Below are 47,921 nucleotides of genomic sequence, written 5' to 3' on the forward strand. Positions count from 1 at the left end.
AAGATAACAAAAAATCTGAGCCAGAATGAGGTTCATTCTGACCCAGATTTGATTTTGCACAACTCATCAGTCCTTATTGACAAAGAGCCAGAAAAAATAAAAACACAAGCTTTCGCTTTCTCTTGTTGGACAAGAGCAGCGAAGCTTGTGTTTTTCCTTATTCATAGGCAACGTGAACCAAATACAATCCTTCTGGATGAGCTGTGGGACCTGCTGCATTTCGGTCTTTTTGCGCAATGATCGCAGGAATACTGTCAGGTGCGAGGCGTCCATTGCCGATTTTCAGCAATGTGCCCACCATGATTCGGATCATCTTGTACAAAAATCCATCGCCGCGAAAGGTGAAAATCAACTCATCTCCAGCGTCATTGACCGCCATGGACGCTTCATGGATCGTCCGCGTTTTGTCATCGACGGAACTGCCCGTCGCGCAAAAACTGGTAAAGTCATGGGTGCCTAAAAAATCTGGCAACGCTCGTTGGATTTTTTCCAAATCTAGCGGATACGGATAATAGCTGGCATAATGGCGGCGGAAAGGACTGCGAGGTTTCCCAATGTCCACTCGAAACTGGTAGGTTTTTTCAACGACTAAGTAGCGGGCATGGAAGGTATCGTCAACGATCTCCACCGATTTTACCGCAACATCTTCTGGCGTTTGGGTATCTAAACCAAAGCGCATTTTTTCCAGTGGGCGCTTTTGAGGGAAATCGAAGTGGATCACTTGCCCTTGCGCATGGACCCCCGCATCGGTGCGGCCAGAGCCATGAATCTGAATCGGCTGCCCATTGTTCATCTTCGTTAATGTCTTCTCAATCTCTTCTTGAACCGTTCGTCCATTGGGTTGACGCTGAAATCCTTGAAAATTCGTGCCATCATAAGCGATCGTCGCTTTATAGCGGACCATTTAATCACCTGTTTCTTTCTATTTTTTCACAAAAAAGCCTATGAGAAAAGTCTGATCGATCGACAGGCCTTTTCGAACCAGCCGCTGGGATCGCCAGCAGCCTCGTTGCTTCGTTAAGAACCTTTCGTGGGTTGACTTCAATCATAGGTCTTCGATTATCCTCTTAAGAACACTAACGCTACTGTAAAGAGCGCAAAAACGATGACAACCAATGTGTCCCGTTGATGCCAGTGCAAAATCCGATACTTCGTACGCCCTTCGCCGCCTTGATAGCCTCTGGCTTCCATAGCGGTGGCTAGATCTTCCGCACGGTTAAAGCTGCTGACAAATAAAGGAATCAACAAAGGAACGATCGCCTTCATCTTCTGCAACAGTCCCCCTTCGCCGAAATCGACCCCGCGGGCACGCTGAGCATTCATGATTTTTTCTGTTTCATCCATCAAGGTTGGCACAAAGCGCAACGCAATCGACAGCATCAGTGAGATTTCATGGACAGGGAAACGGATCGCTTTTAAAGGACGCAAAATGTATTCGATCGCATCTGAAAGCTCTAATGGGGGTGTCGTTAACGTCAACAAGGTCGACATGAAAATGATCAAAACAAAACGACAAAAAATAAAGATCCCGTTTTGGACACCAAATTCTGTGATGTTAAAGATCCACCAAGACCAGTAGACGTCGCCGCCGGTAGTAAATAAAATCTGTAACGCCACGGTAAATAAAATCAGCCAAATCAAAGGTCGCACGCCTCGAATAAAGAAGCCAAAATCGATTTTTGAAAAGGAGATACAAAAGAGCGTAAAAGCACCCGCTAATAAATAGCTTTGCCAATTATTCGCCAAAAAGATAATCGCGATAAAATAAAAACTAGCAATCAATTTGACTCGTGGATCTAAACGGTGGATCAAGGAGTCCCCAGGAATAAAACGACCGAAAATCAGTTTATTCATCATGGGCAGTCGCCCCCTTTGCTACTAAAACATCTGCCAGTTCATCAGCCGTTAGCGGCAACTGCTCAAATGCCAATCCTCTGGCTTGTAGTTGCTCCGCAAATGCGGTTGCTGTCGGTACCCCTAGCTGCTTTTCTTGCAGCCAGGCAGTGTCTTGAAACACAACAGACGGCGTGCCTGCTTTGACGAGACGGCCTTTTTCTAACACATAGACATAATCAGCATAGTTTGCCACATCATCCATCAAGTGGGTCACTAAAATGATCGTCATGTTCTTTTCCCGATGCAGGCGATCAAACATTTCCATCATCTCTTTGCGTCCTTGTGGATCTAAGCCAGCTGTCGGCTCGTCTAAGACCAAAACTTCTGGTTCCATAGCCAAGACCCCAGCAATCGCTACACGGCGCATTTGGCCCCCTGAAAGGTCAAATGGTGAACGTTCCAGAAAACTTTCATCTAAACCTACCAATTGAATGTATTCTTGGGCTAAACCTTTGGCTGCTTCTTCGGAGACCCCAAAGTTTTTCGGTCCAAAAGCGATATCTCTCGCAACAGTTTCCTCAAATAATTGGGATTCAGGAAATTGAAAAACGATCCCGACTTTTTTACGTAACGGTTTTAGATTTTTGTTGTCTGTCTCGGGTTTGATGACTCGCTCACCGATCGTGACCGTGCCAGTCGTTGGTTTTAATAATGCATTCAAGTGCTGCAACAACGTAGATTTTCCGCTCCCTGTATGACCGACTAAGGCGGTATAAGAGCCTTCTTTGATCTCTAAATCAATATCGAACAAAACCCGTTGTTCAAACGGAGAATGCGGTTGGTAGGTGAATCCTACTTGTTCAAAACGGATGTCCATAGCCAATCCACCATCCCTTCTTCAGTTAAGTACGCTTGCGGTACCGTGACGCCCCGCTGTTTTAGTGCCGCCTTTAATTTTTCAGGAAATGGCAGATCTAAGCCTAGCTCAATCAGTTCTGGACCTGCAGAAAAAATCTCTGCGGGTGTCCCTTCGCGGACGAGCTCTCCTTGACGCATCACCAGCACCCGATTGGCGTTGGCTGCTTCATCGATATCATGGGTGATCGATAACACGGTCAAATTGTTTTTTTCTTTGATTTTTTTGATCGTTGCGATCACTTCTTCACGACCTTCTGGATCTAGCATACTAGTGGCTTCATCAAGAATGATGATATCTGGGCGCAATGCAACGACGCCAGCAATGGCTACCCGCTGTTTTTGACCACCAGAAAGACGCGCGGGTTCCCGGGTCGCAAACTCGCTCATCCGTACTTGTTCCAGAGCGTCTTTGACACGAACCAGCATTTCTTCTCGCGGGATTCCTTGATTTTCTAAACCGAAAGCCACATCATCTTCCACCGTCGAACCAACGAATTGATTGTCAGGGTTTTGAAAGACCATACCGACCATTTTTCGAATATTCCAGATATTTTCTTCATTCAAAGGCAATTCGCCGACAGAAACACTGCCTTCTTGCGGCAAGATCAAGCCATTGATGGTTTTTGCTAAAGTTGATTTACCAGAGCCGTTATGGCCGATCAACGCCACCCATTCCCCTTTGTTGATGGAAAAGGATACGTTATTTAACGCGGCACGCTCTTCTTCGCTATAACGCACAGTAATAGCATTCAATTCAATGATTGGCTTCATGATAGACTCCTTCATTTGCGATTAATTCTTTCTAACACTACCAAAAAAGCGCACGTTTTTCAATGATTCACGCACGATTTGTCTCCAGATCTTTTTTTCACTTGCCATTACCTGTCTTGACAGGTAATCGAAAGTAAAAAAAAAGCACTTTATGATGAGTGCGTACACCTCGAAATACATCGAGGTGTAGGCGCTGAGCTAGACTCGGAAAGTTTCTTCCAACATCATAACACTCTTAGTAAACATCTATAAAGTGATGATAAGTGTGATTTTAAACAAGTTCTAGGATAACCATTGGTGCAGCATCTCCGCGTCTTGGTTCTGTTTTCAAGATACGAGTATATCCACCTTGGCGATCTGTGTAACGAGGAGCGATATCATTGAATAATTTTTGTAATGCTGATTCAATAACTACTTCTTCGTTTTCTTCACGTACACTTGCAACTTCATTACGAACGAATGCTGCTGCTTGACGACGTGCATGCAAATCACCACGTTTACCTAAAGTGATCATTTTTTCTGCAGTTGAACGAACTTCTTTCGCACGAGCTTCAGTCGTAACGATACGTTCGTTAATGAATAAATCAGTTGTCAAATCACGCAACATCGCTTTACGTTGGCTAGATGTGCGTCCTAGTTTACGATAACTCACGTGGTTTCCCTCCTTCACTTTCGAATGTTGTATCGGTCAGACGAACCGAACTAACGTAATCGAAAACGGTTTAATCGTCTTTACGTAGTCCTAAACCTAAATCATGTAATTTCACTTTGACCTCTTCAAGAGATTTACGGCCTAAGTTTCTTACTTTGATCATTTCTGGTTCAGATTTGTTTGTCAATTCTTGTACAGTATTGATTCCTGCACGTTTTAGACAGTTGTATGAACGAACAGATAAGTCTAATTCTTCGATCGTCATTTCCAACATTTTTTCTTTTTGTGTTTCTTCTTTTTCAACCATGATTTCAGCGTTTTTCGCTTCATCAGTTAGGTTAACAAAGATGTCTAAATGTTCAGTCATGATCTTCGCAGACAAACTCATTGCTTCCAATGGTTCGATTGAGCCATCAGTCCATATTTCCATCGTTAATTTGTCGAAATCATCCCGACGACCGACACGTGTGTTTTCTACTTGGTAGTTGACACGACGTACTGGTGTATAGATTGAATCGACTGGAAGAACGCCGATTGGCATGTCTTCTTTTTTGTTTTCGTCCGCTTGAACGTAGCCGCGGCCAGGTTTCACTGTTAAGCGAGCATGGAACGTAGCACCTTCAGAAACGGTACAGATATACATATCTTTGTTAAGGATTTCTACATCACTATCAACGATGATATCGCCAGCAGTTACTGTAGCAGGTCCTGAAATATCAATTTCAAGGGTCTTTTCTTCATCCCCGTACATTTTCAATGCAAGACCTTTAATATTCAAGATGATTTGAGCAACGTCTTCCCGAACACCCTTAACAGTTGAGAATTCGTGTAAAACTCCATCGATTTGAATATTGGTGATTGCCGCACCAGGTAAAGAAGATAATAAAATACGACGTAGGGAATTTCCTAGTGTAGTTCCGTAGCCTCTTTCAAGAGGTTCCACGATGAACTTGCCATAATCTTTGTCTTCATCAATCTTTGCGATTCTTGGTTTTTCGAATTCAATCATTCTTATCTATTACCCCTTTCAAAACGAAAAGTGTCTTGTTCAATGACGTATTTGTTACACTCAAAATGAGCAGCACTCATTAAACACGACGGCGTTTTGGAGGGCGGCATCCATTATGAGGGACTGGAGTCACGTCACGGATCGCACTCACTTCCAAACCTGCTGCTTGTAATGAACGAATTGCTGCTTCACGTCCAGAACCAGGTCCTTTAACTGTTACTTCAACAGTTCTTAATCCGTGTTCCATTGCTGCTTTGGTAGCTGTTTCTGCTGCCATTTGAGCGGCAAAAGGAGTAGATTTTTTGCTTCCTTTGAAACCTAATGAACCAGCTGATGACCATGCTAATGCATTACCATGAGTATCAGTGATCATTACGATTGTATTATTGAATGTTGAGTGAATATGTGCAATACCCGCTTCAATATTCTTTTTCACACGGCGTTTACGACTCACTTTTTTTGCTGCCATGAAGTTTTAACCTCCTTCACTTAGGAATTATTTTTTCTTGCCTGCGACTGTTTTAGACGGGCCTTTACGAGTACGTGCATTGTTTTTCGTGTTTTGTCCACGAACTGGCAATCCACGGCGATGACGGATCCCACGGTAAGAACCGATTTCCATCAATCGTTTGATGTTTAAGTTCACTTCACGACGAAGGTCACCTTCAACTTTTAATTTATCAACTTCTGCACGGATAGCATCTGTTTGTTCATTCGTTAAATCACGAACACGAACTTCTTCAGACACGCCAGCGTCAGCTAAAATTTGTTTTGCAGTCGTGTTACCAATACCATAGATATAAGTAAGTGAAACGACCACACGTTTATCACGAGGAATATCTACTCCTGCAATACGAGCCATATTTGTTACACCTCCGATTATCCTTGACGTTGTTTATGTTTTGGATTTGCTGGGCAAATCACCATAACGCGTCCTTTACGACGAATTACTTTACAATGTTCGCACATTGGTTTTACTGATGGTCTTACTTTCATGATAATACCTCCTGTGGTTTTACGGAGTACAATTATTTAAAGCGATAAGTAATGCGGCCACGGTTCAGATCATACGGGGATAATTCCACCGTTACTTTGTCTCCAGGTAAAATACGAATGTAGTGCATCCGAATCTTACCAGAAACGGTCGCTAGAACTTGGTGTCCGTTTTCCAATTCTACTTTAAACATTGCATTCGGCAAAGTTTCGACGACTGTACCTTCGACTTCAATCATATCTTCTTTTGCCACGCACAGTACCTCCTTGTACTTGTGATTTTCACACGATAAAATGGCGGAAACTCGGTTCCCACCTGATATTCTCAAACTATGCTCCTACTTAATAAAAAGTAGAAGTCGGACTGACATATTCTATCATATCCTGTCAAAGATTTCAAGAGAAAGTTTTAAGCTGCAAGTTGGACTCGGGCAATCTATGATTAGTCAATGATCTTTTGAACATCTTCGAATACAGCGTCGATGTCGCGATCCCCATCAATCGATTGCAATAACCCTTTGTCTTTGTAATAAGTCAAAATTGGTTCACTGCTTTTGATATTGACAGCTAGACGATTTTTGACCGTCTCAGGCTTATCATCTTCACGCTGGTAGAAGTCATGACTTCCACAACGATCACATGTTCCTTCCTCTTTGGGAGGATTGAACAATTTATGATAAGTTGCCCCACAATTGCGGCACATGAAGCGGCCGGCTAAACGTTCTACAAGAACTTCTTCAGGAACATGAATATCAATAACGGCATCAAGTTTTTTGTTAAGGTCAGCAAGCATCTCATCTAACGCTTTTGCTTGATCCAATGTACGAGGAAAACCATCTAATAAGAAACCTTTCTCGGTATCAGGTTCAGCTAAACGTTCTTTAACGATCCCATTTGTAACCTCATCAGGAACTAATGCGCCTTGATCCATGTATGATTTTGCTTTAAGGCCTAGTTCTGTTTCGTTCGCCATCGCAGCCCGAAACATATCGCCTGTTGAAATATGAGGAAGACCGTATTCAGCAACGATACGTTCTGCCTGAGTACCTTTTCCAGCACCAGGTAATCCCATTAAAATGAAGTTCATTCTAATTCCTCCTGTAAGTTTTTGAATAGTGTTGAGGAAATCCTCAACACTTCAATAACTTTAATTGATGAAACCAGTATATTTCCGTTTCAGCATAAGCCCTTCTAACTGCTTGGCAGTATCAAGTGCCACACCGATAATGATCAATAGACTCGTTCCACCTAGTCCGATCGATTGCGGTAAATTCCAAGCCATCTGAGCGATGATTGGAAGTAAAGCAACCAATCCTAAAAAGATCGATCCAACCGTGCTTAATCGCATCAACAAACGCGATACATATTCTTCTGTTCCTTTACCAGGACGCACACTCGGAATGTAACTTCCTTGTTTTTGCAAGTTTTCCGCTAATTTCTCAGGGTTCACTTGAACAAATGCGTAGAAGAAGGTAAACGCAACAATCAAGACAGTGTAGATGATCGCACCCGGTACAGTGTTGTAACTAAAGATCGTTTGCACCACTTCGTACCAAGTTTCTCCTCTATATGAACTACCTAATGCTTGAATGATCGCATTTGGTGTTGTAATAAAAGAACTGGCAAAGATAACTGGGATAACCCCGGCAGCATTTACTTTCAAAGGAAGGTAACTGCTGGTAGGCGCTCCTGCTACCCGTTTTGTATATTGGATCGGAATCTTGCGTTCTGCCTGTTGAACATACGTTACTAAAGTAATGACGATCAACACAGCAATCACAAGCAGCGCCATAAAGATAGCATTTAGCCAGATATCCGATTGATCCACGTTAATGAAGTAATCTTCAATCAATTCTTTGATGCTTGCTGGTAAGCGTGAAATGATCCCAGCAAAGATGATCATTGACACACCGTTTCCGATACCACGCTCGGTGATCTGCTCTCCTAACCAAGTGACTAACATCGTTCCGGCTGTTAAAATCAGTCCGATCACGATATAGGTTGCCATATTAGGATTGTTTACAAACCCGAGTTGAGTGTAATAGTTAAATCCAGCCGTTAATGTCATGGATTGGACAAAGCCTAATACCAACGTCAAGTAACGTGTTGCCTGATTTAATTTCTTACGACCCACTTCACCTTGTTTCGACCATTCAACAAATTTAGGGACGATATCCATCTGCAACAACTGAATGACAATTGAGGCAGTGATGTAAGGCGAAACCCCCATCGAGAAAATCGAAAATTGTTGCATGGCGCCACCACTTACCAAGTTTAACATGTTTAAAAATGGTAGATCCGCGATGGTATTTAGGCGACTTGCGTCTACGCCTGGCACAGTAATATGTGTTCCCAGACGAAAGACAAACAAGATTAAGACGGTGAACAATATTCTGGATCTAATATCCTTAACCTTAAAGGCATCCTTCAATAGTCTGATCATTAGATCACCTCGATTGATCCACCAGCAGCAACGATTGCTTCTTCAGCTGCTTTTGAGAATTTAGCTGCTTTCACAGTCAATTTCTTCGTTAATTCTCCGTTAGCTAATACTTTGATTCCAGCTTTTTCGTCTTTGACGATTCCAGCTTCGTGTAAAGCAACAGGTGTTACTTCAGCACCGTCTTCAAAGCGGTTCAAGACATCGAGATTGATGACTGCATATTCTTTGCGGTTCACATTTGTAAAGCCACGTTTTGGTAAACGACGGAACAATGGTGTTTGTCCACCTTCGAATCCTAGACGTACTCCGCCGCCTGAACGAGCTTTTTGACCTTTTTGTCCACGTCCAGCTGTTTTACCGTTACCAGATGAAGTTCCTCGTCCGACACGGTTACGTACTTGGCGTGAGCCTTCTGATGGTTTTAATTCATGAAGTTTCATAGGTTTGGCACCTCCTTAATCAAACTAGATCTGCTGATCCTTAGACCTCTTCAACGTCCACTAAGTGAGAAACAGTGTTAACCATGCCTTTGATTGCATCATTAGCAGGTTTTACAACTGTTGAATTCAACTTTGTAAGACCTAACGCTTTTACAGTATCACGTTGGTTTTGGGGACGTCCGATAATACTGCGTTTTAAAGTAATTTTCAATTCAGCCATTATAGTGTCCTCCTTAACCGATTAATTCTTCTACTGATTTGCCGCGAAGTGCTGCCACTTCTTCAGCGCGTTTTAATTGTTTTAAACCTTCAACTGTTGCGCGAACAACGTTGATTGGTGTGTTAGAACCTAAAGATTTAGATGTGATATCAGCTACCCCAGCTAATTCCAATACGGCACGAACTGGTCCACCAGCAGCTACCCCAGAACCTTCTACAGCAGGTTTCATAAGGATGCGTCCGCCGCCGAATACACCGATAACTTCGTGAGGGATTGTAGAACCAACCATTGGTACTTCCACCAAGTTTTTCTTCGCGTCTTCGATTGCTTTACGGATTGCTTCTGGTACTTCTTGCGCTTTACCAGTACCGAAACCTACGTGTCCGTTTTTGTCACCGACAACAACTAATGCAGCAAAACGTAGACGACGTCCACCTTTAACAACTTTAGTTACACGGTTGATCGCAACAACGCGGTCTTCTAATTCCAAATGTTTTGGATCAATATAAACCATGAATGGTGTTCCTCCTTCTCTTAAAATTCCAGTCCATTTTCGCGAGCTGCTTCAGCTAAAGCTGCTACACGGCCATGGTAAAGGTATCCACCACGGTCAAAGACTACTACTTTAATACCTTTTGCTGCTGCACGTTCTGCGACTAATTTACCGACAGCTTGTGCTTGTTCAGTTTTTGTTGCACCTGAAACTTCTTTGTCTAAGGCAGAGGCACTTGCTAGCGTCACACCCGCTACGTCATCAATTACTTGTGCGTAGATGTTTTTGTTCGAACGGAACACGTTTAAGCGTGGGCACTCAGCAGTACCAGAGATTTTGTTACGTACACGACGATGTCTTTTCTGACGTGTCTTGTTTTTATCTGGTTTTGTAATCACAATTTGTCACCTCTTTTAATTTTGCTAGCCTAAGCTGCTAGTCGTAAAGAATTACGACTATTTACCAGTTTTACCTTCTTTACGGCGTACAAATTCGCCAACATAACGAATTCCTTTGCCTTTGTAAGGTTCTGGAGGACGAACGCCACGGATATTGGCAGCCAATTCGCCAACGACTTCTTTATCTGATCCTTTAACGATCACAGAAGTGTTTGAAGGAACTTCGATTTCGATTCCAGCTGGCGCTTCGATTTCAACTGGATGAGAGTAACCAACGTTCAATACAAGTTTTTTCCCTTGTAATTGAGCACGGTACCCAACCCCGATTAATTCTAACGCTTTTTGGAAACCTTCAGAAACACCAACAACCATGTTGTTGAAGTTTGCACGGGTAGTTCCGTGGATAGTTTTCATTTCTTTACTATCATTTGGACGAGTGAATGTTACTTCGTTTCCTTCGATATTCATTGTGATATCAGAAGAGAAAGTACGTGTTAATTCACCTTTAGGTCCTTTAACTGTAATGTCGTTTCCGTTTTGCTTGATTTCAACACCAGCAGGAAGAACGACGATCTTATTACCGATACGACTCACTTAGAGGCACCTCCTTGTGGAATATTTTAAATTACCATACATAAGCGACTACTTCGCCGCCAACATTTTTTGCTCTAGCTTCTTTGTCAGTGATTACACCGTCAGAAGTTGAGATAATCGCGATTCCTAGACCATTCAATACTTTTGGTACTTCGTCAGCTTTGACATAAGCACGCAAGCCTGGTTTAGAGATACGTTTTAAGTTTGTGATAACACGTTCACCGTTTTTACCGTATTTAAGAAATACGCGGATCACGCCTTGTTTGTCATCTTCAATGTATTCAACATCGCGGACGAAACCTTCACGTTTCAAGATTTCAGCGATATCACGTTTGATTTTTGAAGCAGGTACTTCTAGGCTTTCGTGTTTAACCATGTTTGCGTTACGCACGCGCGTTAGAAAATCTGCAATTGGATCTGTCATGACCATGGGATAATTTACCTCCTTTATGCGAGTATAGTTTACCAGCTAGCTTTCTTCACGCCGGGAATTTGTCCTTTATAGGCAAGTTCGCGGAAGCAAATACGGCAAAGATGAAATTTACGATAAACTGAATGTGGACGTCCGCAACGTTCACAACGAGTATATTCTTGCGTTGAGAATTTAGCAGGGCGTTTGTTTTTAGCAATCATTGATTTTTTAGCCACGTAGTTCGCCTCCTTTTTTTATTTTTGGAATGGCATGCCTAATTGTGTCAACAATTCACGAGATTCTTCATCTGTGTTTGCTGTTGTTACAATCACGATATCCATACCACGTACTTTGTCGATCAAATCATAATCTACTTCAGGGAAAATCAATTGTTCTTTGATACCTAAAGTGTAGTTTCCGCGTCCGTCGAACGCTTTTTTGCTCACACCGTGGAAGTCCCGGACACGTGGCAATGACACACTTACTAGTTTATCTAAGAATTCATACATTCTTTCGCCGCGTAGAGTTACTTTCGCACCGATTGGCATTCCTTCACGTAAACGGAATCCTGCGATAGATTTTTTCGCTTTTGTGATCAATGGTTTTTGACCTGAGATCAATTGTAATTCTTCAACAGCTTTGTCTAAGTTTTTAGCATTAGAAACAGCGTCACCGACACCCATGTTGATAACGATTTTATCAACTTTTGGTGCTTCCATGATTGAGCTGTAGTTAAATTTGTCCATTAATGATGGGACAACTTCTTTTGAATATTTTTCTTTAAGGCGGTTCATCTGTTAGCCCCTCCTTCCTTCATCAGATTATTTATCAAGAACTTCTCCGGTTTTCTTAGAAACGCGGACTTTTTTGCCGTCAACTTCTTTGTAACCGACACGCGTAGCTTCACCGTTCGATGGATCAACCACCATCACGTTAGAAACATGAATTGGTGCTTCCATTTCAACGATTCCGCCTTGAGGAGCAGTTTGAGAAGGTTTTTGGTGTTTTTTGACAACATTGACACCTTCAACAACGACTTTGTCATTTTTAGGAAACGCTGCTAGCACAACGCCTTCTTTGTTTTTGTCTTTACCAGTGATAACTTTAACTTTATCGCCTTTTTTAACAAACATGTTTGTTTCGCACCTCCTTTAGATAAGAATCACTATTACAATACTTCTGGTGCTAGGGAAACGATCTTCATAAAGTTGCCTTCACGCAATTCGCGGGCAACTGGGCCAAAGATACGAGTTCCACGAGGGCTCTTATCGTCACGGATAATAACCGCAGCATTTTCATCGAATTTGATGTATGAACCGTCTGTACGACGAGCTCCTGATTTAGTACGAACGATAACGGCTTTAACGACGTCACCTTTTTTGACAACCCCACCTGGCGTTGCTTGTTTAACCGTAGCAACAATCACGTCACCAATATTGGCAGTTTTACGACCAGATCCGCCAAGGACTTTGATCGTTAGAATTTCACGGGCACCTGAGTTGTCCGCCACTCTTAATCGGCTTTCTGCTTGGATCACGATGTGTATCCTCCTTTCAGATTTTGCAATTCACAATCTATATAGGAAAATCTCGTGTGATTAGATAATCACTGCCTTTTCAACAATCTCTACTAGACGGAAACGTTTCGTAGCTGATAATGGACGAGTTTCCATAATTTTCACGATATCGCCAACTTTTGCTTCGTTGTTTTCATCGTGTGCTTTGTATTTCTTAGAATAGTTCAGACGTTTGCCGTAGATAGGGTGGTTTTTCTTTGTTTCAACGACAACAGAGATAGTTTTATCCATTTTGTCTGATACCACGCGACCTTGGTAAACTTTGCGTTGATTTCTTTCTTCAGTCATACGCTAAATGGCCTCCTTCCACTATTACTTAACTTGTTCACGCAATACTGTTTTAATGCGTGCAATCGATTTACGTACTTCTTTGATACGTGCAGTGTTTTCTAATTGACCTGTTGCTAATTGGAATCTAAGATTGAACAATTCTTCTTTCAATTGTTTTTCTTGATCTAGCATTTCGGCAGTGGTTAATTCTCTGATTTCTTTAACCTTCATTCGATTCACCACCCATTTCCTCACGTTTTACGATCTTCGTTTTCACTGGTAATTTGTGAGAAGCAAGACGTAGCGCTTCGCGCGCAACTTCTTCAGGTACACCGGCAATTTCAAACATGATTTTACCACGTTTAACTGGTGATACCCATCCTTCAGGAGCCCCTTTACCAGAACCCATACGTACCCCGATAGCTTTGGCAGTATAAGATTTGTGAGGGAAAATTTTGATCCATACTTTCCCGCCACGTTTCATATAACGAGTCATTGCGATACGGGCAGCTTCGATTTGACGGTTTGTGATCCAGTGTGATTCAACAGCTTGTAAGCCGTATTCACCGAATGCTACTTCTTTTCCGCCTTTCGCTTCGCCACGCATTTTTCCGCGGAACTCACGACGGTGTTTTACACGTTTAGGTACTAACATGTTTATTTCCCTCCTTTCTCAGTGTTCTTTTTAGTTGGAAGAACTTCTCCACGATAAATCCACACTTTAACTCCTAGTTTTCCGTATGTTGTATCTGCTTCTTCCCATGCGTAATCAATGTCCGCACGTAATGTATGAAGTGGAACTGTTCCTTCTGAGTAACCTTCTGAACGAGCGATATCCGCACCATTTAGACGGCCAGAAACTTGTGTTTTGATTCCTTTAGCGCCAGAACGCATTGTGCGTTGGATCGCTTGTTTTTGAGCACGACGGAAAGCAACACGGTTTTCTAATTGACGTGCGATTCCTTCGCCTACTAATTTAGCATCTAAATCTGGTTTTTTGATTTCAACGATGTTGATGTGAACTCGTTTGCCAGTTAGGCTATTTAATTCTTTTCTTAGGTTTTCGACTTCAGATCCGCCTTTACCGATAACCATACCTGGTTTAGCTGTGTGGATTGAAATATTCACGCGGTTTGCTGCACGCTCGATCTCAACTGTAGACACAGCGGCATCAGCAAGTTTAGATGCGATAAATTTACGGATTTTCAAATCTTCATGTAGAAATTCAGCATACTCTTTTTCAGCATACCATTTAGCATCCCAGTCACGGATGATGCCTACACGCATTCCAATTGGATGTACTTTTTGACCCACTGATTGTCCCTCCTTATTTTTCTGATACGACTACAGTAATATGACTTGTACGTTTGTTGATCGGTGAAGCTGAACCTTTCGCACGTGGACGGAAACGTTTCATCGTTGGTCCTTCGTTTACGAATGCTTCAGAAACAATCAAGTTTTCAACATCTAAGTCAAAATTATTTTCTGCATTGGCAATAGCTGACATCAAGACTTTCTCGATGATTCCAGCTGCTTTATTTGGTGTGAACTTTAAGATCGCGATTGCTTCAGCAACGCTTTTCCCTCTGATTAAGTCAATAACTAGACGAGATTTACGAGGAGAAACGCGGACTGTTTTAGCAGTTGCTTTCGCTGATGTGATTTGTTCTGCCATTTTTGGATATCCTCCCCTCAAAATTAGCGTCTTGTTTTCTTATCATCGGCAGCATGTCCGCGATAAGTTCTTGTTGGTGCAAATTCACCTAATTTGTGTCCTACCATGTCTTCTTGGATGTAAACTGGTACATGTTTCCGTCCATCATACACAGCAATTGTAAATCCGATAAAATTAGGGAAAATTGTAGAACGACGTGACCAAGTTTTGATCACTTTTTTCTTTTCAGCGCCTTCTTGTGCTTCGACCTTTTTCATCAAATGGTCATCGACAAAAGGTCCTTTTTTCAAACTACGACCCATGGTGTACCTCCTCTCAAAATGTGCGACACACGGTCAAGTATATTACTTAGTTTTACGACGACGAACGATAAGTTTGTCTGATTTTGCTTTTTTGTTACGTGTTTTGTAGCCAAGTGCTGGTTGTCCCCAAGGAGAAACTGGTGCTTTACGTCCGATTGGTGCTTTACCTTCACCACCACCGTGTGGGTGATCATTAGGGTTCATTACGCTACCACGTACAGTTGGGCGTTTGCGCATCCAACGAGAACGACCGGCTTTACCGATGTTGATCAATTCGTGTTGTTCATTACCAACAGAACCGATTGTTGCACGACATGATGCTAAGATCATCCGTACTTCACCAGAGTTCAAGCGGATCAATACGTATTTGCCTTCTTTACCAAGTACTTGAGCACTTGTTCCAGCTGAACGAATCAATTGTCCACCTTTACCAGGTTTCATTTCGATGTTGTGGATAACAGTACCGACTGGAATGTTTTCTAGTGGTAATGCATTCCCTACTTTAATATCTGCATCTGGACCAGAAACGACAGTCATGCCAACTTCTAATCCTTTAGGTGCTAAGATGTATGCTTTTACTCCATCCTCGTAATGTACTAACGCAATGTTAGCAGAACGGTTTGGATCATATTCAATCGTTTTAACCGTAGCAACGACGTTGTCTTTGTTACGTTTGAAATCGATCAAACGGTATTGACGTTTGTGACCGCCACCTTGATGACGAACCGTGATACGTCCGTTGTTGTTACGACCAGCATTGTTTTTCAAAGGAGCTAACAATGTTTTTTCTGGTGTTGAAGTTGTGATTTCAGCGAAATCAGAACTTGTCATATTACGACGGCCGTTCGTGGTAGGTTTGTACTTTTTAATCGCCACGTCTTTTTCCCTCCCATGTAAAATTTATGCGTGAGTTGCTTATTCAGCAGCTTCGAAAATTTGGATTTCTTTAGAATCTTCAGTTAAAGTCACAACAGCTTTGCGACGTTTTTTTGTATATCCTGCATATTTACCCATGCGTTTGAATTTAGGACGAACGTTGATGATGTTCACGTTTGCCACTTTCACTCCGTCAAAGGCAGCTTCTACAGCTTGTTTTACTAAAGTTTTGTTAGCTTTTGTGTCCACTTCAAAAGTGTATTTCTTGTCATCCATGGCAAGCATTGATTTTTCAGTGATCACTGGGCGTTTAATAACGTCTAGTAAGTTCATTATGCAAGCACCTCCTCGATCTGAGTAAGAGCAGTTTGTGTCACTAACATTTTGTCGTTAGAAACGATGTCTAGCACACTAATGTTATCAGCAGTAACTACAGAAACTTTTGGCAAGTTGCGCGCAGATAAAGCGGCAAAGTCGTTTTCAGATTCTAAAACTACCAATACTTTAGAGTCAATTGTCAAGTTAGCTAAAACTTGTTTGAATTCTTTTGTTTTTGGAGCATCAAAGCTTAATCCTTCTACTGCTACCAAGTTATTTGAAGCAACTTTTTCTGACAATACAGATTTCATTGCTAAGCGACGAACTTTTTTAGGAAGTTTGTAGCTGTATGAACGTGGTGTTGGTCCGAAGACTACGCCACCTCCACGCCATTGTGGTGAACGGATTGAACCTTGACGGGCACGTCCAGTTCCTTTTTGGCGCCATGGTTTACGGCCACCGCCACGAACGGCACTGCGGTTTTTCACAGCGTGTGTTCCTTGTCTTAATGAAGCGCGTTGCATGATGATTGCATCATAGACAACTGATTCATTTGGTTCGATTCCGAAGATTTCTTCGTTCAATGTAATTTCGCCATTTTGGCTTCCATCTTGTTTGAATAATGCTACATTCGGCATTCCTTAGTTCCTCCTTTCTTCCTATCTACTTATTTAGCTTTCACAGCTGATTTGATTGTAATCAATGATTTTTTCGCGCCAGGTACATTACCTTTGATCAAGATAACGTTGCGTTCTGCGTCTACGCGTACGATTTCCAAGTTTTGGATCGTGATGCGATTTCCGCCCATACGTCCAGCAAGACGTTTGTTTTTAAATACACGGTTAGGTGCAACTGGACCCATTGATCCAGGACGACGGTGATAACGAGAACCGTGAGCCATTGGTCCGCGGCTTTGTCCGTGACGTTTGATAACGCCTTGGAATCCTTTACCTTTCGAAGTGCCGGTTACATCGATGATGTCTCCTGCTTCAAAAATATCAACTTTGATTTCTGATCCTACTTCTAAGCCCTCTAGCTCTACATTCTTGAATTCGCGAATGAAGCGCTTAGGAGCCGTGTTTGCTTTTGCAACATGACCTTTCGCAGGTTTGTTAGACAAAACTTCACGCATATCTTGGTAGCCGACTTGAATTGCTTCGTAGCCGTCATTTTCGATTGTTTTCACTTGTAGCACTACGTTTGGTGTAGCTTCTACTACAGTTACTGGAATCAATTCGCCAGATTCAGTGAAGATTTGAGTCATTCCCACTTTTTTCCCTAAGATTCCTTTGGTCATGATTACACCTCCATCTTAATTATTATAGTTTGATTTCGATATTAACACCGCTTGGCAAGTCTAGCTTCATTAAAGCATCAACAGTTTTTGGTGTTGGATTCACAATGTCGATTAGACGTTTGTGTGTACGCATTTCGAATTGTTCGCGTGAATCTTTGTATTTGTGCGTCGCACGGATGATCGTGTACAAGCTGCGTTCAGTTGGTAATGGAATTGGACCAGATACGCCAGCTCCAGTTCTCTTTGCAGTTTCTACGATTTTATCCGCTGATTGATCTAAAATACGATGTTCATACGCTTTTAAACGGATACGAATTTTTTGTTTTGCCATTGTTTTCCCTCCTTCGCCTATTTTGAAAAGTAGACATAGCTCCACGAAAATTTTCCGTCACGCTCGTCCATGGCAAAGCGTCCGGGCGTGTCGCAACCTCTCGTTTCGTAGCCGGCAGAAAATTTCTTTGCTGCCAGTGTGACTTACGTATTTACGTAAACAGCACCTTTATGATTATATTACGGATAAACATTGATTGCAAGCTTTTTTTATGGAAAAACCGGGATTCTTTTGCATTTCTTTCAGAAAATTTTCTTTTGTTTTCGAAACACAAAAAAAGAAGCGTTGCCCGCTTCTTTTAAGTGCTTCTTCAATTCCTATTTATATAGAAGAAAACCTGCTATTGCGGCGCTTCTTCCTTCATACGGTCTTGGGCGTGGGTATAGGCACCGTGCCACACATGACCCACATAAGGATTGATGACCACGCCTTCTTTGATTGCTGCTGTGACAAAGGCTTTTGCTAAGCGAATACTTTCCATGACGGGTTTGCCTTTTGCAAGACCCGCAGCGATCGCTGCTGAAAAGGTGCAGCCTGCTCCGTGATTAAAATCGGTAGCGATTTTGTCACTTTCCAACAGGAGGAAGGATTCTCCATCATAAACAAGGTCGATGGCTTTTGCTCCTGGCAAGCGATGACCGCCTTTGATCACGACGTATTTAGCACCTAATTGATGGATTTTTTCAGCAGCTTGCTTCATGGCTTCCACACTCGTCAAATCACCCAAACCTGAAAGAATCCCCGCTTCTACTAAATTAGGGGTGACAACATCTGCTAAAGGCAACAAATGCGTGATGATGGCATCGACACTTTTTGGCTGTAAGATTTCTGCAGTCCCTTTGCAAGCAATGACGGGATCGATCACCACATTTTTAACTTGCTGTTGTTGAATCATCTTCGCTGCTTGCACAATATTGTCTTCATTGCCTAACATCCCCGTTTTAAGGGCATCCATCGGATCACCTGCAAAGGCGGAGATCAATTGCTTTTCAACAAGCGCTGGTTCCATTGCCGTTACTTCATGGCTCCAACCCGCTTGTGGATCCATCGTGACGATCGAAGCAATCGTGGCAAAACCAAAGACACCATACTCCTGAAACGTTTTTAAATCTGCTTCGATACCGGCACCTCCGGTTGAATCAGACCCGGCAATTGATATTACTTTTTCCATCTTCCTCATCTCCTTGTGCTTTTTGCTAAGTATAGTCAATCTTCCCCTTGACGAAAAGAGCCATTTGGCTTATTTTTAAACCATCCAATTGAAAAAGGTGGTGCAGGATGGCTTCATCAAGTATCGACAAACAAAAGAAACAACCGATTTACCAGCAGATCGTGACCCATTTTATCGAAGAGATCCAAGCGGGAACCTATGGGCCTGGGGATCGTTTACCACCAGAGCGCAGCCTTGCTCAGACTTTTGACGTCAACCGTTCCACCGTCGTCAAAGCGTTAGATGAATTGAAGAGCTTAGGATGGATCGAACGAAAACAAGGCAGCGGCTCTCGCGTATTGGAAGGTCGTTGGGGGAACCGACAAACACCGCTTTCTTATTTGCGCTCGTCTTTAAGCAGCCCTTACTTGCAGCAAGACCCTTACGTTCAACAGATTCAGCACTTGCGCACCGAGAAGGATGTGCTGGATCTGTACACAGGTGATCTACCTACCGATCTGATTCCCGACTTCACGTTTCCCGCCTTTACATGGGAAGAGATCCGCAAAGAAAGCACCAAAGTATTACCGACGGGTTATGAGCCTTTGCAAGAAATCTTATTGCAGCACCTTGCTGATTCCTTCAATTTGCCCATCAGCGGTCAAAAACTAGTAATTACTGCCGGTTCGACGCAAGGAATCACCTTGCTGATGCAAGTCTTATTGCATGCGGGGGATTGTATTGCGACAGAGGACCCTTCTTTCTTGTTCTCTCTCCCCTTGTTTTCCACGATGAATGTCCAGCTGATTGGGATCAAACAAGATAGTGAAGGGATGCGGCCTGCGGCATTGGAAAAAGTGTTGAAGGAAAAGAAGATCAAATTCGTCTATCTGAACCCCACCTTCCAAAACCCAACTGGCCACACCATGAGCGAGCATCGGCGCCAAGCGATCATCCGCCTTTGCCAGACCTACCAAGTACCGATCATTGAGGATGATGTTTTTAGCGAGTTGGCTTTTGATGAAGTACCGCCCAAGCTAAAATCCATGGCTCCCGAAACCGTCATTTATTTAGGCTCGCTTTCAAAATTACTTGGGTCATCAATCAAAATCGGCTGGCTTTTGGTGCCAGAAGCGTTAGCCGACCAATTTGCCCAAGCGAAAAAACGGATGGCGATCGATACCACGATCTTCCCGCAAGTCCTTGCCAACATCGCCTTACGCTCCTCTGATTACCACCAGCAGCAGCGGACACTGCTTACAGAAATGGCCCAGCGCCAGCAAGACCTACTCCAACTCTTGCAGGCATTTCAGGAGGACTGGCAATGGCAGCCGACGAAAGGCGGTCTTTACCTGTGGTTGACTTGGCGTCACCGCACATTGACTCGCAAAGATTGGTCGCTCTTTTTGGCGAACGATTGCTTAGTAGCACCTGCGTTTCTTTTCAGTAACGATACGAATGGCTTGCGTTTGAACTATACCCGCTTAGCCAAAGATGATTTACCACGATTTCAAGAACGATTCACAAAAATCACCCAACAGTTAAAGGAGCAAACCTATGAACGAAACCATTGAGCTTTTGCACAATCATCGCACTTACCGACAATTTGACCCTGACTACCGCTTGAGCCAAGAACAAGTAACCGCGATTTTGACTGCCGCTCGTCAAGCACCAAGCTGGATGAATGGGCAAGCCTATTCGATCCTGGTGATCGACGACCCGCAGATCCGCCAACAAATGGTCGAATGGAATACTGGCAATCCTCATATCGCAGCAAGTTCACTCTTTCTGCTATTTTTAGCTGATTTAAATCGAACCAAAAAAGTTGCTGACGAAAAACAGACTCCCTATCCAATCGATGAGGGCTATCAGCCACTATTGATCGCCACCACTGATGCCAGCATCGCTTTGCAATCTGGTGCGATCGCTGCTGAATCACTGGGCTTAGGCACCGTCATTTCTGGCAGTGTCCGCAAAGACAGCGCCAAAATCGCTGAATTGTTGCACTTACCAGAATATGTCTATCCTGTGGCTGGCTTGAGCATCGGTAAACCAATCGTAGAAATGAAGGTCAAACCTCGCTTGCCAGAAGAAGCGGTCATTCATTACAACCATTATCAGGACTATTCTTATGAGGCGATCGAAGCGTACGATCAAACGATGACTGCTTTTGGAGAAGCCCGCGAGACCAAACCATGGTCAGAAAAATTCGCTGGCTTTTACAGCAATCGTCCTGACCAAGGATTTGACGCCTTCTTGAAGAAGCAAAATCTAATAAAATAAAAAGCACCGCTCTCTTTAGCTTCGATGAACCGTAACGGATTCATCAACGCTAGAGAGAGCGGCTTTTTTCTACAAAAGTCAAAAAAAGAGCAAAAGCGCGTACGCTTTTGCTCTTCGATCAATCAAATTAAGCTTGGATTGAAGTTACAACGCCTGAACCAACAGTACGTCCGCCTTCACGAATTGAGAAACGAGTTCCGTCTTCGATAGCGATTGGGTGGATCAATTCAACGTCGATTGTTACGTTATCACCAGGCATAACCATTTCAGTTCCTTCTGGTAATTCAACAACACCAGTTACGTCAGTTGTACGGAAGTAGAACTGAGGACGGTAGTTAGTGAAGAATGGAGTGTGACGTCCACCTTCTTCTTTTGTTAAAACGTAAACTTCAGCTTTAAATTTTGTATGAGGTGTGATTGTACCAGCTTTAGCCAATACTTGTCCACGTTGGATGTCTTCACGAGCAACACCACGTAGCAATGCACCAATGTTATCCCCTGCTTCAGCATAGTCTAACAATTTACGGAACATTTCAACACCAGTTACAGTTGTTTTAGCAGTTTCTTCAGCAATACCAACGATTTCAACTTCGTCACCAACGCGAACTTGTCCACGTTCAACACGGCCTGTAGCAACAGTACCACGTCCAGTGATTGAGAATACGTCTTCGACTGGCATCATGAATGGTTTGTCAGTGTCACGTTCTGGAGTTGGAACGTATTCGTCAACTGCAGCCATTAATTCCATGATTTTTTCTTCGTATGAAGCATCGCCTTCAAGAGCTTTCAAAGCAGAACCAGCGATTACAGGAACATCGTCGCCTGGGAAGTCATATTCTGACAATAAGTCACGAACTTCCATTTCAACTAATTCTAGTAATTCTTCGTCATCAACCATATCCATTTTGTTTAAGAAAACAACGATGTATGGTACACCAACGTTACGTGATAACAAGATGTGTTCACGTGTTTGAGGCATAGGACCATCAGCAGCAGATACTACTAAGATCGCGCCGTCCATTTGAGCAGCACCAGTGATCATGTTTTTAACGTAGTCCGCGTGTCCTGGGCAGTCAACGTGAGCATAGTGACGTGCTTCAGTTTCGTACTCAACGTGAGCAGTTGAGATAGTGATTCCGCGTTCGCGTTCTTCTGGAGCGCCATCGATTTGGTCGTAAGCTGAAGCTTGAGCCAAACCTTTTTTAGATAATACAGTTGTGATAGCAGCTGTAAGTGTAGTTTTACCATGGTCAACGTGTCCGATCGTACCAATGTTTACGTGGGGTTTAGAACGGTCAAATTTTTCTTTTGCCATTTTAAAATGTTCCTCCTAAAAATGCAGTTTATTTTTTATATTTGATAGGTAGGGAGCCGCAGCTCCCCATCCCTTATCATCGATAATATTGTACACGAAACTCAGAAAAAAATATAGCTTTTTACTTAATTTCCTATACTTCCATCAATTATTCAGCTTTGCCGCCGTTTTTCTTGATGATTTCTTCTTGAACAGATTTTGGTACATCTTCATAGTGATCAAATGTCATCATGAACGTACCGCGACCTTGTGTTGATGAACGAAGTGTCGTTGCGTAACCAAACATTTCAGCTAATGGCACGATTGCGTTCACGATTTGTGAGTTACCGTGTGCTTCCATTCCTTCTACGCGTCCACGACGAGCAGTTACGTGACCCATAACATCACCTAAGTAATCTTCTGGTACAGTGATAACTACTTTCATCATTGGTTCAAGAATTACTGGATTTGCTTTCTTCGCTGCAGCACGTAAAGCCATAGAAGCTGCAACACGGAAGGCAGTTTCACTTGAATCGACATCATGGTATGAACCATCATAAAGTTTTGCTTTGATGTCTACTAATGGGTAACCGGCTAAGACACCGTTCGCCATTGAGTCTTCAAGTCCTTTTTCAACTGCTGGGATGTATTCACGAGGAACCACACCACCGACAATCGCGTTTTCGAATTCGAAGCCTTTACCTTCTTCGTTTGGTGTAAATTCGACCCATACGTGACCGTATTGACCTTTACCACCAGACTGACGTACAAATTTACCTTCCGCTTGTGTTGCTGCACGGAATGTTTCACGATAAGAAACTTGAGGCGCACCTACGTTTGCTTCAACTTTAAATTCGCGACGCATACGGTCAACTAAGACGTCCAAGTGAAGTTCTCCCATACCAGCGATAACAGTTTCGCCTGTTTCAGCGTTTGTTTCCACACGGAATGATGGATCTTCTTCAGCAAGTTTTTGTAAAGCAACCCCCATTTTATCTTGGTCAGCTTTTGATTTAGGCTCAACAGCGACTTCGATAACTGGTTCTGGGAATTCGATTGATTCAAGGATTACTGGTGATTTTTCATCACATAGTGTATCCCCAGTTGTTGTGTCTTTCAAACCAACAGCAGCGGCGATATCGCCTGAGTATACTGTTTGGATTTCAGCACGTGTGTTGGCGTGCATTTGTAGGATACGACCGATACGTTCGCGTTTGCCTTTTGAAGCATTCAATACGTATGATCCAGAGTTCAAGATACCTGAATACACACGGAAGAATGTCAAACGACCTACGAATGGGTCAGTCATTACTTTAAATGCTAATGAAGCAAATGGTGCTTCATCGTCAGCCGGACGATCAGTTTCTTCGTCTGTTTTAGGATTGATCCCTTTAATCGCAGGAACATCAAGTGGTGAAGGCAAGTAGTCGATGACTGCATCCAACATCAATTGAACCCCTTTGTTTTTAAAGGCAGATCCACAAAGAACAGGGAAAAAGTCAACAGTCAATGTTGCTTGACGAATACCAGCTTTCAATTCTTCTTCAGTGATTTCTTCACCTTCCAAGAATTTCATCATTAGTTCTTCATCAGTATCAGCAACAGCTTCGATTAATTTTTCGCGCCATTCTTCAGCTAATTCTACATATTCTTCAGGAATTTCAGTCTCTTGGATTTCAGTTCCTAAGTCATTTGTGTAGATTTCAGCTTTCATTTTTACTAAGTCGATAATACCAGTAAAGTCATCTTCCGCACCAATTGGTAATTGGATTGGGTGAGCATTTGCTTGTAAACGATCATGTAAAGTTGATACAGAGTATAAGAAGTCTGCACCAATTTTGTCCATTTTGTTACAGAATACAACACGTGGTACGCGGTAATCTGTCGCTTGACGCCAAACTGTTTCTGTTTGAGGTTCTACACCTGATTGTGAGTCCAACACAGTTACAGCACCATCAAGTACACGCAATGAACGTTGCACTTCGATTGTGAAGTCCACGTGTCCTGGTGTGTCGATGATATTTACGCGGTTTTCTTTCCATTGCGCAGTTGTCGCAGCAGAAGTGATTGTGATCCCACGTTCTTGTTCTTGTTCCATCCAGTCCATTTGAGAAGCACCTTCATGTGTTTCACCAATTTTATGGATTTTACCTGTGTAATAAAGGATACGTTCAGTTGTCGTTGTTTTACCAGCGTCAACGTGGGCCATGATCCCGATATTACGAGTTTTTTCTAGCGAAAATTCTCTTGCCATTCTAGGTTGTTCCCCTCTCATTCTTACTTAACTTAAGCTAAGGTTGTCTCAGTACCTTCCAATAAAAAGCAGTGAGGATCTTACCAACGATAGTGAGCAAATGCGCGGTTGGCTTCCGCCATTTTGTGTGTGTCTTCGCGTTTTTTCACAGAAGCACCAGTGTTGTTTGCTGCATCCATGATTTCTTTTGCAAGACGTTCTTCCATTGTGTGTTCGCCACGCAAACGAGCGTAGTTTACCACCCAACGAAGACCTAGAGTTGTACGACGTTCAGGACGTACTTCTACTGGTACTTGGTAGTTAGAACCACCGACACGGCGAGCTTTAACTTCCAATACAGGCATAATGTTTTTCATTGCTTGTTCGAAAACTTCCAATGGATCATTTCCTGTAGATTCTTTGATAATGCCAAAAGCATTGTAGATAATATTTGCAGCAACACCGCGTTTACCATCAACCATTACACGGTTGATCAAACGAGTTACTAATTTTGAGTTATAAATAGGATCTGGTAAAACATCACGTTTTGCAACAGGACCTTTACGAGGCATCCGTAACTCCTCCTTCCGAGATATCAGTTCTGATTTAAATAAGATTCATTTGATCTGTTTGTCTTAAAGTTTAAGCTTTAGGACGTTTTGTACCATATTTAGAACGAGATTGTTTACGATCGTTAACACCGGCAGTATCCAATGCACCACGAACGATATGGTAACGTACCCCTGGTAAGTCTTTTACACGTCCACCACGTAACAAGACCACGCTGTGTTCTTGTAAGTTGTGTCCGATACCTGGAATATAAGCTGTCACTTCAATCAAGTTTGACAAACGAACACGCGCATATTTACGTAGAGCTGAGTTCGGTTTTTTCGGTGTCATAGTTCCCACACGAGTAGCTACCCCACGCTTTTGAGGTGAGTTAACATTCGTTTGAGCTTTCTTGAAACTGTTATATCCTTTGTTCAATGCTGGTGAATTTGATTTTTCAACCTTGGATTTACGAGGTTTACGTACTAATTGATTAATTGTAGGCATCCCTAGTTGTCCTCCTTCCTTGATTCGCTTTATAGTCCCACACATCCAGGTGGTTCTTTTTTTGCGATAAAAAATAATGCATTCTCTGCATTCATATCAACTATGCTTTGATAGACAGTCAGCACGTCTCCAACGAGAGACCTGTAGATAAAGCACCTTTGATAGAATATCATGCTTATTCTTACCTGTCAAGTATCCTCCTAGGCTTTTTTCAAAAGAAATCTGTTACGAAAAAATCCGCAAATTTTGCGCTTCTTCCTATATAATAGAGACAAAGCATTTATTTAAAAAAGGCGGGAAGAAAATGAACCTAAAAGAAATGGTCGGCATTGAAGCGGCTAGTTATGTAAAAGATGGCATGGTCGTTGGCTTGGGCACTGGCTCAACAGCCTACTACATGATTGAAGAACTGGGTCGACGTGTAAAAGAAGAAGGTCTATCGATCACTGGTGTCCCAACTTCTTGGGCATCGAAAAAACAAGCAGAAGGATTAGGTATCCCGATTCGCACCATCGATGAAGTGGACGCTGTGGATCTAACGATCGACGGTGCAGATGAGATCAGCAAGGATTATCATGGCATCAAAGGCGGCGGTGCAGCCCTTTTATTCGAAAAAATCGTGGCGTCTAACTCCAAAAAAGTTTTGTGGATCGTTGATGAATCGAAAATGGTCGAAACACTTGGTGCCTTCCCGTTGCCAGTGGAAGTGATCCCTTATGGCAGCCAACAGCTGTTGCGTCTGTTCGAGAAGAAAAACTACCATCCAAAACTGCGTCTGAATGAAGAAGGCGAACCTTTAAAAACCGATTGCAGCAATTACATCATCGATCTTCATCTAGAAACGATCACCGCTCCTACTGAGTTGGCACAGGAATTAGATGCTACAGTGGGCGTGGTTGAACACGGTCTGTTTTTGGATATGGTTCATACGATCATTGTCGGATTGCCTGAAGGACCGAGTACCAAGCACGTTAGATAAAGGAAACAAAAAAGAGGAGCGATAATGCTTCTCTTTTTTTCGTTATTTTTCTTCAATCGACTTAATTTTTATTATTTTTTGTGCAAATTACCCTATCATTTAAGAAATAATTATGATACATTCAATAAAAAGGGAAAGGTAGGAGGGTTTATGAAAATCATAGGCTATGCTCGTTCAACGATCACCGACAACTCAACAAGTGAACAATTAAACAAGCTCGAAGAATTTGGGTGTCATGAATTTTTCCATGAGACATTTAGCGTGGAAGAAAGTGAAGAAAATCATTCATTGGAGTCAGTGGTGGCACAAATGCAGCCCGGCGACACCTTAGTCGTTACGGAACTGCATCGTTTAGGGAAAACGACCAGACAGCTGACCGATCTCACTGATCTATTAAAACAGCGAGAGCTTCATCTGGTTTCACTGGCAGAACAAATCGATACCCGCGGTCCGATGGGACAGGTTTACTTCAATTTAATGGAAGGACTTGCGATCATGGAACGCTCACTCATCAAAGAGCGCACGCTGGTCGGCTTAAATAAAGCCCGCAAAAAAGGCAAAATTGGCGGTCGTCCAAAAATCGATCCAAAAACGATTAAAAAAATCCGTCAATTGTACTACGAAAAAAAAGAAACGATTCAATATATTTCTGAAAAATGCGGTGTTTCTGTAGGTACATGCTATAAATACATAAAATTATCCGAAGAAGAATGGAACAAGTTACGTTCATAGTTGTCGACTCCCCCTAGAACAGCATGAAACAAAAGCGGTCCTCTTTTTAATGATCCCCTTTTGTTTTTCCTTAAGAATGGCGTTTTCCCCCAGCTTTTCCTCCAAAACCATGGAAATTCTTTGAGAAAGAGTGTACAATAAATACGGAATTGAAAATTTCAGAAAAATATCGAATATCTAAAGGAGAGTTTTACATGCCAAAATTAGTATTTTCTCGTCATGGACTAAGCGAATGGAACAAATTAAACCAGTTTACCGGTTGGGCTGATGTTGATCTAGCGCCAGAAGGTGTCGAAGAAGCAATCGAAGGCGGACGTAAAATCAAAGAAGCAGGCATCGAATTTGACGTTGCTTACACATCTGTTTTAACTCGTGCCATCAAAACTTGTAATTACATTTTAGAATATTCTGATCAACTTTGGGTACCAACGATCAAATCATGGCGCTTAAACGAACGTCATTACGGTAAATTACAAGGTTTAAATAAAAAAGAAACTGCTGAAAAATACGGTGACGAACAAGTACACATCTGGCGTCGTTCTTACGATGTTTTACCTCCATTGATGGAAGCTTCAGATGAAGGTTCTGCTGCAAACGACCGTCGTTATGCAATGCTTGACCCTCGCGACGTACCTGGTGGAGAAAACTTAAAAGTTACTTTAGAACGTGCATTGCCTTTCTGGCAAGATGAAATCGCCCCAGCATTAAAAGACGACAAAACTGTCTTAGTTGCGGCTCACGGAAACTCTCTACGTGCATTAGCAAAACATATCGAAGGTATTTCTGACGAAGATATCATGGATCTTGAGATCCCAACTGGTCAACCACTTGTTTATGAATTGAACGATGATTTGACTGTTGCGAAAAAATACTACTTATAAGCCTCGCTTATCGCTGCCCTTTTTAACCAAAGGGCAGTTTTTTTATTGGCATTTTCTCCCCCCTCTTTTATAATTGAGGGCATACTCGAAAGGAGCTTATTATGAAACTAGTCAAAAATGATACCGTTTTATTTTTAGGTGACAGCATCACAGATTGCGATCGTGATCGCCAAGACCCCCACGATTTAGGACATGGGTTTGCCCGTCTCGTTGCCGATCAGCTGGCAGAGAAATTCCCCACTGCGGGCTTTACCTTTTATAACCGCGGGATCGGCGGCAATAAAGCTGCCGATGTCTTAGCCCGTCTCCAAGAAGATTGCCTCCAATTAGCGCCTGACGTCTTGGTCTTTATGATTGGGATCAACGACACGTGGCACAATGCCGGTGGTCCCGATTTTGGTTCAGAAGCTGCGGCAACGTCCTTTGAGGCAACCTACCGTCAAATTCTGGAACAAGTGACCCAACAGGGGATCACGCGTATTTTCTTGCTGGAACCTTTTGTATTGCCATATCCTGAAGATCGCCAAACCTGGCGGATCGATCTTGATCCGAAAATCCAAATCGTTCGTCGCTTAGCTGCCGCCTTTCATTGTCAACTGCTGCCGCTGGATGGCTTGTTTGCCGAAGCATCCGTCGCTAGCTCCCCACAGGCACTGACAGGCGATGACGGTGTGCACCCTACTCCTGCAGGACACGCCTTGATTGCGAATCAGCTAATGGCCCGTTTGGCTTTTTCTTCTGAAGGGTAAATAAACAGACCGCTCCGCGACAACCAAGTCGCAGGAACGGTCTTTTTAATGATTAAAGATAGGTTGAAGGAGTCAAGGAATCTTGGTAGATTGCGATCACGTCTTCTTCTTGTAGCGGTACATACGCATTTGTTGCAATAGAGCTGAATTGAACTGCTTGAGCCGCCATTTCAGCAAAATGAGTGTCATCGGCGATTCCCACTTCTGGCAAAGTCATCGGAATATCGCAAGAAGCAAAAAAGTCATACAGTTTTTGAATCCCCATTCGGGCAGCTAATTCTGGCACTGCTTCTTGGACACCAAAGACTTCTCTGGCAAAACGCGCAAATTTCGGCGCCGTTTCTTCATTCAATACATGAAGCATCCAGCGTGGGGTCAGGATCGCTAAGCCGATGCCATGGGTAATGTCATAAAACGCACTCAACTCATGCTCCATCGCATGACAAGACCATGCACCACCCTTGCCGCTTCCAGTCAAACCATTTAAGGCTAAGGTGCTCGCCCACATCAAATTCGCCCGTGCGTCATAGTCCGAGGGATCCTTTAATGCGATGGGCAGATTTTTAATGACTGCTTTTAGCAATCCTTCTGCTACACCGTCTTGGACATCTGTTCCTTCTGTTTTACTGAAATAGTTTTCAATCAGATGGCTCATGATATCCGCTGAACCTGCAGCCGTTTGATAACGACTGACACTAAAGGTCGTTGTTGGATCTAAAAAGGATACTTTCGGTAAAAATTCGGGTCCGTGAACGCCAAGTTTTTGTTTCGTTTCTAGATTAGAGATCACTGCGCCGCGATTCATTTCACTGCCGGTAGCCGCAAGGGTCAAGATCGTTACTAATGGAATCGCTGGTCCTTGATAGCTTCTGGAAAGTACTAAGTCCCAAGGCTCTTGCTCACTGCAAGCCGCCCCAGCAATCACTTTGCTGCAATCAATTACAGAACCGCCGCCAACAGCTAAAATAACGTCGATCTTTTCTGAACGACAAAGAGCGGCTCCTTGACGAACGGTTTCGATTCGTGGATTTGGATCGACACCAGTCAATTCAGTGACTTGATTGCCGTTGGCAGTCAATTGCGCCATGACTACATCGTACAAGCCGTTTTTCTTGATACTGCCGCCACCATAGACTAGCAAGACGTTTTTTCCAAATGTATTCAGTACTTCTGGCAATTCGTTCAGACGGTCTTTCCCAAAACGAATGTCCGTCGTTACATGAAACGTAAAATTATTCATTGTCTCGTCTCCTTTTTACACCTTTTCTTTTCATTAAACCATTTTCTGGCAAAAGTGCAACGCTTCTTCGTGGCTTTTTGCCAACAAAAAAAGATAACACATTCTCGGTTGCATGCAAACCAATACGATTTGGCTGCTTGCTCTATCAAAAGCAAGCAGCCCTCGCATCGTTCATGCACCGATCCTGTGGTATCTTTTTTACGCGATCGCTGTTTCTAAGCCAACTTTGATCATGTCGTTAAACGTCGTTTGTCTTTCTTCTGGCGTTGTTTCTTCTCCAGTGATGATGTGGTCGCTGACGGTACAGATCGCTAAGGTTTGAACGTGGAATTTCGCCCCTAAATAGTATAAGGCTGCGGCTTCCATCTCAACACCCATCACTCCAAGGTCTGCCAACTGTAACGTTTCCGTCATGTCATCTTTGTAGAAGGTATCTTCAGATAAGATGTTGCCGACGTGGGTCGTAAATCCTGATTCAATCGCTGTATCATAGGCTTTACGCAGCAGTGCAAAGTCAGCGATTGGTGGGAAATGGAAACTTTGGAAGTTTTTTGCCACCATCGAGGAACTTGTTGCTGCCGCTTGGGCAATCACAAGATCACGCACATGGACATCTTTTGAGATGGCACCACACGTACCGACCCGAATCAATTTCTTCACGCCGTAAGAGTTGATCAATTCATGGGCATAGATGCTCGCTGAAGGCATGCCCATGCCGGTTCCTTGGACAGAGACCCGCTCGCCCTTATAAACGCCTGTATAGCCCAACATTCCCCGAACATTGTTGTAACAGATCGGGTCTTCTAAAAATGTTTCAGCAATATATTTTGCCCGCAGTGGATCACCTGGTAACAAGATTTTGTCTGCGATCTCGCCTGCTTTTGCTTCGATATGAACGCTCATTCGTTTTTCTCCTTTGGTCTGCTTTTTATAGTACTGCTAACGTTTCTTTGATCAACGCTTTAAATTCTGCCTTGACCCGTTCCGTCGTTTCCACGACTTCTTCGTGATTCAAGCTCGCTTGCATACCAGCAGCCAAGTTTGTGATGCAAGAAACACCTAAGACTTTCAAGCCACTGTGAACAGCAACGATCACTTCTGGGACAGTCGACATACCGACAGCATCGGCACCGATCGTCCGAGCAAAGCGGATCTCTGCTGGCGTTTCATACGTAGGACCTGAGAAGCCCATATAGACGCCTTCTTTTAAGTGCAATCCTTTTGATGCGCCAACTTTTTGTGCCGCTTCCCGATAAGGCAAATGGTAAGCTTGGCTCATATCTGGGAAACGTGGACCCATTTCTTCTTCGTTTTCACCAATCAGTGGGTTGTCCCCCATAAAGTTGATTTGATCGGTGATCAACATCAAGTCTCCAGGCTGGAAGTTTTCGTTCACACCGCCACAGGCATTGGTCACGACTAAAGAATGAGCTTTCAATGCCGCCATCACACGGACGGGGTAAGTGACCGTCTGCATCGAATGGCCTTCATAATAATGGAATCGTCCTTGCATCGCTAAGACTTTTTTCCCAGCTAATGTTCCATAGACCAATTGTCCAGCATGACCGACCACTGTCGAAACAGGAAAATGCGGGATATCGTTATAAGGCAACACGATTGGGTTTTCGATCTCATCGGCTAATTCCCCTAAGCCAGAACCTAAAATCAAGCCAAATTCCACTTCACCGACGCCGCTTCCTTTGATAAATGCCGTTGTTTCTTGTAATTTCTCATGTAACGTTGTCATTTCATCACCTCTAGTTTAAATGTTTTAAAAAGCTAGTTCCGTTTTCTGTAGCTGAAACACCAAAGTTTTCAGCGATCGTTGCGGAAATATCCGCATAGTAGCCTTGTGGCAATTTTCCTTGGCCTTGGAATTTCTTGCTGTACGCTAGTAATGGCACATATTCTCTCGTGTGATCCGTTCCCGTAAAGGTTGGGTCATTGCCGTGGTCAGCTGTGATCAACAGCAGATCCTCGTCTCCCATTGCTTCTAAGAGTTCTGGAATACGCAAATCAAAATCTTCAATGGCGTGGGCATACCCTACGACATCGCGACGGTGACCATAAAGCGCATCGAAATCGACTAAGTTCGTAAAGCTTAGACCCGTAAAGTCTTGTTTCATCACCTTCAGTAATTGATCCACACCGTCCATATTGCTCTTCGTCCGTACAGAATCGGTGATTCCTTGCCCGTTGAAGATATCATTGATTTTCCCAACGGCGATCACGTCTTTTCCAGCTTCTTTCAATGAATCTAACACTGTATGGCCAAATGGATCGAGTGCGTAGTCATGACGATTGCTCGTACGAGTAAAGTTTCCAGGCTCACCGACATAAGGACGCGCGATGATGCGGCCGATCATATACGGCTCATCTTTCGTGATATCCCGAACGTACTGACAAATACGATACAATTCTTCTAATGGAATGATTTCCTCATGAGCGGCGATCTGCAACACTGGGTCAGCCGAAGTGTAAACGATCAGATCCCCGGTCTTCATTTGATGTTCGCCAAAGTCATCAATGACTGCTGTCCCAGAATATGGCGCATTGCAGACGATTTTGCGTCCAGAGAACGCTTCGATCTGTTGCAATAATTCATCGGGAAACCCATCTGGAAATACGCGGAAAGGCTTTTGGATATTCAAGCCCATGATCTCCCAGTGACCCGTCATCGTATCTTTCCCAACAGAAACTTCTTCCAATTTGGTTGCATACCCATCATGGTCAGCTACCGCCTTTACGCCTTCTAAAGGACGAATCGTACCTAGGCCTAATTGTTCCAAGTGAGGGATCGTTAAGCCTGCTTCTTTTGCAATATGGCCTAATGTATCTGAACCGACATCACCAAAAGCTGCCGCATCAGGTGCTTCACCAATTCCGACTGAATCCATCACGATCAAGTGTACACGTTTAAACATTCTATTCCCTACTTTCTTTATTTTATGCTTTTTCAAGCGGATCTACTACCTCTATCATACTAAACTTAAGCAAAAATTGCGCTGGGTTGCTTTGGAAATTTCCTGACGCTTTCCTTTCACCCAGAGGATAGAAAAAGGGCAGGACACAGCAACACATTCATGTCCCATAGCCCCACCCTTTCATACTGAAAAAATTATTTAGATTTAATATAGTTCTTCCCGTTAGCTTTCGGACCAGCAGCTTTTCCAAGGAAAAGAACGAGCACGATGATCGTCAAGGCATAAGGCGCAGCTTGTAAGTAAACCGCTGGAATGGAAGAGATGATTGGCAGCTGGCCACCTACGATACTGATGTTTTGCGCGAAACCGAAGAAAATCGCTGCTCCCATCGCACCAAGTGGATTCCATTTACCAAAGATCATCGCAGCCATCGAGATAAACCCTTGACCGGCGATCGTTGTCACAGCAAAGCGACCCGCGATCGATTGAGCAAACAAGGCACCGCCCATCCCACCAAGGAATCCAGAGATCAAGACGCCTGAGTAACGCATCACGTAAACATTGATCCCTAAGGTATCAGCTGCTTGAGGATGCTCACCGACAGAACGAAGACGCAACCCAAAGCGTGTTTTGAAAATCACGAACCACGCGATCACTGAGATCAAAATGGCGAAGTACGCCGGTAAGAACGTTTGATTAAAGAAAATCGGGCCAATGATAGGAATATCTTTAAGAATCGGGAAATTGAAATACCCCAATGTCCGTTGGATGTTATCGGTTTGCCCTTTGTTGTAGATCGCTTTAACTAAGAACACGGCCAAAGCTGGTGCCATCAAGTTCATCACCGTACCACTGATGATGTGGTCTGCACGGAAGTTGATGGTTGCCACCGCATGCAGCAAGGAGAAAACCACACCGACAAGTCCGCCGACGAGCATCCCTAACCACGGTGTCCACGCACCAAATTGTGACGCAAATTCAATATTGAAAACAATCGAGCTAAAAGCACCCATAACCATGATTCCTTCAAGACCCACGTTAACGATCCCGCTTCGCTCTGAGAACACGCCACCTAGCGCCGTCAAAATCAGAGGAGACGCATAAATCAATGTTTGAGTGACGATCGAAGAAATTAAACTAATATCCATTAGATGGTTCCTCCTTCCTGATCTTGATCGTTTGGTTGGGCTTCAATCTCCTGTACGACCAGCGCTTCTTTTTTGCCGTCAAAGATTTTTGCCAACAAGAAACGAATCACAAAACTGATCGCTACGAAGAAAATAATAATTGCGATATTAACATCAACTAATTCAGATGGAATACCTGCAAACTGCATGCCTTGTCCACCTAATTTCAAAATACTGAACAAGAGGGCTGAAAGCAAGATTCCGATCGATGAGCCGCTTCCTAACAAGGATACAGCCATACCGTCAAACCCGATGCTTAATGATGACCCTTGAACGAAGAAGTTTTCAAACGTTCCTAGTCCTTGAACGACTCCACCTAATCCGGCAAGTGTTCCAGAGATGATCATGGAGATAATGATCGTCCGTTTGCTACTCATCCCAGCATATTCAGAAGCGCTTGGGTTCAAGCCCACCGCGCGGATCTCATAACCAAGAGTGGTTTTTTTCATCAAGAACCAAACCAAAACTAAGAAGATCAAGGCCAAGAAGATCCCCAAGTTCAAGCGAGAGTTGCTCGTGATGCTTGCTAGAAACGGTGTCTGCATGGAGGCATTTTCCCCCACCATTTTCGTGACCCCTTTTGTCGTGATCATGGATTCGCTCATCACATTATTGACTAAATGGTTCCCCGTATAAAGCAAGATATAGTTCATCATGATCGTCACGATGACTTCACTCGTACCAAAGAATGCCCGTAGGAACCCAGGAATCGCAGCTGCGATCGCCCCGCATAACGCCCCTACGATCACGGCTAATGGCAAGACCACCAACCGAGGCGCATCCGGCATCGCTAGTGCGACCCAGATACTGGCAACCCAACCTGCTAGCGCTTGACCAGAAAGACCGATATTGAAGAATCCCGCTGAGTTTGCAACGGCAAATCCAAGAGCGGTAAAGATCAATGGTCCTGCTGTAACAAAAATCTCACCAATGTTGCGGGCATTTAACCCACCTGTTTGTCCGTTGATAAAAACGGTCCGGAACATTTGTGTATACCCTGTGATCGGGCTGTAGCCGAAGGCCGCCATGATGATTCCGCCAAGGACGAATCCCAACAAGACAGCGATGATCGGCACTAATATATTGCGGATCTTTTCTTTGCGGTTATTCAACCGAACCACCTACTTCCTCCATTTGCAGCTCTCGTCTTGCTTCCTCCAAGGAGTACCCTGCCATCAACAAGCCAAGCTCTTTCTCTGATGTTTCTTTCGGATCAACGACCCCAACGATCTCACCAGCATGAATAACAGCAATGCGGTCTGATACATTCAAAATTTCATCTAATTCAAAGCTGACTAATAAAACAGCTTTGAACTTATCCCGTTGTTCAATCAAGCGTTTGTGGATAAATTCGATCGCTCCGACATCCAACCCACGGGTCGGATTGGCAACGATCAATAGATCAGGATCGCGGCTGATTTCTCGTGCGATAATCGCTTTTTGTTGATTCCCGCCGGACAATGCCCGTGCCGGTACGATCTCATTGACTGTTCGTACGTCAAATTCTTGAATCAAGTCACGAGCAAACTCGTTGATCTCTCCATAGTCCAAGACACCTGCATTACTCAAAGGTTTTTTGTAGTAGGTTTGTAAGGCGATGTTTTCTGATAACATCATATCCAAGACAAGCCCGTATTTATGGCGGTCTTCTGGCACATGACCAACGCCGGCTTCGGTGACTTTCCGAGGCTTGAAGTTGGTGATGTCATCGCCATTCAGCAAGACCTTGCCACTTTCGACTTTCCGTAAACCAGTGATGGCTTGTAACAGCTCTGATTGCCCATTGCCATCGATACCAGCAATCCCCAATACTTCACCTGCACGTACTTCTAAGCTTAAGTTTTTGACTGCTTCTAAGCCACGGTTTTCTTTTACAACTAAGTTTTCAACAGAAAGCACGACTTCTTTTGGTGACGCCTCTTTCTTCGGTGTCTTGAAGGACACAGAACGACCAACCATCATATCGGCCAACTGTTGGGAGCTGACGTCTTTGACATTGACAGTGCCGATCCCTTGCCCCCGACGGATAACTGTACAACGGTCTGCCACCGCTTTGATCTCATCCAGTTTGTGGGTGATCAAGATAATCGATTTGCCTTCACGCACCAATCCGCGCATGATTTCGATCAGCTCTTCGATTTCTTGCGGTGTCAAAACTGCCGTTGGTTCATCAAAAATCAGTACATCTGCGCCGCGGTAAAGAGTTTTCAAGATCTCTACCCGTTGTTCCATCCCGACAGAGATGTCACGCACATAGGCATCTGGATCAACCGATAAACCATATTGTTCAGAAACTTTTTTGATTTCTTTGCGGGCTTTCTTGCGATCTAACACACCGAGATGATGGGGTTCGCTTCCCAAAATGATATTTTCTGTTACAGTAAAGGCGTCTACCAGCATGAAATGCTGATGCACCATACCGATCCCCAATTTGTTTGCTGCGGTCGGACTCGTGATATTCACTTTTTCACCATTCATCCAGATTTCACCAGATGTTGGTTCCAATAATCCTGACAGCATATTCATCAAGGTCGACTTGCCCGCTCCATTTTCACCAAGCAATGCGTGGATTTCTCCTGGCCTTACTTGCAAGTTGACATCGTCATTGGCTTTGAACGTTCCAAACTCTTTGGTGATATGACGCATTTCTACAACATATTTTTCCTCAGCCAAATTACTCACATCCTTACTTTCTAATTCGCTTATACAAACCATTCGTCATGTCAAAAAAATAATTGCTATTGCTTAGGATGATTACTATCCTCATGAAAACCCGTAGCTTTCATCAACATAGTAATCCAACAACGATCATCTTGCCCTAGGCTAGGGCAAGATAACCGAAAAGAACCACTTTATTTTTCAGGTGTTTCTGGTACTTCTACTTTGCCGTCGATCACGTCTTGTTTCGCTGTTTCGATCGCTGCTTTGGCATCATCTGAAAGGAACCCTTCAGTAATGTCTACACCGCCATCTTTCAAGCCGTAAACAATGTGTTCGCCGCCAGGGAAGTTATCTTCTAACGCACGAGTTGAGATATCTTGTACCGCTGCGCCAACACCTTTCAATGTTGAAGCCAGTGTGAAGTTATCTTCTTTGCCGTCAGCAGTTGTGAATTTTCCTTCGTCTTGTTGATCGCTATCCACACCGATGACCCAAACTTTTTTGTCTTCTAGGTCTGCTTCGTTCAATTGTTCGTTGATTGCTTTTGCTTCTTGGAAGACACCTGCACCAGTACCGCCAGATGCGTGGAAGATTACGTCAGCGCCGCCTTGATACATTGAAGCTGCCAATGCTTTTCCTTTGGCAGGATCACCAAATGATGCTGCATATTGAGAATCAATGGTAATTTCTTTGCCTAGTTTTTCAGCTGCGTCTTGAACACCCTTTGTGAAACCAGCTTCGAAACGGTCGATAACGACGCCTTCTTCACCACCGATGAAGCCGACTTTGTTTGTTTTGGTTGTATAAGCTGCAGCATAACCAGCTAAGTAAGCTGCTTCATTATCTTTAAATGTTGCTGAAACAACGTTGTCTTTGCCTTCGATCACATCATCGATGATCCCGAATTGTGTATCAGGGTTTTGGTCTGCTGCTGCTGCGATTGAATCTTTCAATAAGTAACCTACACCGAAAATCGTTTTGAAACCATTTTGAACGGCACCATTTACGTTTGTTGTGTATTCTGATGCTTCATTTGATTGCACGTAGTCATAACCACCAGCACCGCGAGCGATCCCGTGTTCTTCCCCCCATGCTTCTAAGCCTTCCCATGCGGATTGGTTGAATGAACGGTCATCCACCCCGCCGATATCGGTAACGATTGCGACACTATGCGCTGCATCAGTCGTACCGTCTGCAGAACCGCCACCAGTTGAATCAGTTGAACCTGAATTTCCTCCGCCACAAGCACCAAGTAAAGTCAACCCAGCTACTGCAACAATACCTAAACTAAATAATTTTGCTTTTTTCATTGCTGTAAAGCCCCCTAAAAATATAGTTTTTTTCAACAGCCGCATCGACTGAATGAACATGGTTTATAAATCTTTGTTCGTAAAGTAATAAGGCAATAGGCCTTCTACCGTGGTTTCTTTGATCACACCATCATCGCCGACTAAGGTCACCGGCATATCTGGCGCACAAAATTCCACCATGACCTGGCGGCAAGCACCGCAAGGAGAGATCGGTTCTGGCGTATGACCCGCCACAACCAAATGTTGAAACTCTTTTTCGCCTTCAGAAACGGCTTTGAAAAAAGCCGTTCGTTCTGCGCAATTTGTTAAGCCATATGAGGCATTTTCAATGTTGATCCCTTGATATATCGTCCCATTTTTGGCAACGAGACAAGCACCGACCGGAAACTTAGAGTACGGCACATACGCTTTATCTAAGACGGAAACGGCGGTGTCGATCCACTCTTTTTTCGCTATTGTCATTGTCTTCCCCGCTCTTGTTTTTAATTTTTGCTACTTTACTTAATGCTAGGCTTAATAGCCAGCACCTGTTGAGCCAGTCACGATGGCAACACTTGCGCTTGTTCCTAAGCGATTTGCCCCCGCTTCGACCATAGCTGCCGCTTCTGCTTCGTTGTGGATACCACCGGAAGCTTTGACACCCATTTCTGGTCCTACAGTTTCACGCATCAAGCGAACATCTTCAATGACTGCCCCACCAGTTGAAAAGCCAGTTGAGGTTTTCACGAAATCTGCACCGGCTGCTTTGGCTAATTCACAGGCTTTGACGATTTCTTCGTTGTCTAATAACGCTGTTTCAATGATTACTTTGACAAGCGCTTTGTCTTTGGCTGCTTCAACGACTGCTTCGATGTCTGCTTGAACTTTTTTGTATTGTTTTGATTTCAAGGCACCTACGTTGATTACCATATCGACTTCATCTGCGCCGTTTTTGATCGCATCTGTTGTTTCATAAGCTTTGACCTCAGATGTGTTTGCCCCTAAAGGAAAACCGATCACGGTACAAACAGCCGTTGGTTCGCCTTGTAATTTTTCTGCTGCTAATGAAACCCACGTTGGATTGATGCAGACAGAATAGAAGTGATAGGTTTTTGCCTCTTCGATGATTCGTAAAACATCTTCCTCCGTTGCGTCTGCTTTCAAAATCGTGTGGTCGATCATGCGATTCAATTCCATTTTTATTCGCTCCTTATTCTGTAATAATGTCATGGATCAATGGCGGTTCTGCGCCATCTTCCCCAATTTCAATATTTTGGTCGATCAATGCTTTGACATCCTCGATTGCTTCGGTATTGCTATAGATCGTCAATAGCGATTCCCCTTCAGTTACGGATTCGCCAACTTTCTTATGCAATTTGATGCCCACTGCATGGTCGATGTCTTCGTCTTTGGTCTTACGACCTGCCCCTAACATCATCGCCGCGATCCCTAGCTCATTGGCAACTAATTTCGTCACCACGCCGCTAGTTTTCGCTGGGACCTCAACTTCATATTTTGCTGTCAAAATCTTGCTCGGGTCATCGATCACTGAAGCGTCTCCGCCTTGATCTATGATCATCTGTCTGAATTTTTCTAACGCTTTGCCTGAATGCAAGGCTTCTTCCAACAGTTGGCGTGCTTCTTCCAATGAATCAGCTTTTTTCGCTAAAACGACCATTTGGCTGCCCAGTGCATAGCACATTTCTTCCAAGTCTTTCGGTCCTTTTCCTTGCAGTGTCTCAATAGCTTCCACCACTTCCAAACTGTTCCCGATCGCTTCCCCTAGAGGTTGTGACATATCAGAAATGACTGCCATCGTTTGGCGATTTGCCAATTTTCCGATGCGGACCATCGTTTGGGCTAAGCGTTTGGCATCCTCCAAGTTTTTCATAAAGGCGCCATCGCCTGTGGTTACATCTAACACGATCGCATCGGCACCTGCCGCGATTTTTTTACTCATGATCGAGCTGGCGATCAATGGGATCGAACTAACCGTTGCCGTCACATCTCGTAAGGCATACAGTTTTTTGTCCGCAGGAGCTAAATCTCCTGATTGACCGATCACGGCCACTTTACTTTCGTTGACTAATCGGATAAAGTCGGCTTCAGAAAGCTCGATTTTAAATCCAGGGATCGCTTCAAGCTTGTCTAACGTCCCTCCGGTATAGCCTAAGCCGCGGCCAGACATTTTCGCAACCGGTACGCCAACACTACCCACTAATGGCGCTAGGATCAACGTGGTCGTATCACCAACACCACCAGTCGAATGCTTATCGACTTTGATTCCTTCAATTGAGGATAGGTCGATCACTTCACCAGAATTTGCCATTGCTAGCGTTAAGTTCGTGATCTCTTCATCTGTCATATCTACATAAAAAATAGCCATCAACAAGGCACTCATTTGATAATCTGGAATACTTCCTTCAGTATACGCAGTTACAATGTAGTCAATTTCTTCCTTCGTCAATGACTTGCCGTCACGTTTCTTTTCAATTAAATCCACCATTCGCATCGAAATGACCCTCGCTTCCTTTAACATTATACAATAATTTTTCGTAGGGTAAACCACTTTAGTAAAACAGTTTACTAAATATCGCAAAACTATGAAAACACTTACAAGAAGAAATATACCGCATTATTTCTCGCTTGTCAATGTCTTCACGCTCTCACGAATAATTAATTTTGTATCAAAAATCTTATTTGGAATTCGCCGTGTCGGAAACTCAATGGCGTCCACTAAAAACTTCGCTGCGGTAAAACCGATCTCAAAGGTCGGCTGCATGACCGTGGTAAGCGGTGGTGTGATGTATTCCGATAATTTCAAGGCATCAAAGCCGATCACCGAGTAGTCTTCTGGTACTTTTTTACCCGCCTCATAAATCGCTTGATAACAGCCGATCGCCATGGCGTCGTTGCCGCAGAAGAACGCTGTGATCTCTTTGTACTTCAATAATTCTTTCGTTGCTTCGTACCCGCCGGTAACCGTTAATTCAGCATTTTCTACATATCGGCCTTTAAAAGGGATCTGATGGTCCTTTAAGGCATGGCGATAGCCATTGAACCGTTCCTCTAATTGATAGTAGCCGGTGATTTCTTTGAGCATCGCAATGTTGCGGTGACCGTTTTTGATCAAATAACTGACGGCTTGGTAGGCACCTTCGTATTCTTTCACGATCAAACGACCATTGTCCCGCTGATTGATCCCGCGATCGACTAAAATAATTGGTCGGTCATCAAAGAACCCGCTCTTCAAGGAATAATCCTCCGGCAGTAAATGCGGCGTCGCTAATAAGATACCATCTACCGAACGATGAGACAGTTCATTCAAATATTGAACCTCTTTTTCTTGGCTGTGGCGCGAATTGCATAACACTAGCATGTAACCTAGTGGATTGAAATAACTTTCCGCCCCTTCAATGACTTTAGAGAAAAAGAAATCCGTCACATCAGGCACGATCATTCCGATCGTTTTTGAATGGCGGTTGATAAGATTCGAAGCAAAAAAATCCGGCTTATAGTGATATTTATTTACGATATCTAAGACCCGCTTCCGGGTTTCTTCACTAAAACGGCTGCCTTTATTGTTTAGGATCTGCGACACGGTCGTGACAGAGACGCCAGCCATTTCAGCAATCTGTTTAATCGTCAATTTCATCTGCTTCTCTCCTCTCTTGCCTAAAGTGTAGCAAATTTTTCTCAAAAAAAATAGCACACTTTCAACAAGTGTGCGACTTTCTTTTTCGTTGATCAAAAATAGCCCGATGATATAGACAGCTGATTAACCAACGCTGCAATTGCCCGAAAGGCTGTTGGCAATAGGCTTTTTGAGAAACCAACTGGTCCAGTTGCTGCTAACCAGCGCTTGCCTTGGCGATGCCTTTGATCTGCTGAGAATCAAAGAGCAGCTACGCTTCTTTTACGCTTTGAATGATGTAATAGCCTTTGTCTTTTTTGATGATTTCGGCATTGCCAAAGGTCTCTTGCATTTTCTTTTGAGCACTCGGCGCCCCTTGTTTCTTTTGGATCACGATCGTTAAAGTTCCCCCTGTTTTTAGTAGCGGAAACGCCCCTGTCAAAATCTCATGGACGACTTCTTTTCCTGCCCGAATCGGTGGATTGCTGAGGATCGCCGCATAAGCAGGTTGATTTAATTGGGCATAGATATTGGATTGATGGATATCTACCTGTTCAATGCCGTTACGCTGGGCATTGCCTTTTGCCAAATCCACTGCCCGCTGATTGATATCGATCATCTCGACAGGTCGCTGACTTGCATAAGCCAACGATAAGCCAACAGGACCATAGCCACACCCAACGTCTAGCAGACTTCCTTCTGGCAGCTCCGCCCACTCAAACGCATCGATCAGCACCCGCGAGCCGTAGTCCACCGTGTCTCGGGAAAACACCCCGCTATCTGTCACAAAATGAAACTTCTTTCCTCTTAATTCAAACGACCACTGTTCAAAATCATGGGCTGTATCAGGATTTTCTGTATAGTAATGATTACTCATGTTTATGCTCCTTTCTTCTATTCCCTTTTCGCTTGTTTTTTCTACTGGCTTCTACTGGTTTTTTCCTTGTTGCTTCTATTAGAACGAGTGAACGTAGTGAAAACACCAGTAAAAAGGCGTGCAAGATTTGTCTGCTGCTTCTTTCTAATCATACCGAAAAACAGCCAGAAGTAAACGCCCAGCAAAAAAAACAACGAAAAAACAGTTTTTTGTTGTTTCTGCAAAGGAAATCATGTCTTTTTTCCAAGTTCAGCGGGTTTCTATGGTAAAATACTTTCGAACAGTGGCCTATCGCTTCTAAGAGAAACCGATGATGCCGCAAAAAAGGAGCCTACTATGCAAGAAACCATGAATTTTTATCAAATTCCTCGTGAGCAATGGCAAGGGTTTTATACGAACGGAATGATGCCTTTCACTCAAGAAGAATTGGATAATATCAAAAGTTTGAACGACCGGATCTCGGTCCAAGATGTGGAAGATGTTTACGTGCCTTTATGCCATCTGATCCATCTTTATATGAAAGAGTTTGAATCATTGACCCTCAGCAAGGGACTCTTTTTACACCGCTATGTTAAAATGCCGCCTTTTATCATCGGCATCGCCGGAAGCGTCGCCGTCGGCAAGAGTACCACCGCACGGCTCGTCCAAAATTTATTGGCCCGTTTGTTTCCCCGCAGAACCGTCCAACTGATCACCACTGACGGCTTTTTGTATCCGAACGAAGTCTTGGAAGAACGCGGCAGCTTGAATCGCAAAGGATTTCCAGAAAGTTATGACATGGAAGCCTTGATCAACTTTTTGAATGCGGTCAAATCAGGAGAACCAGACATCCAGATCCCCGTCTACTCCCATGAAGTCTACAATATTATTCCTGATACGTATGAAACGATCAGTCAACCAGATATCTTGATCGTGGAAGGCATCAATACCCTGCAACTACCTGCCAACCAACAAATCTATATCAGTGACTTTTTTGATTTTTCAATTTTCGTGGACGCCCAACCGGTACTGATTGAAAAATGGTATTTGGAACGATTTGAATCATTACTAGACACTGCCTTTCAAGACCCTAGCAATTATTATTACCAATATGCGATCGGGGATCGCAAGGAAGCGATTAAAATGGCAAAAGAAGTATGGAAAAATGTGAATTTAAAGAATTTACACGAGTATATCTTGCCTACACGCAGCAGAGCCGATATAATTCTTCATAAAACAAAGCACCATTTGATCGATGAAGTGTTCTTGCGCAAGTATTGACCGCTTCATTTTTATAATTATGCTGTTGAAAAGGCCTAGCCTTTTTTCAATAAAAACTAAAAGAATTGAGGTAATTTATTGTGACAAACGTTGACACTTTGCCAAACGTCGAAAAAATTATCGTACTTGATTACGGTAGTCAGTATAACCAGCTGATTACACGCCGTATTCGTGAGTTCGGTGTTTTCTCAGAATTATTGAGCCACCGCATTACCGCTGAAGAAGTAAAAGCGATGAATCCAAAAGGGATCATCTTATCTGGCGGACCAAACAGCGTCTACGACGAGAACTCTTTCGGTATCGACGAGAAAATTTTTGATTTAGGCATCCCAGTTTTAGGGATCTGTTACGGCATGCAGTTGATTACTTATAAATTAGGCGGAAAAGTTGAACCTGCCAAAAACCGTGAATACGGCAAAGCAGAATTGGAAGTCACTTCTGATGCAGCGGCCCTTTTCCAAAACACGCCCGCAACCCAAACCGTGTGGATGAGCCACGGGGACTTGGTCACTCAAGCACCTGCAGGCTTTGATGTTGTGGCGACGAGCAAAGATTGCCCGATTGCTTCTATCCAAGATGCAGAACGCAAAATGTACGGTATCCAATTCCACGCAGAAGTTCGCCATTCAGAATACGGCAACGACTTACTGCGTCACTTTGCCATTGACGTTTGTCAATGTACAGGTGATTGGACAATGGATAACTTCATCGATATGGAAATCGCAAAAATCCGCGAACAAGTGGGCGACAAAAAAGTCTTGCTTGGTCTTTCCGGCGGGGTCGATTCTTCTGTCGTTGGTGTTCTTTTACAAAAAGCGATTGGCGATCAACTGACTTGTATTTTTGTTGACCACGGCCTCTTGCGTAAAGGCGAAGCCGAGCAAGTAATGGAAAGCTTAGGTGGCAAATTCGGCTTGAACATCATCAAAGTTGATGCCAAAGAACGTTTCCTATCAAAACTTGCTGGGGTTTCTGATCCTGAAGAAAAACGCAAGATCATCGGAAATGAATTCGTGTACGTCTTCGATGATGAAGCAACCAAACTAGCTGGCGAAGAAGGCGTTTCTTTCCTTGCCCAAGGAACCCTTTATACCGACGTCATCGAATCAGGGACCGAGACTGCTCAAACCATCAAATCACACCACAATGTGGGTGGTTTACCTGAAGACATGCAATTCAAATTGATCGAACCATTGAACACCTTGTTCAAAGACGAAGTCCGTGAATTAGGGACTCAACTTGGCATGCCAGACAGCATCGTATGGCGCCAACCATTCCCTGGACCAGGTCTAGGCATTCGTGTCCTTGGCGAATTGACAGAAGAAAAACTAACGATTGTCCGCGACTCGGACGCAATCTTGCGGGAAGAAATCGCAAATGCCGGCTTAGACCGCGACATTTGGCAATACTTCACCGTCTTACCAGGCATCCGCTCCGTCGGTGTCATGGGCGATGGCCGGACCTACGATTATACCGTCGGCATCCGTGCAGTCACTTCGATCGACGGCATGACCGCTGACTTTGCCCGCATCCCTTGGGAAGTCCTACAAAAAATCAGCGTCCGCATCGTCAACGAAGTCGCACACGTCAATCGGATCGTGTATGATATTACGAGTAAACCACCTGCTACTGTTGAGTGGGAATAAAACATTTAAAAATATCGATTTAAAGGTATTCTGATGCTAAAAAACGTGCAAATCCATAAAACAATACACGTTATCTATCAGAATTTTGATAGGAATTTTTAAGAAAACTGAGTTGAGCGTTGAAGAGGTATCGTATTTTCGATATCTCTTTATTTATTTCAAAACATGTATCTAATATAAGACTTATCTTCTAATACTAAAACTCTAAACTTTTGATTTAATATTTCCACTGTTCTGCTATAATTATCGTGAGGGAAGTTGAATATGAGTTGTGTAACTGCGACTTAATAAATTAATGTTGGAGATACGTCTTCTGCAGCAATTGTGATATTTATACTGGTATTAAAGTAGGCTGTTTCCCAGCTTTGTCTCGAAAACGGTAGAGCTTCCCTCAATAAAAATAAGGACTGTCTGAAAATGCACCTACAAGAGTTGAAATCATTTACTGATATTGCAAGTTCGCTTGATGTTACAGCTGGACATTTAAGGCGCTTACTTTTTGAGGAAAAAAATAATCTTTATTTCGAATTTGAAATTCCAAAGAAAAATGGTTCATTGAGAAAAATATATGCCCCTAATGACAGTTTATTGTTTATACAAAAAAGGTTAAGCGCTATTTTAAGCAGTAGTGTAAAACTTCATGATAAAGCTTATGGTTTTATCAACAAAAGAAGTATCGTAGATAATGCACAATTACATATAAGAAAGAATGTTTTACTTAATATTGATTTAGAAAATTTTTTCCCCAGTATTTCTTTTGGAAGAGTACGAAGTATGTTCATGAATTATTTCAGACTAGATAAAAATGTTGCAACTACTTTAACAAATATATGTTGCCATCCTGGTGGTTTTTTACCTCAAGGATCCCCTACTTCCCCAGTAATATCAAATATTCTATGTAAAACTTTAGACAAAGATTTAGATCGATTAGCAAAAAATTCATTTGGTGCTACTTATTCTAGATACGCTGATGATATAACATTTTCAACTAAAACGAGATTTAATGAAAATATCGTTATTGAGGAAAATGGAAAAATAGTTTTAGGCTCTAGTCTAACAGATATAATTAATAGGAATGGTTTCAAAATAAACCCATACAAAACAAGATTACAAAAAGCCAATCAACATCAAGAAGTTACTGGAATAATTGTTAATAAAAAACTTAATGTGGATAGACGATACATCAGGAAAATTAGAGCAATGCTCTACTCAATAGAAGAAAACAGTAAAAATCTGACAATTCCCTTGGAAAAATTCACTGAAGCAGGCTATAAAGGGGATAGTATAGAAAATATGTTGAGAGTAATCAAAGGTATGATAAATTATGTCAGTATGGTAAAAGGAAAGCATGATACCGTATTCGAGCAACTGGCAAAACGTCATAATGCTATTTTAAAAGAACTTGAAATAACAAAAGTAAATCCAATTTTTATCCCTCCAAAAATGCGCCTTGAAGAATCAGTGTGCGTAATAAAAGAAACATCATTAACTTTGTTCTCTAAAGATAAAACAATTATGGAAACTACAGATTATGGCCAGGGGAGTGGTTTTCTTTTAAAGAATTACGGAATATTATCTAATTATCATGTGTTCGAATTTCTTATTGAAGAAATTTTAAGCGGATTATCTCCAATAAAAAACGAGTTCTTTGCAGAAATGTTTTTTGGTGAAAGAACTTCAAAGCATGTGAAAGCTAAAATTGAGAAATACAGTAAAGAACATGACTTAGTATTATTAATTCCAGAGGATTTATCTTTATTAAATTCTGGACTTGAAAAATTTCAAGGTGTACTGGAAAAAAATGCCGACGTTTATTTGTTGGGTTATCCTGATTTTGAAGATGGAGACCAAATGAAATTTGAGAAGGGACAATATCTTCGCACTGTTAACAGTGATGGCATAAAGAAATACGAAATAAGTCAGATTATTTTGGCTCTACAATATTTAGTGTTGGTGGAAAATCTACGGATTTTCTACCAACACTTTTTTTGTAAAAAAAGATAGAAAAAGAGATAGCCTAAC

60 protein-coding genes are annotated in these 47,921 nt (G+C 43.1%); 9 read left to right on the forward strand and 51 right to left on the reverse strand.

What is annotated here, in order from left to right:
• Nucleotides 1-157: 157 nt before the first annotated feature.
• The 34 genes from truA to thiD all read right to left on the reverse strand — a co-directional run bounded on the left by truA (nt 158) and on the right by thiD (nt 18,995).
• Entirely contained in the window at nt 158-904 is a 747-nt protein-coding gene (gene truA / locus ACIPK1_RS16890) for a tRNA pseudouridine(38-40) synthase TruA (protein WP_010748617.1), read from the reverse strand.
• 155 nt (nt 905-1,059) lie between these two features.
• On the reverse strand, nt 1,060-1,857 hold the full coding sequence (locus tag ACIPK1_RS16895; RefSeq protein WP_005227113.1) for an energy-coupling factor transporter transmembrane protein EcfT: 798 nt from the start codon (nt 1,855-1,857) through the stop codon (nt 1,060-1,062).
• Entirely contained in the window at nt 1,847-2,713 is an 867-nt protein-coding gene (locus ACIPK1_RS16900; protein ID WP_005232516.1) for an energy-coupling factor ABC transporter ATP-binding protein, read from the reverse strand. Before ACIPK1_RS16900 ends, ACIPK1_RS16895 begins: the two co-directional genes overlap by 11 nt.
• The gene (locus ACIPK1_RS16905) at nt 2,689-3,525 is read right to left on the reverse strand and encodes an energy-coupling factor ABC transporter ATP-binding protein (protein ID WP_005227109.1); all 837 of its coding nucleotides are present in this window, start codon (nt 3,523-3,525) and stop codon (nt 2,689-2,691) included. Before ACIPK1_RS16905 ends, ACIPK1_RS16900 begins: the two co-directional genes overlap by 25 nt.
• Nucleotides 3,526-3,796: 271 nt before the next feature.
• A complete protein-coding gene (rplQ, locus tag ACIPK1_RS16910; protein WP_003128038.1) occupies nt 3,797-4,177 on the reverse strand; it encodes a 50S ribosomal protein L17 in 381 nt (126 codons plus the stop codon).
• 70 nt (nt 4,178-4,247) lie between these two features.
• The gene (locus ACIPK1_RS16915) at nt 4,248-5,186 is read right to left on the reverse strand and encodes a DNA-directed RNA polymerase subunit alpha (protein ID WP_008376367.1); all 939 of its coding nucleotides are present in this window, start codon (nt 5,184-5,186) and stop codon (nt 4,248-4,250) included.
• Between the two features lie 79 nt (nt 5,187-5,265).
• Nucleotides 5,266-5,655 (reverse strand): 30S ribosomal protein S11, encoded by a 390-nt coding sequence (rpsK, locus tag ACIPK1_RS16920; RefSeq protein ID WP_005227104.1) that lies wholly within the window; start codon nt 5,653-5,655, stop codon nt 5,266-5,268.
• Between the two features lie 27 nt (nt 5,656-5,682).
• On the reverse strand, nt 5,683-6,048 hold the full coding sequence (rpsM, locus tag ACIPK1_RS16925) for a 30S ribosomal protein S13 (RefSeq protein WP_005227102.1): 366 nt from the start codon (nt 6,046-6,048) through the stop codon (nt 5,683-5,685).
• Between the two features lie 17 nt (nt 6,049-6,065).
• On the reverse strand, nt 6,066-6,182 hold the full coding sequence (rpmJ, locus tag ACIPK1_RS16930; protein WP_002288710.1) for a 50S ribosomal protein L36: 117 nt from the start codon (nt 6,180-6,182) through the stop codon (nt 6,066-6,068).
• 32 nt (nt 6,183-6,214) lie between these two features.
• Entirely contained in the window at nt 6,215-6,433 is a 219-nt protein-coding gene (infA, locus tag ACIPK1_RS16935) for a translation initiation factor IF-1 (RefSeq protein WP_002288695.1), read from the reverse strand.
• 188 nt (nt 6,434-6,621) lie between these two features.
• Nucleotides 6,622-7,266: an adenylate kinase gene (locus ACIPK1_RS16940; protein ID WP_005227100.1), complete on the reverse strand. Its 645-nt coding sequence runs from the start codon at nt 7,264-7,266 to the stop codon at nt 6,622-6,624.
• A 60-nt stretch (nt 7,267-7,326) separates the two neighbouring features.
• Nucleotides 7,327-8,622, reverse strand: coding sequence for a preprotein translocase subunit SecY (gene secY, locus ACIPK1_RS16945; RefSeq protein WP_005227099.1), 1,296 nt, complete (start codon nt 8,620-8,622; stop codon nt 7,327-7,329).
• The gene (rplO, locus tag ACIPK1_RS16950) at nt 8,622-9,062 is read right to left on the reverse strand and encodes a 50S ribosomal protein L15 (RefSeq protein WP_003128016.1); all 441 of its coding nucleotides are present in this window, start codon (nt 9,060-9,062) and stop codon (nt 8,622-8,624) included. The genes secY and rplO overlap by 1 nt, the downstream gene beginning before the upstream one ends.
• 40 nt (nt 9,063-9,102) lie before the next feature.
• Nucleotides 9,103-9,282 carry a 50S ribosomal protein L30 gene (gene rpmD / locus ACIPK1_RS16955; RefSeq protein ID WP_003128015.1) on the reverse strand — a complete coding sequence of 60 codons (180 nt, stop codon included), beginning with the start codon at nt 9,280-9,282 and terminating at the stop codon, nt 9,103-9,105.
• A gap of 13 nt (nt 9,283-9,295) precedes the next feature.
• Nucleotides 9,296-9,796 carry a 30S ribosomal protein S5 gene (gene rpsE / locus ACIPK1_RS16960; RefSeq protein WP_003128014.1) on the reverse strand — a complete coding sequence of 167 codons (501 nt, stop codon included), beginning with the start codon at nt 9,794-9,796 and terminating at the stop codon, nt 9,296-9,298.
• 20 nt (nt 9,797-9,816) lie between these two features.
• The gene (gene rplR, locus ACIPK1_RS16965; protein ID WP_005227097.1) at nt 9,817-10,173 is read right to left on the reverse strand and encodes a 50S ribosomal protein L18; all 357 of its coding nucleotides are present in this window, start codon (nt 10,171-10,173) and stop codon (nt 9,817-9,819) included.
• A 57-nt stretch (nt 10,174-10,230) separates the two neighbouring features.
• Nucleotides 10,231-10,767: a 50S ribosomal protein L6 gene (rplF, locus tag ACIPK1_RS16970; protein ID WP_005227095.1), complete on the reverse strand. Its 537-nt coding sequence runs from the start codon at nt 10,765-10,767 to the stop codon at nt 10,231-10,233.
• A gap of 31 nt (nt 10,768-10,798) precedes the next feature.
• Nucleotides 10,799-11,197, reverse strand: coding sequence for a 30S ribosomal protein S8 (gene rpsH, locus ACIPK1_RS16975; RefSeq protein WP_005227093.1), 399 nt, complete (start codon nt 11,195-11,197; stop codon nt 10,799-10,801).
• Between the two features lie 32 nt (nt 11,198-11,229).
• Nucleotides 11,230-11,415, reverse strand: a complete 186-nt coding sequence (locus ACIPK1_RS16980) for a type Z 30S ribosomal protein S14 (protein WP_003128010.1) — start codon at nt 11,413-11,415, stop codon at nt 11,230-11,232.
• An 18-nt stretch (nt 11,416-11,433) separates the two neighbouring features.
• On the reverse strand, nt 11,434-11,973 hold the full coding sequence (gene rplE, locus ACIPK1_RS16985) for a 50S ribosomal protein L5 (protein ID WP_005227088.1): 540 nt from the start codon (nt 11,971-11,973) through the stop codon (nt 11,434-11,436).
• A 27-nt stretch (nt 11,974-12,000) separates the two neighbouring features.
• Complete coding sequence (gene rplX / locus ACIPK1_RS16990; RefSeq protein ID WP_005232526.1) at nt 12,001-12,312, reverse strand: 50S ribosomal protein L24; 312 nt, start codon at nt 12,310-12,312, stop codon at nt 12,001-12,003.
• A gap of 35 nt (nt 12,313-12,347) precedes the next feature.
• Nucleotides 12,348-12,716, reverse strand: a complete 369-nt coding sequence (gene rplN, locus ACIPK1_RS16995) for a 50S ribosomal protein L14 (protein WP_003128006.1) — start codon at nt 12,714-12,716, stop codon at nt 12,348-12,350.
• Nucleotides 12,717-12,776: 60 nt separating this feature from the next.
• On the reverse strand, nt 12,777-13,043 hold the full coding sequence (gene rpsQ / locus ACIPK1_RS17000) for a 30S ribosomal protein S17 (protein WP_005232528.1): 267 nt from the start codon (nt 13,041-13,043) through the stop codon (nt 12,777-12,779).
• Between the two features lie 24 nt (nt 13,044-13,067).
• Nucleotides 13,068-13,256, reverse strand: a complete 189-nt coding sequence (gene rpmC / locus ACIPK1_RS17005) for a 50S ribosomal protein L29 (protein WP_005232529.1) — start codon at nt 13,254-13,256, stop codon at nt 13,068-13,070.
• On the reverse strand, nt 13,246-13,680 hold the full coding sequence (gene rplP / locus ACIPK1_RS17010; RefSeq protein ID WP_005226918.1) for a 50S ribosomal protein L16: 435 nt from the start codon (nt 13,678-13,680) through the stop codon (nt 13,246-13,248). The genes rpmC and rplP overlap by 11 nt, the downstream gene beginning before the upstream one ends.
• Nucleotides 13,681-13,682: 2 nt before the next feature.
• Nucleotides 13,683-14,339 (reverse strand): 30S ribosomal protein S3, encoded by a 657-nt coding sequence (gene rpsC, locus ACIPK1_RS17015; protein ID WP_005226916.1) that lies wholly within the window; start codon nt 14,337-14,339, stop codon nt 13,683-13,685.
• Nucleotides 14,340-14,352: 13 nt separating this feature from the next.
• Entirely contained in the window at nt 14,353-14,700 is a 348-nt protein-coding gene (gene rplV, locus ACIPK1_RS17020) for a 50S ribosomal protein L22 (RefSeq protein ID WP_003127973.1), read from the reverse strand.
• Nucleotides 14,701-14,723: 23 nt separating this feature from the next.
• On the reverse strand, nt 14,724-15,002 hold the full coding sequence (gene rpsS, locus ACIPK1_RS17025) for a 30S ribosomal protein S19 (RefSeq protein WP_005226914.1): 279 nt from the start codon (nt 15,000-15,002) through the stop codon (nt 14,724-14,726).
• A 42-nt stretch (nt 15,003-15,044) separates the two neighbouring features.
• Nucleotides 15,045-15,878 (reverse strand): 50S ribosomal protein L2, encoded by an 834-nt coding sequence (gene rplB, locus ACIPK1_RS17030; RefSeq protein ID WP_005226912.1) that lies wholly within the window; start codon nt 15,876-15,878, stop codon nt 15,045-15,047.
• A 39-nt stretch (nt 15,879-15,917) separates the two neighbouring features.
• Nucleotides 15,918-16,211 (reverse strand): 50S ribosomal protein L23, encoded by a 294-nt coding sequence (locus ACIPK1_RS17035; RefSeq protein WP_005226911.1) that lies wholly within the window; start codon nt 16,209-16,211, stop codon nt 15,918-15,920.
• Nucleotides 16,211-16,834 (reverse strand): 50S ribosomal protein L4, encoded by a 624-nt coding sequence (gene rplD, locus ACIPK1_RS17040; protein ID WP_005226910.1) that lies wholly within the window; start codon nt 16,832-16,834, stop codon nt 16,211-16,213. Before rplD ends, ACIPK1_RS17035 begins: the two co-directional genes overlap by 1 nt.
• Before the next feature lie 29 nt (nt 16,835-16,863).
• Nucleotides 16,864-17,493 (reverse strand): 50S ribosomal protein L3, encoded by a 630-nt coding sequence (gene rplC / locus ACIPK1_RS17045; RefSeq protein WP_003127967.1) that lies wholly within the window; start codon nt 17,491-17,493, stop codon nt 16,864-16,866.
• A 22-nt stretch (nt 17,494-17,515) separates the two neighbouring features.
• Nucleotides 17,516-17,824: a 30S ribosomal protein S10 gene (rpsJ, locus tag ACIPK1_RS17050; RefSeq protein WP_003127966.1), complete on the reverse strand. Its 309-nt coding sequence runs from the start codon at nt 17,822-17,824 to the stop codon at nt 17,516-17,518.
• A gap of 340 nt (nt 17,825-18,164) precedes the next feature.
• Nucleotides 18,165-18,995 carry a bifunctional hydroxymethylpyrimidine kinase/phosphomethylpyrimidine kinase gene (gene thiD / locus ACIPK1_RS17055; RefSeq protein ID WP_194187848.1) on the reverse strand — a complete coding sequence of 277 codons (831 nt, stop codon included), beginning with the start codon at nt 18,993-18,995 and terminating at the stop codon, nt 18,165-18,167.
• A gap of 107 nt (nt 18,996-19,102) precedes the next feature.
• Here thiD and ACIPK1_RS17060 point away from each other — a divergent pair, with 107 nt between their 5' ends.
• Nucleotides 19,103-20,548, forward strand: coding sequence for a PLP-dependent aminotransferase family protein (locus ACIPK1_RS17060; RefSeq protein ID WP_016611501.1), 1,446 nt, complete (start codon nt 19,103-19,105; stop codon nt 20,546-20,548).
• Nucleotides 20,532-21,257: a nitroreductase family protein gene (locus ACIPK1_RS17065; RefSeq protein WP_005232539.1), complete on the forward strand. Its 726-nt coding sequence runs from the start codon at nt 20,532-20,534 to the stop codon at nt 21,255-21,257. Before ACIPK1_RS17060 ends, ACIPK1_RS17065 begins: the two co-directional genes overlap by 17 nt.
• Before the next feature lie 127 nt (nt 21,258-21,384).
• On the opposite strand, the gene tuf is transcribed toward ACIPK1_RS17065, so the two are convergent.
• From tuf to rpsL, 4 genes are all read right to left on the reverse strand, one after another.
• Nucleotides 21,385-22,572 carry an elongation factor Tu gene (gene tuf, locus ACIPK1_RS17070; RefSeq protein ID WP_005226902.1) on the reverse strand — a complete coding sequence of 396 codons (1,188 nt, stop codon included), beginning with the start codon at nt 22,570-22,572 and terminating at the stop codon, nt 21,385-21,387.
• Nucleotides 22,573-22,720: 148 nt separating this feature from the next.
• Entirely contained in the window at nt 22,721-24,805 is a 2,085-nt protein-coding gene (fusA, locus tag ACIPK1_RS17075; protein ID WP_005226900.1) for an elongation factor G, read from the reverse strand.
• Between the two features lie 80 nt (nt 24,806-24,885).
• Nucleotides 24,886-25,356, reverse strand: coding sequence for a 30S ribosomal protein S7 (rpsG, locus tag ACIPK1_RS17080; RefSeq protein ID WP_003127957.1), 471 nt, complete (start codon nt 25,354-25,356; stop codon nt 24,886-24,888).
• A gap of 70 nt (nt 25,357-25,426) precedes the next feature.
• On the reverse strand, nt 25,427-25,840 hold the full coding sequence (gene rpsL / locus ACIPK1_RS17085) for a 30S ribosomal protein S12 (RefSeq protein ID WP_003127956.1): 414 nt from the start codon (nt 25,838-25,840) through the stop codon (nt 25,427-25,429).
• 304 nt (nt 25,841-26,144) lie between these two features.
• Between rpsL and rpiA the strand changes: the two genes are divergently transcribed.
• The 4 genes from rpiA to ACIPK1_RS17105 all read left to right on the forward strand — a co-directional run bounded on the left by rpiA (nt 26,145) and on the right by ACIPK1_RS17105 (nt 29,181).
• On the forward strand, nt 26,145-26,819 hold the full coding sequence (gene rpiA, locus ACIPK1_RS17090) for a ribose-5-phosphate isomerase RpiA (RefSeq protein WP_005226875.1): 675 nt from the start codon (nt 26,145-26,147) through the stop codon (nt 26,817-26,819).
• 150 nt (nt 26,820-26,969) lie between these two features.
• The gene (locus ACIPK1_RS17095) at nt 26,970-27,551 is read left to right on the forward strand and encodes a recombinase family protein (RefSeq protein ID WP_005226873.1); all 582 of its coding nucleotides are present in this window, start codon (nt 26,970-26,972) and stop codon (nt 27,549-27,551) included.
• 194 nt (nt 27,552-27,745) lie between these two features.
• Nucleotides 27,746-28,432 (forward strand): 2,3-diphosphoglycerate-dependent phosphoglycerate mutase, encoded by a 687-nt coding sequence (gpmA, locus tag ACIPK1_RS17100; RefSeq protein ID WP_005226871.1) that lies wholly within the window; start codon nt 27,746-27,748, stop codon nt 28,430-28,432.
• A gap of 101 nt (nt 28,433-28,533) precedes the next feature.
• Entirely contained in the window at nt 28,534-29,181 is a 648-nt protein-coding gene (locus ACIPK1_RS17105; RefSeq protein WP_005232551.1) for an SGNH/GDSL hydrolase family protein, read from the forward strand.
• 52 nt (nt 29,182-29,233) lie between these two features.
• Here ACIPK1_RS17105 and ACIPK1_RS17110 read toward each other — a convergent pair whose 3' ends face one another.
• From ACIPK1_RS17110 to ACIPK1_RS17170, 13 genes are all read right to left on the reverse strand, one after another.
• On the reverse strand, nt 29,234-30,421 hold the full coding sequence (locus tag ACIPK1_RS17110; RefSeq protein ID WP_301389127.1) for an iron-containing alcohol dehydrogenase: 1,188 nt from the start codon (nt 30,419-30,421) through the stop codon (nt 29,234-29,236).
• Between the two features lie 198 nt (nt 30,422-30,619).
• Entirely contained in the window at nt 30,620-31,324 is a 705-nt protein-coding gene (gene deoD / locus ACIPK1_RS17115; RefSeq protein ID WP_005226852.1) for a purine-nucleoside phosphorylase, read from the reverse strand.
• A gap of 25 nt (nt 31,325-31,349) precedes the next feature.
• Nucleotides 31,350-32,168, reverse strand: a complete 819-nt coding sequence (locus ACIPK1_RS17120; protein WP_139959909.1) for a purine-nucleoside phosphorylase — start codon at nt 32,166-32,168, stop codon at nt 31,350-31,352.
• Between the two features lie 10 nt (nt 32,169-32,178).
• Nucleotides 32,179-33,345, reverse strand: coding sequence for a phosphopentomutase (gene deoB / locus ACIPK1_RS17125; RefSeq protein WP_005232555.1), 1,167 nt, complete (start codon nt 33,343-33,345; stop codon nt 32,179-32,181).
• Nucleotides 33,346-33,539: 194 nt separating this feature from the next.
• Nucleotides 33,540-34,493, reverse strand: a complete 954-nt coding sequence (locus ACIPK1_RS17130; RefSeq protein ID WP_005232556.1) for an ABC transporter permease — start codon at nt 34,491-34,493, stop codon at nt 33,540-33,542.
• Nucleotides 34,493-35,644: an ABC transporter permease gene (locus ACIPK1_RS17135; protein WP_005226844.1), complete on the reverse strand. Its 1,152-nt coding sequence runs from the start codon at nt 35,642-35,644 to the stop codon at nt 34,493-34,495. The genes ACIPK1_RS17130 and ACIPK1_RS17135 overlap by 1 nt, the downstream gene beginning before the upstream one ends.
• Nucleotides 35,637-37,178: an ABC transporter ATP-binding protein gene (locus ACIPK1_RS17140; protein ID WP_369907731.1), complete on the reverse strand. Its 1,542-nt coding sequence runs from the start codon at nt 37,176-37,178 to the stop codon at nt 35,637-35,639. The genes ACIPK1_RS17135 and ACIPK1_RS17140 overlap by 8 nt, the downstream gene beginning before the upstream one ends.
• 206 nt (nt 37,179-37,384) lie before the next feature.
• Nucleotides 37,385-38,503, reverse strand: coding sequence for a BMP family protein (locus ACIPK1_RS17145; RefSeq protein ID WP_034872080.1), 1,119 nt, complete (start codon nt 38,501-38,503; stop codon nt 37,385-37,387).
• 63 nt (nt 38,504-38,566) lie between these two features.
• The gene (locus tag ACIPK1_RS17150; RefSeq protein WP_301389128.1) at nt 38,567-38,965 is read right to left on the reverse strand and encodes a cytidine deaminase; all 399 of its coding nucleotides are present in this window, start codon (nt 38,963-38,965) and stop codon (nt 38,567-38,569) included.
• Nucleotides 38,966-39,016: 51 nt separating this feature from the next.
• Complete coding sequence (deoC, locus tag ACIPK1_RS17155; RefSeq protein ID WP_008376411.1) at nt 39,017-39,679, reverse strand: deoxyribose-phosphate aldolase; 663 nt, start codon at nt 39,677-39,679, stop codon at nt 39,017-39,019.
• 13 nt (nt 39,680-39,692) lie between these two features.
• A complete protein-coding gene (locus ACIPK1_RS17160) occupies nt 39,693-40,994 on the reverse strand; it encodes a pyrimidine-nucleoside phosphorylase (RefSeq protein ID WP_301389129.1) in 1,302 nt (433 codons plus the stop codon).
• 123 nt (nt 40,995-41,117) lie between these two features.
• On the reverse strand, nt 41,118-42,137 hold the full coding sequence (locus tag ACIPK1_RS17165; RefSeq protein ID WP_005226832.1) for a LacI family DNA-binding transcriptional regulator: 1,020 nt from the start codon (nt 42,135-42,137) through the stop codon (nt 41,118-41,120).
• Nucleotides 42,138-42,387: 250 nt separating this feature from the next.
• Nucleotides 42,388-42,993, reverse strand: coding sequence for a class I SAM-dependent methyltransferase (locus tag ACIPK1_RS17170; protein ID WP_016611508.1), 606 nt, complete (start codon nt 42,991-42,993; stop codon nt 42,388-42,390).
• 336 nt (nt 42,994-43,329) lie between these two features.
• On the opposite strand from ACIPK1_RS17170, the gene coaA reads away from it, so the two are divergent.
• The 3 genes from coaA (at nt 43,330) to ACIPK1_RS17185 (ending at nt 47,903) form a co-directional block, all read left to right on the forward strand.
• Complete coding sequence (gene coaA, locus ACIPK1_RS17175; RefSeq protein ID WP_016611510.1) at nt 43,330-44,253, forward strand: type I pantothenate kinase; 924 nt, start codon at nt 43,330-43,332, stop codon at nt 44,251-44,253.
• An 80-nt stretch (nt 44,254-44,333) separates the two neighbouring features.
• Nucleotides 44,334-45,899 (forward strand): glutamine-hydrolyzing GMP synthase, encoded by a 1,566-nt coding sequence (gene guaA / locus ACIPK1_RS17180; RefSeq protein WP_016619593.1) that lies wholly within the window; start codon nt 44,334-44,336, stop codon nt 45,897-45,899.
• Nucleotides 45,900-46,316: 417 nt separating this feature from the next.
• On the forward strand, nt 46,317-47,903 hold the full coding sequence (locus ACIPK1_RS17185) for a reverse transcriptase domain-containing protein (protein WP_400451377.1): 1,587 nt from the start codon (nt 46,317-46,319) through the stop codon (nt 47,901-47,903).
• Nucleotides 47,904-47,921: the final 18 nt, after the last annotated feature.

The sequence above is a fragment of the Enterococcus sp. NPDC086594 genome, assembly GCF_044746145.1.
Lineage (GTDB): Bacteria > Bacillota > Bacilli > Lactobacillales > Enterococcaceae > Enterococcus_D > Enterococcus_D entomosocium.

What these genes read in the sequence shown, in the direction of transcription:
- ACIPK1_RS17185 (WP_400451377.1), top strand. Translation starts at nt 46,317, where the DNA reads ATGCACCTACAAGAGTTGAAATCATTTACTGATATTGCAAGTTCGCTT.
- rplX (WP_005232526.1), bottom strand. Translation starts at nt 12,312, where the DNA reads ATGTTTGTTAAAAAAGGCGATAAAGTTAAAGTTATCACTGGTAAAGAC.
- ACIPK1_RS17145 (WP_034872080.1), bottom strand. Translation starts at nt 38,503, where the DNA reads ATGAAAAAAGCAAAATTATTTAGTTTAGGTATTGTTGCAGTAGCTGGG.
- ACIPK1_RS17065 (WP_005232539.1), top strand. Translation starts at nt 20,532, where the DNA reads ATGAACGAAACCATTGAGCTTTTGCACAATCATCGCACTTACCGACAA.
- rpsG (WP_003127957.1), bottom strand. Translation starts at nt 25,356, where the DNA reads ATGCCTCGTAAAGGTCCTGTTGCAAAACGTGATGTTTTACCAGATCCT.
- rpsE (WP_003128014.1), bottom strand. Translation starts at nt 9,796, where the DNA reads ATGGTTTATATTGATCCAAAACATTTGGAATTAGAAGACCGCGTTGTT.
- ACIPK1_RS17140 (WP_369907731.1), bottom strand. Translation starts at nt 37,178, where the DNA reads ATGCGTCATATCACCAAAGAGTTTGGAACGTTCAAAGCCAATGACGAT.
- rplO (WP_003128016.1), bottom strand. Translation starts at nt 9,062, where the DNA reads ATGAAACTTCATGAATTAAAACCATCAGAAGGCTCACGCCAAGTACGT.
- secY (WP_005227099.1), bottom strand. Translation starts at nt 8,622, where the DNA reads ATGATCAGACTATTGAAGGATGCCTTTAAGGTTAAGGATATTAGATCC.
- ACIPK1_RS17105 (WP_005232551.1), top strand. Translation starts at nt 28,534, where the DNA reads ATGAAACTAGTCAAAAATGATACCGTTTTATTTTTAGGTGACAGCATC.
- ACIPK1_RS17165 (WP_005226832.1), bottom strand. Translation starts at nt 42,137, where the DNA reads ATGAAATTGACGATTAAACAGATTGCTGAAATGGCTGGCGTCTCTGTC.
- ACIPK1_RS17150 (WP_301389128.1), bottom strand. Translation starts at nt 38,965, where the DNA reads ATGACAATAGCGAAAAAAGAGTGGATCGACACCGCCGTTTCCGTCTTA.
- ACIPK1_RS17120 (WP_139959909.1), bottom strand. Translation starts at nt 32,168, where the DNA reads ATGACAACGTTACATGAGAAATTACAAGAAACAACGGCATTTATCAAA.
- rpsQ (WP_005232528.1), bottom strand. Translation starts at nt 13,043, where the DNA reads ATGACTGAAGAAAGAAATCAACGCAAAGTTTACCAAGGTCGCGTGGTA.
- deoC (WP_008376411.1), bottom strand. Translation starts at nt 39,679, where the DNA reads ATGGAATTGAATCGCATGATCGACCACACGATTTTGAAAGCAGACGCA.
- truA (WP_010748617.1), bottom strand. Translation starts at nt 904, where the DNA reads ATGGTCCGCTATAAAGCGACGATCGCTTATGATGGCACGAATTTTCAA.
- ACIPK1_RS17110 (WP_301389127.1), bottom strand. Translation starts at nt 30,421, where the DNA reads ATGAATAATTTTACGTTTCATGTAACGACGGACATTCGTTTTGGGAAA.
- rpsH (WP_005227093.1), bottom strand. Translation starts at nt 11,197, where the DNA reads ATGGTCATGACAGATCCAATTGCAGATTTTCTAACGCGCGTGCGTAAC.
- deoB (WP_005232555.1), bottom strand. Translation starts at nt 33,345, where the DNA reads ATGTTTAAACGTGTACACTTGATCGTGATGGATTCAGTCGGAATTGGT.
- rpmJ (WP_002288710.1), bottom strand. Translation starts at nt 6,182, where the DNA reads ATGAAAGTAAGACCATCAGTAAAACCAATGTGCGAACATTGTAAAGTA.
- rpiA (WP_005226875.1), top strand. Translation starts at nt 26,145, where the DNA reads ATGAACCTAAAAGAAATGGTCGGCATTGAAGCGGCTAGTTATGTAAAA.
- rpsK (WP_005227104.1), bottom strand. Translation starts at nt 5,655, where the DNA reads ATGGCAGCAAAAAAAGTGAGTCGTAAACGCCGTGTGAAAAAGAATATT.
- rplC (WP_003127967.1), bottom strand. Translation starts at nt 17,493, where the DNA reads ATGACCAAAGGAATCTTAGGGAAAAAAGTGGGAATGACTCAAATCTTC.
- ACIPK1_RS17130 (WP_005232556.1), bottom strand. Translation starts at nt 34,493, where the DNA reads ATGGATATTAGTTTAATTTCTTCGATCGTCACTCAAACATTGATTTAT.
- rplD (WP_005226910.1), bottom strand. Translation starts at nt 16,834, where the DNA reads ATGCCGAATGTAGCATTATTCAAACAAGATGGAAGCCAAAATGGCGAA.
- ACIPK1_RS17160 (WP_301389129.1), bottom strand. Translation starts at nt 40,994, where the DNA reads ATGCGAATGGTGGATTTAATTGAAAAGAAACGTGACGGCAAGTCATTG.
- deoD (WP_005226852.1), bottom strand. Translation starts at nt 31,324, where the DNA reads ATGAGCGTTCATATCGAAGCAAAAGCAGGCGAGATCGCAGACAAAATC.
- ACIPK1_RS16895 (WP_005227113.1), bottom strand. Translation starts at nt 1,857, where the DNA reads ATGATGAATAAACTGATTTTCGGTCGTTTTATTCCTGGGGACTCCTTG.
- rplV (WP_003127973.1), bottom strand. Translation starts at nt 14,700, where the DNA reads ATGGCAGAACAAATCACATCAGCGAAAGCAACTGCTAAAACAGTCCGC.
- gpmA (WP_005226871.1), top strand. Translation starts at nt 27,746, where the DNA reads ATGCCAAAATTAGTATTTTCTCGTCATGGACTAAGCGAATGGAACAAA.
- tuf (WP_005226902.1), bottom strand. Translation starts at nt 22,572, where the DNA reads ATGGCAAAAGAAAAATTTGACCGTTCTAAACCCCACGTAAACATTGGT.
- ACIPK1_RS16905 (WP_005227109.1), bottom strand. Translation starts at nt 3,525, where the DNA reads ATGAAGCCAATCATTGAATTGAATGCTATTACTGTGCGTTATAGCGAA.
- rpmD (WP_003128015.1), bottom strand. Translation starts at nt 9,282, where the DNA reads ATGGCTGAATTGAAAATTACTTTAAAACGCAGTATTATCGGACGTCCC.
- coaA (WP_016611510.1), top strand. Translation starts at nt 43,330, where the DNA reads ATGCAAGAAACCATGAATTTTTATCAAATTCCTCGTGAGCAATGGCAA.
- rpsS (WP_005226914.1), bottom strand. Translation starts at nt 15,002, where the DNA reads ATGGGTCGTAGTTTGAAAAAAGGACCTTTTGTCGATGACCATTTGATG.
- rplP (WP_005226918.1), bottom strand. Translation starts at nt 13,680, where the DNA reads ATGTTAGTACCTAAACGTGTAAAACACCGTCGTGAGTTCCGCGGAAAA.
- ACIPK1_RS16940 (WP_005227100.1), bottom strand. Translation starts at nt 7,266, where the DNA reads ATGAACTTCATTTTAATGGGATTACCTGGTGCTGGAAAAGGTACTCAG.
- ACIPK1_RS17095 (WP_005226873.1), top strand. Translation starts at nt 26,970, where the DNA reads ATGAAAATCATAGGCTATGCTCGTTCAACGATCACCGACAACTCAACA.
- rpsL (WP_003127956.1), bottom strand. Translation starts at nt 25,840, where the DNA reads ATGCCTACAATTAATCAATTAGTACGTAAACCTCGTAAATCCAAGGTT.
- fusA (WP_005226900.1), bottom strand. Translation starts at nt 24,805, where the DNA reads ATGGCAAGAGAATTTTCGCTAGAAAAAACTCGTAATATCGGGATCATG.
- ACIPK1_RS17035 (WP_005226911.1), bottom strand. Translation starts at nt 16,211, where the DNA reads ATGAACTTACTAGACGTTATTAAACGCCCAGTGATCACTGAAAAATCA.
- rpsJ (WP_003127966.1), bottom strand. Translation starts at nt 17,824, where the DNA reads ATGGCAAAACAAAAAATTCGTATCCGTTTAAAAGCGTATGAACATCGT.
- ACIPK1_RS17170 (WP_016611508.1), bottom strand. Translation starts at nt 42,993, where the DNA reads ATGAGTAATCATTACTATACAGAAAATCCTGATACAGCCCATGATTTT.
- ACIPK1_RS16900 (WP_005232516.1), bottom strand. Translation starts at nt 2,713, where the DNA reads ATGGACATCCGTTTTGAACAAGTAGGATTCACCTACCAACCGCATTCT.
- thiD (WP_194187848.1), bottom strand. Translation starts at nt 18,995, where the DNA reads ATGGAAAAAGTAATATCAATTGCCGGGTCTGATTCAACCGGAGGTGCC.
- rpmC (WP_005232529.1), bottom strand. Translation starts at nt 13,256, where the DNA reads ATGAAGGTTAAAGAAATCAGAGAATTAACCACTGCCGAAATGCTAGAT.
- ACIPK1_RS17060 (WP_016611501.1), top strand. Translation starts at nt 19,103, where the DNA reads ATGGCTTCATCAAGTATCGACAAACAAAAGAAACAACCGATTTACCAG.
- rplE (WP_005227088.1), bottom strand. Translation starts at nt 11,973, where the DNA reads ATGAACCGCCTTAAAGAAAAATATTCAAAAGAAGTTGTCCCATCATTA.
- rpsM (WP_005227102.1), bottom strand. Translation starts at nt 6,048, where the DNA reads ATGGCTCGTATTGCAGGAGTAGATATTCCTCGTGATAAACGTGTGGTC.
- ACIPK1_RS16915 (WP_008376367.1), bottom strand. Translation starts at nt 5,186, where the DNA reads ATGATTGAATTCGAAAAACCAAGAATCGCAAAGATTGATGAAGACAAA.